Below are 56444 nucleotides of genomic sequence, written 5' to 3'. Positions count from 1 at the left end.
GGCGATGTCGCCACGTTGCACCACTTCAGCCGCTGACGGCTGAAGCCGTCCGCCAAGGGTGTCCGCGAAGGCACTGCGCGTCCGCCGCGGCCACAAGTCCAAAAGGGGGCACACGGACCGCGCGGCACAGCTACGGTCGTCATGTGGAACAGGACGAACGGCTACTGCACAGCTCGTCGTTCGGTGCCGCGGCGCCCGCATACGCCGAGCACCGCCCGGACTACGCGCAGGCCGCGGTGCGTTGGGCGCTCGAGCCCGCGCCAGGCCCGCGAGTGCTCGACCTCGGCGCCGGAACGGGCAAGCTGACCGCCGCGCTGGTCGCGCTCGGCGCCGAGGTCATCGCGGTCGAACCCGACCCGGCGATGCTGACCGAGTTGGGCCGCGCGCTGCCGACCGTCCGCGCCCTGCCGGGTAGTGCTGAGGCGGTACCGCTGCCTGACGCGTCCGTCGATGCCGTCGTGGCCGGCAACGCCATGCACTGGTTCGACATGGACGTCGCGGGACCCGAGATTGCCAGGGTCCTCGCTCCCGGTGGGGTGCTGGCCGGCTTGTGGAACGTCTTCGACAACCAGGTCGGCTGGGTCGGCGAACTCGAGCGCGTCAGTGGGAGCGCAGCCATCGGCCCGCGGGACACACGCAGCAGTTGGCGCGCCGAGACAGCCGGCGCACACCTTCCACGTGTCGGCCTGGCCGCCCGGTTCGGCTCCCCGGAGCAGACCGAGTTCCCGCACGGGCAGCGCCGGACCGCCGACTCCCTCGTCGCGACGTTCGCGACCAAGGCGGGGATCCTGGTCATGCCGGAACAGGAACGGGAGGCCACGCTCGCCCCGATCCGCGCGTTCCTCACGAGCAGACCGGAGACCGCCCGCGGCGAGTTCACCCTCCCGATGCTGACCGGCGTGCTGCGCGTCCGGCGTCTGTGAGTGCCATCAACTCTCGTGGCTGATCGTGCGAACTGGTGTGCGTACCAGGACTGTTGGGACGTAGGTTGTGCCGTGGAAACAGTTCACGCCTCGGTTGGAAGCAGGACGGTACCCATGACGGACGACGCGACGACGCCCGGAGCTGCGGCTCACCAGAAGATCGACACGTCGGTTCCGCATTCCGCCCGGATCTGGAACTACTGGCTGGGCGGGAAGGACAACTACCCGGTCGACGAGGAGGCGGGCGACGCGTACAGCGCGGTGTTCCCCGGGATCTCCACCATCGCCCGAAGCAGTCGCGCCTTCCTCCGCCGCAATATCTCGTACCTGGTCACCGAGGCGGGCATCCGCCAGTTCCTGGACATCGGGACGGGCCTGCCGACCGTGGACAACACCCACGAAGTCGCCCAGCGGCTCGCCCCCGAGACCAAGATCGTGTACGTCGACCACGACCCGATGGTCCTCGCGCACGCCCGCGCGCTCCTCACCTCGACCCCCGAGGGTGCGACCGCCTACGTCGACGCGAACCTGTCCGACCCCGACCGCATCCTCGCGGCGGCCGCCGAGACGCTGGACTTCACCCGCCCCACGGCCCTGATCCTCAGCAACATCCTGGGCCACATGGGCGACTACGAGCAGGCGCGGACCATCGTGAAGCGGCTGATGGACGCACTGCCGTCAGGCAGCTACCTCTCCATCAACGACGGGTCGCGCGGCTTCGACGCCGGCTTCGAGCAGGCCCAGGACGGTTACAACAGCTCCGGGGCCGTCCCTTACTTCCTGCGCCCGGTCGACGAGATCACGGCGTTCTTCGACGGCCTCGAACTCCTGGAACCCGGCGTGGTCTCGGTGCCGTTCTGGCGCCCCGAATCGACCTCTCCGGCCCCGGAGCTCGTCGCCGAACACGGCGGCCTCGCCCGCAAGCCGTAAGCACGTCCGGGGGCCGAGGCGGCGGATCGGTCTACGCGTCCGGGTGGTCCTGCGGCGACCAAGGGCCGGCGCCGAGCCGGCGGCGGCCGGAGTCCGTGAGGTCCGCGTCGTCGGCGAGGTCCGGGTCGGGGAAGGGGTCGAGTGGTTGCGGGGCAGCGCCTGCGCGCTCCGCAGCCGTGCGGCCTCGTGCGGCGCGCACCGGCGCAGAGGCCTGGTCGCGGCTCGGTCCGGTGCCCAAGGGGCGGCGGGAATGACTCACGCGGGAAAGTCTCGCAGGTCGCCGAGGCATGTTGCACAACACCCTCGGGACAGCGCCCTCATGACACACCGACGGGCTCCGTGCCGGGGGCCTTGAGGCGGGAACCGCTCACCGCCACATGGAGTCTTCCGGCCCCCGCCGGATGGCGTAAGTGCGATGGCAGGACAAGGGCAACGATCCTAGGTTGCCGCCATGGCACGATTTGTGGGCTTTTACCCCTGTATTACCAAGTCAGTTGTCGCCTCTGTCGCCGGTGCGGCGCTCGTGGTCGGTCCGGTCGGCGGCGTCGCGGCCGCGGTGCCGCGCTCCGACGGCGTGAGCGGTCAGGTCCAGACCGCGCCGGGGACGCCGGACGCGCCGGAGCTGTCCGCCCTGTCCTGGACGGTGACCGACGTCGGTACCGGCAAACTGCTGGCTGCCAAGGCGCCGCACCTTCGCCTGGCGCCGGCCAGCACCCTCAAGACGCTGTTCGCGTTGGCTCTGTTGCCGAAGTTGCCCGCCGCCGCCGAGCACACGGCCGTCACTGCCGACATCGCCGACGTGGCTCCCGGCAGCAGCCTCGTCGGCGTGCACGAAGGAACCAGGTACACCGTCGGCGACCTGTGGCGCGGTGTGTTCCTCAGCTCCGGCAACGACGCGGTGCACACCCTCGCCAGACTGAACGGCGGAATGGATCTCACACTCGCTCAGATGCAGGCCACCGCGGACCGGCTCGGCGCGCACGACACCTCGGTGCGCACGGCCGACGGCTTCGACACCCCGGGGCAGTACTCATCCGCGTACGACCTGTCGCTCTTCGCGGAGGCGGGGTTGCGGAACCCGGACTTCCGTCGTTACTGCTCCACGAAGTGGGCCCAGTTCCCGGCCGTGGGCGGCTCCGACTCCTTCGGCATCCAGAACACCAACCGTCTGCTGGTCGGATCCCACGGCGTGGAGCCCTATCCGGGGCTGATCGGCGTGAAGAACGGATACACGTCCGAGGCCGGCAACACACTTGTCACCGCCGCGACCCATGACAACCGCACGATCCTGGTCACCCTCATGAACCCGCAGGACAAGTCGTCCAACGCCGTCTATGAAGAGAGCCGCGAACTCCTGGACTGGGGCTTCGCGGCCGCTCCCGGCGCCGTGAGGGCGGGCCCGGAGCGAGAGTCGGCCTCGCCCGCCCCGTCACATCGCCCGGAGTCGGCCCATCACGGTGCCGTCGCCGCGCAGGCTTCCACCACGGCCAAGGACACGTCGTCCGGCCTCACCCGTCACCTGGGAGCGGCCGTCGCCCTCCTCGGTCTCACCTGCGTGCCCTTCGTCATCAGGGCTGTCCGGCGCAGGCGCAGGCGCCCCACCAGGTGACGGCCCGCGCGCACCGGGGCCCGGCGCCGGACAGGCGCCCCTCCGCGATGACGCGCAGAATGAGGAGGTGGCCACGCCCGGCGCAGCCGCGAACCGGCGCGCCCACGGTTATCGGGGGTGTACGGGCCAGGAGGTTTCATGGATCGCTCCATCGAACCGAGCGGCGTGCCCGATACGCAGAGTGATCCCGAGGCCGCCGCCCACGTCGCTCTGGCGGTCAACGGCATGGGCGCGTTCTCGTGGGACGTGGCCGCCGGGCTGTTTCAGTATGACGACGGAGGGCTGGCCGTCATGGGGTTCCGGCCCGGCGAGTTCGACGGCCGGCTGGCCACCCTGGGTGAGCGGATCGTGCCCAGCGAGCTGCCTGCCATCGAGGAGCTGCTGGACAGGGCGCTGCGGGAGCGCTCCGGATTCAGCCTCTATTTCCGGGTGCGGCACCCCGACGGGCGGCTGCAGTGGACACACACGCAGGGCCACATCGTCCGGGACGAGCACAACCGTCCGGTGCGGGTCATCGGGGTCATCCGCGACGCGAGCCAGGAGCTGCGCGCGGTGGACCAGACCGAGCAGCTGCGGCAGGCCAGGGAGGATCAGCGACGGCCGTCCGACGTCGTCGTCCACGTCAGCGACGCGCTCGTGCCGACGGTCACCGTGGAGGACGTCGCGGAGGCCCTCACCGACTCGCGCCTGATGGAGCGGATAGGTGCCTCCAGCATCATCCTCGGCCTGATCGACAACGGCCGCATGGTGCTGGTGGGCTCCAACGGCGTCCACGAGGGTCTCATCCAGGACTTTCACCTGGCACGTCTGAGCGAGCCGCTGCCGCTGACCGAGGCGGCGCGCAACCGCGAGGCGGTGTTCGTGACGAACAGGCTGGACTTCGTCGCCCGCTTTCCGGCGCTGACGCCGTACCTGTCGCACTTCCCGGACGCCGCGGCAGCGGTGTACCTGCCGCTGATCGCGCAGGACACCCCGATCGGTGCCGTCGGGCTCACGTACGACGGGCGGGCGAGTTTCCCGCCGGACGAGCGGACCGTGCTGACGGCGCTCGGCAAGGTCATCGCGCAGTCGCTCCAGCGGGCACTGCTCTACGACCAGGAGCACGAGCTCGCCGCGGGGCTGCAGACGGCGATGCTCCCCGGGATCCTGCCGCACGTGCCCGGCGTGGACCTCGCGACCCGTTACCGGCCCACGCGGGCCCGCGGCGGCATCGGTGGTGACTGGTACGACGCGCTGACACTGCCCGACGGCCGGATCGCCGTCGTCGTCGGCGATGTGCAGGGCCACGATGTGACGGCCGCCGCCGTGATGGGGCAGCTGCGCATCGCTCTGCGTGCGTACGCCGCCGAGGGGCATCCGCCGTCCACGGCCATGGCGCGCGCCTCGGCCTTCCTCGCCGAACTCGACACCGACCGGTTCGCCACCTGTCTCATGGCCCTCGTCGATCCGCTCACGGGGATGACCTCGGTGGTGCGCGCGGGCCATCCGGAGCCCGCACTGCGTGCCCCCGACGGAAGCTGTGCCTGGCTCGACATCCGTGGTGGCCTGCCCCTCGGTCTCAACACGCCCGGTGGCCAGCCCGCGTACCCGGTCTTCGAGACCGTCGTCGAACCCGGTTCGACTCTGGTGCTGTGCACGGACGGGCTCATCGAGTCGCGCGCCGAGGACATCGACGAGGGGCGTGAGCGGCTCCTCGACGCGCTGGCGGCAGGACCGGGGCCGCCCGACGAACTCGCCGACCATCTGCTGGACAGCATGGCCCCCTTCACTGGCGAGGAGGACGACGTGGCTCTCCTGGTGCTGCACCGGTCCCGGGGAAAGGCGACCCCGGCACCGCGTATGGAGGCGGTCATCTCCCCCACCGATCCCGACGCTCTGCGCAACGCGCGGATCGCGTTGCGCGAGGCGCTGCACAGCTGGTCTCTGGAGGCTCTCAGTGACACGGCGGAACTCCTCGCCTGCGAACTCGCCACCAACGCCCTGGTGCACACCGACGGCAGTGCCACGCTGACGGCCAGACCGGTACTGCACAGCGGCCGGGGCCTGCGTCTGGCCGTCAGCGACACGTCGACCGCGTCGCCCCGCCGCCGGGCCGCGCCCGAACGTGCCACCTCCGGCCGCGGCATCATGCTCATCGAGGAACTCGCCACCGCCTGGGGCGTCGAACCCCGCGGCAACGGCAAGACGGTGTGGTGCGAGCTGTCCCTCGATCTCATCTAGACAGGGAACACACGAGACTTCTCCCCTGCCGGGTCGTCAGGTGGACGGTGACGCAACACCCAGGGCTCTGCGTCGAGCACCGCTAGCGCAGGGTGATGTACGGCTCGAAGGCATCCAGCAACAGCTCGCGCATCCGTGCCGCGTCCATGTCGCCCGTCCCCGCGAGGACCTGGATGGCCATGCCGTCGACCATGCTGGTGAAGCGGCCGGCCATGGCCTCCGCGTCCGCGCCCTGCGCCATTCCCTCGCGCTGGCAGGTCCGCAGCAGGTCGAGGACGATCTCGCGCCAGCGGACGTGGACGCCCTTCTGCCCTTCCCTGAGCGTCGGGTCGAGGATGGCCTCGTTCCACGACTGCACCCACACCGACCATTCGTCGGCGTCCTCCTCGGTGGTCGTCAGCTGCACCTCGATGAGCCGGCGCAGCTTCTCCACGGTGGTGTCGGCCGTCCTGAACTCCTCTTCGAGGCGCGCGTGGAAGCGGTCGGCGTAGAAGACGAGGGCGGCCCGCAGGGCGTGATCCTTCGTCGGGAAGTGGTAGTGGACCGTGCCGGTGCTGGTGCCGCACGCGCGGGCGATGTCGGCGACCCGTACCTTGTGGAACCCGCGGCGGGCGATGAGGCGGGCGGTGGCTTCCAGGATCTGGGCGCGGCGCAGGTCGGCGTCCACGGCGTCGGCGCGGCGGCGCACGGTCTGCCCGCCCGCCGTGGCGGGCGGCCGTCCCGCGCCGGTGCGCAGATACCGCTGCGACACCTTGCCGACCTGCGCGATCGCGGCGACCTCGTGGTCCTGGAGGCGGCGGTTGCCGCGCAGGGCCTTGGACAGGGCGGTGGGATCCATGCCCACGCGGTCGGCGAACTCCCGCTGGCTGATGGGTGCCGAGAGCACCACGAGCCGCGCCCGGTCCGCCAGGGTCGCGGTGTCGTCCGCGATGTCCTCTGCCCCGTCTTGGCTCGACGTCATTGCGCTGGGCCCGTTCAGCCTTCCGCTTGCGATGAGAGTGCGGACACGACCTCGTCGGCCGCTCGCAGGCCCGACGAAATGGCACCGTCGATGTAGCCGTTCCACAGACTAGCCGTCTCCGTTCCGGCCCAGTGCAGGGTCCCGGTGGGTTCCCGCCAGCCGCGTCGCCCGTATCCCGTCCAGCCGCCGGGAGTCACGTACGCCTCGTAGCCGCCCTTCGCGAAGGTGTCCCGCGACCAGATCTTCTCCGTGTAGTCGAGCGGACGTTCCGCCTCCTCCCCCACGACGGTGGTGAAGCTCGCCAGTACGGCCTCACGGCGGCCGGCGTCGTCGAGGTCGCTCCAGTCGGTGACCCGGTCGCCGTACACGAATCCGACGAGGACGCCCCGGGAAGCGTCGTGGGGGGAGTTGTCGAACACGACGCCCACCGGTCCGTCGTCGTAGAGCGTGGCGACGCCCGAGAGTCCGGCGGCCCGCCAGAACGGGGAGTCGTACACCGCGTGGACCTTGGCGACGCGTCCCATCGGGCTGTGGGACAGCCAGCCGTCCCTGCTGACGGGGAGCCCCGGGGTGAAGCGGATGGTGCGGACCGCCTGTGGCGGCAGCGCGACGATGACCCTGCGGGCCTCGAACACGGTGGACGTGGTCCGGACGCGGACGCCGTCCTCGTCGTACTCGATCGACCGGACCTCCTCACCGAGCCGGACGCGCCGGCCGAGGAGGTCGGCGACGGCGCGGGCCGGGCCGGCGGCTCCGGTGACGAAGCGGCTGTCCTGGGCGCAGTCCCGCGTCTCCATGAGCTGCTCGTACCCGCCGGCGGCGGCGATGTAGAACAGCACATGGAACAGGGAGATCTCGTACGGCTCCGCGCACCACAGGCCCTGCACGGCGAGTGCCAGGCGGCGCCGGGCGTCCGCGTCGCCGGTCTGGGCGCGGAAGAACGACTCGGCCGTCTGGGCGTCCCACTCCGCGAACCGGGGTGTGCGCCAGGGCTGTTGGGTGTCCACGGTCCCGGCGAGCGCGTCGAGGACTTCGCTGACGCGGGTGTACTCCGCGATGCCGGGGCCGTCGGCCGGTGCCGCGCCGAGGTAGGGGACCGTGGCGCCGTCGTGCCACACCTCGACGTGCTTGCCGGTCTCCCAGGTCGGGAAGGTGGCGCAGCCGAAGCGGTCCGCGAGGGCTAGCAGGTGTGTCTGGGTCGGGCCGACCCACTGGCCACCGTGATCGAGCGTCACCCCGGCGGGCCGGGTCTCGGTGAGCACGCGGCCGCCCACGCGATCGGCCGCCTCGACGAGGGTGAAGTCGACGCCCGCGTCGTGGAGTCGAAGAGCTGCGGCCAGTCCCGCGTAGCCGCCGCCCACGACGACCACCTCGGATTCGACCAGGTCCATTTCGGTCTGTTCCCACATGGCCGCAGAGCATGTCGCAAGACTGAACCCTCCGTCAATCGTTGCGATAAATCTGCCCGGGAGCCTTGACACGCCCGGTGCCGCCAGCATCATTGACCCACGCATCAATCTTGCGATTCGCCACCCACCCCGGACAGGGGGTCCGCCCATGGCAACCTCACCTGACACCACTTCGGAAGCCGCACCAGACAGCTCACAGGAAAAGGGCCTGCGCACCGGTGCGCTCGGCATGACCACGAGCTTGATCCTCTCGGTGGCGTCCGCCGCCCCTGCCTACAGCCTCGCCGCGACCCTCGCGTTCATCGTCGCCTTCGTCGGCTTCCAGGCGCCGTCGATCGTCGTGCTCGCGTTCGTTCCGATCCTCTTCGTCTCCTTCGGCTACGCCGCTCTCAACCGCCAGGAGCCGGACTGCGGAACCATCTTCACCTGGGCCACCCGCGTCCTCGGCCCACGCGTCGGCTTCATGGGCGGCTGGGCCATCATCACCTCGTTCACCCTGGTGATGGCGAGCCTGGCCCAGGTCGCCGGCCAGTACGTCTTCATCCTCTTCGGCGCGAAAGGCATCGGCACCGACCCGTCCAGCCCCTGGGTCCTCCTGGTGGGGCTCGGCTGGATCGCCCTCATGACGGCCGTCTGCTACCGCGGCATCGAGGTGGCCGCAGCCGTCCAACGTGCCCTGCTCTTCCTTGAGTTCGGCATGCTCGCGGTCTTCTCGGTGGTCGCCCTCGTGCGCGTCTACACCGGGAACGCCGGTGCCGGCGCACGGCATCCGCACTGGTCCTGGCTCAACCCGTTCGAGATCTCCTCACCCAGCGCGTTCGTCAGCGGCCTCGTCCTGATGCTGTTCATCTACTGGGGCTGGGAGACCGCGCTCACGGTCAACGAAGAGACCACCGACCGGCACCGGACACCCGGCGTCGCCGCCGTCTCCTCCACGGTCATGCTGCTCGTCCTCTACCTCGTCGCGACCGTGGCGACCCTGGCCTTCGCCGGCATCGGCACGACCGGCACGGGGCTCGGCAACCCCGACAACTTCGGTGACGTCTTCTCCGCCATCGGCAAGGCCGTCTTCGGCGACAGCGGCTTCGGGTCCTGCCTGTGGCATCTGCTCGTCCTGATGGTGCTGTCCTCCGCGGCCGCGTCCACCGAGACGACCGTGCTCTCCCTGGGGCGCACGCTCCTGGCGATGGGCGGTCGCGGAGCCGCGCCGCGCGTGTTCGCGAAGGTCCACCCGCGTTACTCGATCCCGCAGTTCAGCACCATCGCGACCGGTGTCGCGGGAGCTGTCTGCTATGTCGTCATGAACTTCCTCAGCCACGGTCAGGTCATCGGCGACGCCGTGTCCTCCTGCGGGCTCATGATCGCTTTCTACTACGGCCTCACGGGCCTCACCTCGGCCTGGGCCCACCGCACCGAATGGCGGCGCGGCGCCGCCGACTTCTGGCTGCGCCTCACCCTGCCCGCGATCGGCGGCCTGACCCTCGTCGCGGCCGGTCTGTGGAGCCTGAAGAACGACTGGGACCCGGTGAACAGCTACACGTCCTGGACCCTCCCCTTCGCACCTCACTGGCGCGTCGGCGGAGTCTTCATCATCGGCGTCGGGACGCTCCTCCTCGGCTGTCTGCTGATGCTGGCCTACGGGCGCGTCACACCACGGTTCTTCACCGGGGCGCCGAACGAGACCGCGGCCGCCGCCGAGCACCGGCCCCCGCGCGAGCGCATCTCCCGCTGAACGTCACAGCCCCTCAGCAACCCTCCCACCACGGAGTTCGCCATGCCCTACCCCGTACGCGACGCGCTCGGCCTCTCCGCCGAGCAGCACGACTTCATCCGGCTCGCCCGCGACTTCGCCGCCGCCGAGATCCGCCCCCGCGCCCGCGCCGTCGACGACGCCCAGACCGAGTCGCCGCTGGACCTGTGGGACAAGGCCGCCAGGACCGGCCTGGCCGCTTTCATGATCCCCGCGGAGTTCGGCGGCGGCGGAGTGACCGACATGGTCACGCAGGTGCTCGTCCAGCAGGAGCTGTGCCACGGCGACATCGGCATCGGGAATCTGCTGACCTCCAGCGGCTTCTTCGCCGATCCCGTTCTCGAACTCGGCACGCAGGCACAGAAGGAGCGGTGGCTGCGGCCTCTCACCACCGACACGCCCCCGTTGACCGCGCTCGCCGTCACCGAACCCGACCACGGCTCGGACGCCGCCGGCATCCGCACGCGCGCGGTCCGCGACGGCGATCACTATGTGCTCAGCGGCCAGAAGGCCTGGATCTCCAACGCCCCTTACGCACAGCGGTTCGTCGTGTTCGCCACGGTCGACCCGTCGCTCCGGGCGCGCGGCGTGACCGCGTTCGTCATCGACCGGGACACGCCCGGACTGACCGTGGGCAAGCCGATGCGCAAGATGGGGCAGCGCGCCATCGTCAACGCCGAGGTGTTCCTCGACAACGTACGGGTCCCCGCGGCCGACCGGCTCGGCGCCGAGGGGCAGGGCTTCCTGGGCCTGATGCGCACCTTCGACGCCTCACGGATCCTGATCGGCGCGTCCTGCGCGGGCCTGTGCCGGGCCGCGCTGGACCTGGCCGTGGAGTACGCCCAGGAGCGCGTGCAGTTCGGCGTGCCCATCATCGAGCACCAGGCGGTCGCGTTCCGGCTCGCCGACATGGCGACCCGCGCCGACACCGCCCACCTGGTGACGATGCGCGCGGCACGCCTCTTCGACCAGGGCGAGAAGGTCACCGCGGAGTCGGCGATGGCGAAGCTGACCGGTTCGGAGACCGCCATGTTCAACACCTGGGCCGCCGTGCAGACGCTGGGCGGCTGGGGCTACTCGCAGGAGTTCCTGGCCGAGAAGTGGATGCGTGACGCGAAACTGGAGGAGATCGAGGAAGGCACCTCCGACATCCAGCGGCTGGTCATCTCCCGGGCGCTCGCAAAGTCATGACCACTCTCGACGTCTTCCGCGCCCCGGAATCGGTCGCCGTCGTCGGCGCGACCGACAACCCGGCCAAGTGGGGCCACTGGCTCGCCCGCGGCGCCGTCGCGGGCGCGCACCGGCGCCGCGTGCACCTGGTCAACGCGCGCGGCGGCCAGGTCCTCGGCCGACGCAGCCACCCGAGCCTCGACGCACTGCCCGAGGTCCCCGATCTGGTCGCCTTCGCCGTCCCCGCCTCCGCCCTCGCCTCCGGAGTCCGGCATGCCGTCGCCCTCGGCGTGCCCGGTCTGCTCGCGATCACCGCGGGCGTCGAGGACGAGGCCGCGATCGGTGACGTGATCGCGGCGAGCGGGACCCGGCTGCTCGGCCCGAACTGCCTCGGCCTCTACGACGCGTCGGGCGAACTGGAGCTGGCCTGGGGCCGGTTCACGCCCGGCAGCCTGGCGATCGTGTCGCAGAGCGGACAGCTGGGCCTGGAGATCGCGGGGATGGCCACGAGCGCCGGCATCGGCGTCTCCAGGTTCGTCTCCGTCGGCAGCCAGCTCGACGTGGGCGCCGCCGAACTGCTCGCCGACCTGGCCCACCACGAAGCCACCCGCGTCGTCGCCGTCTACCTGGAGAGTTTCGGCGACGGCGAGCGGCTCCTGGACGCTCTGGACCGCCTGCGCACGGCAGGCAAGCCGGTGCTCCTGCTGACGGTCGGCGCCAGCAAGGCCGCGCGGCAGGCGGCCCGTTCACACACCGGCTCCATGACATCGGGCGTCGATGTCGTGGACGCCGCCTGCCGGACGGTCGGTGCGGTACGCGTCGAGTCACCGGTCCAACTCGTCGACACAGCGCAGCTGTTGCTCCGGTCTGCGCCCGTGCGGGGGCGCCGGGTCGCGATCGTGGCCGACAGTGGCGGACAGGGGGCCGTCGCCGCGGACACCGCGTCCCGGCTCGGCCTGACCGTCGCCGAGTTCCCCCCGGAGATCCAGGAGCGCCTGGCGGCCCGGCTGCCGCCGCACGCCGCGGTCGCGAACCCTGTCGACCTCGCCGGTGCGGGTGAGGCGGACATCTCCACGTACGCGTCGACTCCGGCGCTGCTCGCCGGCACCTCCGCCACCGACGTCGTGGTCCTCAGCGGCTACTTCGGCAGCTACGGCCGCGACATCCCCGAACATCAGGCGGCCGAGTCCGAGGTCGCGCGGGCCATCGGCTCGCTGGCCGCCGAGCGGGCGATACCGGTGGTGGTCCACTCGATGGCCGAACACACCGCGACCGTACGGGAGTTGCAGGCGGCCGGGGTGCCGACCTTCGCCGATATCGAGGCGGCGTTGAGGGCGGTGGCGACAGCGCACCGCTGCGCTCGGGCACCTCGTCCGCGCGCGCTCCGTGCGCCCGGGCGAGAGCATCAAGTGCGGCTGGGCACAGGGTACTTGGCAGCTCGGCGGCTTCTGGCCGATGCCGGGGTCCCGTTCCCGCCCGCGGTCGCGATCGTGCCGGGCACGCCGGATCCCCGCGCCGCGCTGCGTACCCTCTCGGCACCGGTCGTGCTCAAGGCCGACTGGCTGGAGCACAAGACGGAGCACGGCGGTGTCGCGACCGGGCTGCACGATGCCGCCACGCTCGGGAGCGCGTACGACGACATGGTGGCGCGGCTCGGGCCTCACGGCTACGTGGTCGAGGAGATGGACCGGCGCACCGATGTGGTCGAAGTGATCGTCGCCGCGCGGCGTGACCCGTCGTTCGGGCCGGTCGTCGTGGTCGGCGCCGGCGGAGTGCAGGCCGAGCTCACCCAGGATCTCGCCCTTGAGCTGGCCCCCTGCTCCCACGGCACCGCGCGCGAGATGATCCACCGGCTGAGGTCATGGCCGCTCCTGTCCGGCTGGCGCGGCAGACGGCCGGTCGATGTCGACGCACTGACTGCGGTGGTCGTCGCCGTCTCCGAGCTGATCGCCGACCGTGGCGACATCGGCGAGATCGAGCTCAACCCGGTCCGCGTCTCACCGGAAGGAGCCCTCGCGGTCGACGCCCTCGTCATAGCGGCACCGGCGCCCGACAGCCCTTCCGCCGCCTGACCGCGTCCGGCCGGCGACCACCGGCCGGAACCCGGTGTTCACAAACTCGACCACGTAGAGGTCTAGCCCCAGACCATTAAGTGTCGGCACCCTTGCGCCCGTTGTGTCAGGACGTAAACGGGAGACAAGGGTGAACCGATGACACCGATCAGCCGCAGGGGCTTTGTCGCGCTGGGCGCCGGGATCGCGGCCGGCGCCGCGCTGCCCGCCACCAGGGCGGGCGCAGCCGCCACGGGCACCGTCAAGGACGTCAAGCACGTGGTGATCCTCATGCAGGAGAACCGCAGCTTCGACCACTACTTCGGCCGCCTCAAAGGCGTCCGCGGGTTCGGCGACCGCAGCGGCATCACCCTCTCCGGCGGGCAGCCCGTGTTCAACCAGCCGAGCGGGCTCGGCCGCCAGTACCCGTGGAAACTCAGCTCCACCCCGGCCGCGGGCGGCGTGGACGGCGAGACGCTCGCCCAGTGCAACGGCGACCTGCCGCACAGCTGGTCCTCCCAGCACTCCGCGTGGAACAAGGGCCGGCTCGACCACTGGGTCGCCGGAGTCGGCAACGTCCGCAGCCTCGGCTACCTGGACCGCGACGACATACCGTTCCACTACGCGCTGGCCGACAACTACACCATCTGTGACGCCTACTTCAGCTCCACTCTCAGCGCCACCGGACCCAACCGCACCTACCTGTGGAGCGGCAAGGTCGACGCCTCCAGCCATGACGGCGGCGACGAGTCGGGGCTGACCTGGGAGACGTACGCCGAGGCCCTCCAGCGGGCCGGCGTGAGCTGGAAGGTCTACCAGAATGCCAATGACAACTACGGCGACAACGGTCTCGCGTACTTCTCGAAGTTCGCCGCCGCCAAGCCCGGCGACCCGCTGTACGACCGCGGTATGGGCTCCGTCCCCGCGGTGACCGGTTCCACGCCCGACGACATCGCCGCCGCGATCAAGGCGGACGCGCTGGCCGGCAAGCTTCCCCAGGTCTCCTGGGTCGTCGCCAACCAGGCGTTCTCCGAGCACCCTTATGCCCCGCCCGGCGACGGAGCCCACTTCGTGGACCTGGTCCACCGCGCCCTGGCCGCCTCCCCCGAGGTCTTCGACTCGACCGTCCTCTTCCTCAACTACGACGAGAACGACGGCTTCTTCGACCACGTACCGCCGCCGTCGCCGCCCGCCGGTACGGCCGGCGAGTTCCTCGACGGAACCCCCTTCGGTCTCGGCTTCCGCGTGCCGATGGTCGTCATGTCCCCCTGGACCAGGGGTGGTTGGGTCTCGTCGGAGGTCTTCGACCACACGTCCGTGCTGCGGTTCCTGGAGACCTGGACGACCGCTCTCGGCACCCCGGCGACCTGTCCCAACATCAGCGCGTGGCGCCGCAAGGTCACCGGCGACCTGACCGGCGTGTTCGACTTCGCCCGGCCCGTGTACGGCATGCCGTCCGGACTGCCCGCGACCAAGGTCATCGGGTACGACACGTGCGGCCCGCTGCCCAACCCCGCGCCTCAGACGAACGCCCTGCCCACGCAGGAGGCCGGCACCCGCCCCGCGCGCGCCCTGCCCTACCAGCCGAACGGAAACCTCGACCACTTCGAGTTCGGCACCGGCGGCAAGATCCTCGCGTGGTTCTCCATGGCGAACCAGGGCTCCCCGGCACGCAGCGCCGCCCACCTCTCCATCCACCCGAACGCCTACCGCGACACGACGCCGTGGCAGTACACGGTCGACGCGGGCGGCACGGCCACGGACTTCTTCAACATCGGCGCGGGGTCCGGGTCGGGCGCGTACGACATCACGATGGCCGGGCCGAACCGCTTCCTGCGCCGCTTCAAGGGCGACGCCACGAAGGCGGGCAAGGCGCTCGAGGCCGCAGCCCGGTACGCCGTCGAGTCCGGCACCGGCAAGATGGCCATCTGGTTCAAGCTGACCAACTCGGGCTCCGCGTCGGCCCAGTTCACCATCACGTCGAACAACTACCGCTCGGACGGGCCGTGGAACTACACGGTCCCCGCCGGTGGCTCGACGGAGGACTTCTTCAACGCCGTGGCGAACCAGCAGGGCTGGTACGACTTCACGATCACGTCCAGCACCGACACGACGTGGTCCCGCCGCTACACGGGCCACATCGAGACCGGCTCGGCGTCCGTCAGCGGCTGATCCCCGGCCGCGCCCGCGGCGACCGGTCGGCCTGGAGCGCCGGGCCCGGCCCCGTCACAGGCCCGGGGCCCGGCCGGCTCCGGCCGACCGGTGCGACGGTGATTGAAGGAACGCCGCCCGGTGCCCCTCACCGGCAGCGGCGGTGGTCGAAGCCGCCCGCGCCTCCGGCACCGGCCACGCCCGCCGGCGCACGCCCGGCCACCCGCATCGCGGCACCCCAGGGCTGTCCGGGATCCGCCACCAGGGGGAGCAGCAGGCGCGCACGGCGGCCGGGGACAACGCGTACCACCGCGCCCTGACCGACGACGCCGAGCACGGCCTCGCGCACCGCGCTCCAGGGGCACGCCGTACCTTGCCCCCGCCTTTACGAGACAGAGCTCGTCTCCCTCGCCTCGGACCGTAGGACCATTTGTGTACCCCGGCCCGCCGACACGTCCGCAGGCTCGAACGGCGGCACGGTCCGCCATACGCTCACGCAGTGTTCAACATGCCCGCTCTGGTCAAACGCCTGGTGATCGGCCGCGCCATGCGCAGCGAGGAGCTGGGCGAGACACTGCTGCCCAAGCGCCTCGCCCTGCCGATCTTCGCCTCCGACCCGCTGTCGTCGGTGGCGTACGCGACCCAGGAGATCCTGCTCGTCCTCACCCTGGGCGGACTCGCCTATCTGCACTTCACGCCGTGGATCGCCGCGGCCGTGGTGGCGCTGATGGCGGTGGTCGTGCTCTCGTACCGGCAGGTCGTGTACGCGTATCCGAGCGGTGGTGGCTCCTACGAGGTCGCGTCCACCAACCTGGGTTCCTCGGCCGGTCTCGTGGTCGCCGCCTCGCTTCTGGTCGACTACGTGATGACGGTGGCGGTGTCCGTCGCCTCCGGCGTGGACAACATCATCTCGGCGCTCCCGGCACTGAACGACTACCGCGTCCTGCTGGCCGTCGGTTTCGTCGCCTTCCTCACCGCGATCAATCTGCGGGGCGTACGCGAGTCGGGCAAAACCTTCGCCGCACCCACGTACCTCTTCGTCGGCGGCGTACTGATCATGGTGATCACCGGACTGATCCGGTACGCCCTGGGGGACGCGCCGGTCTCCGAGACCGCCGCGTACGGCATCACACCCCAGAAGTCCGACACACATCTCGCGGGCCTGGCGCTGGTGATGCTCGTGCTGCGCGCCTTCTCCTCGGGGTGTACGGCACTGACCGGTGTGGAGGCGATCTCCAACGGCGTACCGGCCTTCCGCAAGCCCAAGTCCAGGAACGCCGCGGCGACTTTGGTGGCCATGGGCGTCATCGCCGTCGTCATGTTCGTCGGTGTGACGACGCTCGCGCTGATCAGCAAGGTGCACATCACGGACGACGCGTGCCGGCTGACCGGGCTCGACGGGGACTGCGCGAGCTACACGCAGCGCACGGTCATCGCGCAGGTGGCGGCCGCCGTGTTCGGCGGTGAGCACAGCGTCGGGTTCTACTTCATCCAGGCCGCCACGGCTCTGGTCCTGATCCTGGCCGCGAACACCGCGTTCAACGGCTTCCCGATGCTGGCCTCGATCCTCGCCAAGGACCGTTTCCTGCCGCACCAGTTGCACAACCGGGGCGACCGGCTGGCGTTCTCCAACGGCATCCTCGCGCTGGCCGTCGTCGCCGCCGCGCTGCTCTGGGGATTCAAGGCCAACGTCACCAGCCTCATCCACCTCTACATCCTGGGTGTGTTCACCTCCTTCACCCTGTCCCAGCTGGGCATGGTGCGGCACTGGAACCAGGAGCTGGCCACCGAGCACGACCCGGCGCTCCGCCGCCACCACTCCACCCGCGCCATCAACGCCCTCGGCGCGTGCGTCACCGGCCTCGTCCTGCTGATCGTGCTCGTCACCAAGTTCACCGAGGGTGCCTGGCTGGCCGTTCTCGCCGCGACGGTGCTGTGGCTGATGATGCGCGGCATCCGCCGCCACTACGACACGACGTCCGCCGAGCTGGCCGTGGAGGACCCGCACGCCGAACTCACGCCCCCCTCAAGGGTGTTGGCGATCGTCCTGGTCTCCAGGCTGCACAAGCCCACGATGCGCGCCCTGGCCTACGCGCGAGCCTCCCACCCCGACCGGCTGGAGGCGTTGACCGTGTCGGTCGACCGCGACGAAGTCGCCGCCCTGCGCGAGAGCTGGGACGAGTACGGCATCGACGTACCGCTGAAGGTCATCGACTCCCCGTACCGCGAGGTGACGCGGCCCGTAGTCGAGTACGTGCGCGCCATCCGCCGGGACAGCCCCCGCGACATCGTCGCCGTGTTCATCCCGGAGTACGTGGTCGGCCGCTGGTGGGAGAACCTGCTCCACAACCAGTCGGCGCTCTGGCTCAAAAGCCGTCTTCTGTTCACGCCCGGCGTGATGGTAACGAGCGTGCCCTGGCAGCTCACCTCGTCCGCGCACGCCAACCGCCCGGTCCGTCGGGCGCCGGGTTCCGTGCGCCGGGGGGAACCTCAGCGCCCGTGGGCCGGTGCGGGCCGGTCGCGCGGCACCGGGAGGCGCTGACGAACCCGGTACGGCACCGATCTCGGCGTCGCACCGCAGAGGGGCGGCATCCCGCCAAATCTGGCGTGAATGCGCATTGGGGTCGTACGAATGAGCCGGTAGGCAGGAGCCATGTATCTACTGCCGACGAAATTCGGACCGCTCAACGCCAGAATCGACGTCCTCATAGTCGCCCTCGTCCTCTTCGCCGTCGTGTTCCTCTGGTTCAAGCGCCTCCTGCCCCGCATCAACGAGGTGCTGGCCGAGCGCGCCGACCGCACCGAAGGCGCCCTGGAGCGCGCCGAGGCGATCCGGGCGGAGGCCTCCGCCGAGCACGCCGCCGTCCAGGCCCTGATCGCCGAGGCCCGTCGCGACGCCGCCAGGGTCACGCAGGCGGCGCGCGAGGAAGGTGCGGCGCTGATAGCGGCGGCCCGCGAGGAGGGACTGCGCGAACGCGAGGTGCTCGTCGCCGACGGCCAGGCCCTGATCGAGGCCGAACGGGCCGCGGCGGAAGCCGAACTGCGCCTCACCGTCCCCGAACTGGCCGCCGAACTGGCGAGCCGCATCATCGGGGAGCGCATCCCGGCGGCAGCGCCCACGAAGCCCTGAAACGCGCTCTCCGCACGGGGCCACAACGCACCAGGGCCCGGATCCATAGGATCCGGGCCCTGGTCGGCAGTAGCGGGAACAGGATTTGAACCTGCGACCTCTGGGTTATGAGCCCAGCGAGCTACCGAGCTGCTCCACCCCGCGTCGGTAGACACCACCGTACGCCATCGGAGCAGCTACTTCTGACCACCACCTGCCAGGACGGCAGGCACCGCTACCGCCAGGGACTACGCGCCGCTCGCCCTGAGCATGTCCTCACGCTCGACGATCTTCACGCGCTCACGACCCTCCGGCTCGCCCAGCGCCTTCTCCGCGGCGTCCAGGCGGTACCACCCGTCCCACGTCGTGTAGCGCACGTTCCGCTCGTCGAGGAAGGCGTCCACAGCCTCCGGGTCAGGCGCGGAGGGCGTGCTCAGACGCCCGTTCTCGCGGTCGTCCAGGAGGCTGGCGACCGTCTCGTTGGCGTCGCCCTTGGTGTGGCCGATCAGACCCACGGGGCCGCGCCGGATCCAGCCGGTGACGTAGATCGACTGCAGGTGCTCACCGGACTCCTCGATCACCCGGCCACCCTTGTCGGGAACGGTGCCCGACGCCAAGTCCCAAGGCAGCTTGGGGAGTTCGTCGGACAGGTAGCCCACGGCGCGGTAGACGCCCTTGACGTCCCAGTCCTTGAACTCGCCGGTTCCCTTGACATTGCCGGTGCCGTCGAGGGCGGTCCGCTCGGTGCGCAGGCCGGTCACTTCGCCGTTCTCGCCGAGGATCTCGGTCGGGGACTCGAAGAAGTGCAGGAACAGCTTGTGCGGCCGGGTGCCGACGTCGCGGATGGCCCAGTTCTCGAGCGTCTTGGCGACCATGTCGGCCTGCTTGTTGCCGCGCCGGGTCGCGATCGAGCCGTCGTCGTAGTCGATGTCCTCGGGGTCGACGATGACCTCGATGTTCGGGGAGTGGTCGAGCTCACGCAGCTCCATCGGGCTGAACTTCGCCTGCGCCGGACCACGGCGGCCGAAGACGTGGACCTCCAGGGCCTTGTTCGCCTTGAGGCCGTCGTAGACGTTCGGCGGGATCTCGGTCGGCAGCAGCTCGTCCGCCGTTTTGGCCAGAATGCGGGCAACGTCGAGCGCGACGTTGCCGACACCCAGGACCGCGACCTTCTCCGCCTCGAGCGGCCAGGTCCGCGGCACGTCCGGGTGACCGTCGTACCAGGAGACGAAGTCGGCCGCGCCGTACGAGCCGTCGAGGTCGATGCCCGGTATGTCGAGCGAGCGGTCGGCCGTGGCGCCCGTGGAGAAGATCACCGCGTCGTAGAACGAGCGCAGGTCGTCCAGGCTGATGTCGCCCGGGTAGTCCACGTTGCCGAACAGGCGGATCTGCGGCTTGTCGAGGACCTGGTGCAGGGCCGTGATGATGCCCTTGATCCGCGGGTGGTCCGGTGCGACGCCGTACCGGATCAGACCGAACGGCGCGGGCATCCGCTCGAAGAGGTCGATGGACACACCGGGGTCTTCGGCCACCGCGGATTTCAGCAGCGCGTCAGCGGCGTAGATACCGGCAGGACCGGCTCCCACAACGGCTACCCGCAGAGGGCGAGGCATGATCAGGTTCCCTTCGTGGCATGGGCACTCGACGGGAAGCCTAAACTAAGGCAAACCTTAGTTAGTAGTCGGGTTGGACCTATGGACCCATAAGACTGCCTTATGGGTCTCCACGGGAGATCCTTATGGGTCTCCATGGGTGGCCCTCATGGGTCGCCGCAGGCAGCTGCCCGCCGACAGCGTCCCACGCACGTTTTCGACCGAGGAGGTGAGCCCCGTCAGCGCTGCGAGAGGCAGGGTGCTCCCCTCCCGCACAGTGGCGCGGTTCACCTGACGCAGGTGGCTCCGGGATGCCCGCGGGCATCCCAAAAGGCCGTGAACCCATGCGACGGCGGAAGAGTGCGTGGGGCCACCCTCGGCGCCGTGAACAGGTGAACGTCAGCTGTCGGAGTAGCTGAAGTCGCCCACCGTCCATGCGCTCACGTCCTGGATCGCGACGCGGTACATGCCGCCCGTCTCGGGGATGCCGACGGCGCCCTGGAGGATCCGGGCCACATGGAAGTGCAGATGGGTGGGTGCGGGGCCATCGCCGGTCTCGCCCCGCTTGCGTTCGTCGGGCTTCCCGTCGGTGGTGAAGATCTCCGAGAAGGAGCCGAGGCGGTCCGAGTCCGTCAGGACCTCCGAGACGCGTTGCCTCCACACGGCCTCGGGGGCGAGGCGTCCGGTGATCACAGCGCCGCTGGTCACCACAGTCAGGGACATCTGATTGCTCTGCCCGGACTCCACCATGACGGCGATGTCGACGAGCAGTTCGTCAGGGTTCGACATGAGAGCGGATTCTAACGGCAGACGTCTCGCAGGACGCCCCCGACGCCCGACTTCCCCAGGGAGCCCGAACTCAGTGGCTCGAGCTCACCTGCTCGGCCTCACGCACGCCGGCTCAGCCCCTCCGGCTCGCCGGCGCACAACTCACGGCCGAGGCCACGGCCGGCCGCCCAGCCGTTCGATGTCCATGTTGAAACGCCTCAGGTAGGTGGTGAAGGCCGCGATGTCCTCGTCGGCCCAGTCGTTCATGACGCGGTCCAGGCTCCCCACGATGTGATCGCGCTCCTCGTCGAGGACGGTCGCACCCTTGTCCGTGATGCGGAACTTGCGGGCCATGCCGCCGTCGGGATCAGGGATGCGCTCCACCAGCCCGGCGCGCATCGCGGCGGCGGTCTGCCGGTTCAGGGTGGAGGCGTCGAGCCCGAAGGCGTCGCTGAGCTCGCCGATGGACATGGGCCCCTGCACGCGAATGCGGCTCAGCAGGATGTAGGCGCTGCGCTCGAGGGTGCCGTTCTCGGGGCGCCCGCCTTTATGGTGCACGAGTCCGTGCCGGCTGAGCAGCATCTGCTCGTACTCGAGCTCGTACGTGGGCCTGGCCATCCGTCTGCCGCCTCCTGCTGTCGTTCCCCGCGGCGTCGCACCGCGCGTCCGTGCACACCCCCGCGCCAATCGTCGCACAGTCAAATGTAGTCACCACACACTATGCGTCATACATTAGATGTGTACGATGCACATCGACCTCCCTCCCGGTCGAAGCCCCGCAGGTTTCCGAACCCCGCAGACACACAAGGAGTCCCCTGATGGACACCCCCCGGCCGACGGCCCGCGCCGGCGGCGTGGTCGCCACTCTGGCTTTCGCCGGCACCACCGCCGCGATCATGCAGACGCTGGTCACGCCGCTCATCGCGGAACTGCCCAGGATCCTTCACACCACCTCGTCGAACGCCGCCTGGGTCATCACCGTGACGCTGCTGGTGGGAGCCGTGTGCGTGCCGGTCACCGGCCGTCTCGGCGACCTGATCGGCAAGCGCCGCATGCTGCTCGCGTGCTCGGTCCCGCTCATGGCGGGTTCCGTGGTGTGTGCGCTGTCGTCGTCCGTGGTGCCGATGATCGTCGGCCGCGGCCTGCAGGGCATGGGGATGGGGATGGTGCCGCTGGGCATCGCCCTCCTGCGGGACGTGGTGGCGAAGGAGAAGCTCAGCTCCTCGATCCCCCTGGTCAGCGCGTCCATGGGCATCGGCGGCGGCCTCGGCCTGCCCATCGCCGCCGCGGTGGCCCAGTACGCCGACTGGCGTGTCCTGTTCTGGGGTTCGGCCGTGCTCGCCGTGCTGATCGCCGCGCTGATCTGGTTCCTCATCCCCGACGTCCCGCCCAGCGCCCAGGGTCAGCGCTTCGACGCACCCGGCGCGCTCGGCCTCGGCGTCGGCCTGGTCTGCCTCCTCCTCGCGGTGTCCAAGGGCGCCGAGTGGGGCTGGGGCTCGGCGACGACGCTCGTGCTCTTCGCCGCGGCCGTCCTCGTACTGCTGGGCTGGGGCTGGTGGGAGACGCGTACTCGGGACCCGCTGATCGACCTGCGCACCACCGCCCGGCCCCGCGTGCTGTTCACGAACGTCGCCTCGGTCTTCGTCGGCTTCGGAATGTACGCGAGCATGCTCGTGATCCCGCAGCTGCTGCAGTTCCCGGAGGCCACCGGCTACGGCCTGGGGCAGTCGATGCTCGCGGCGGGCCTGTGGATGGCGCCCGGCGGCATCATGATGATGATCGTCTCCCCGCTCGGCGGGAAGCTCACCGATGCCCGCGGCCCGAAGTTCACGCTCATCTGCGGCGTCCTGGTGATCGCCGCCGGATACGGTCTGTCGCTCGCGCTGATGGGATCCGGCCTGGGGCTCATGGTGGTGTGCATGGTCATCAACAGCGGTGTCGGACTCGCCTACGGTTCCATGCCCGCGCTCATCATGAGCTCGGTGCCGCTCTCGGAGACCGCCGCCGCCAACGGTTTCAACACGCTCATGCGCTCCCTCGGCACCTCGGTCGGCGCCGCGGTGATCGGCGTGATCCTTTCCCAGATGACGACCACCATGGGCGGCTACAGCTTCAGCTCCGAAGCCGGTTTCCGTACGGCGCTGATGGTCGGTGGAGGCGTCGCCCTCGTGGCCGCGCTGATCGCGGCGGTCATCCCGGCCGTACGCGCCACGCCCGTCGAAGGGGGCACCGAACCGGCTGCCGCCCCTGCGGAGGTCAAGGCGTAGGGCGGGACCTCCCGCGAAAACTGGACTTGCAGGTCCAATTTCATCGGCGCACAGTCGGTCTCGCGGTCCGGATCGACGGACCGCCGGGCCGGGTCGGGGCGGTGTTCCCGACCGGCTCGGTGAGCGGGAGTACCGAGACTGAGGAGAGCCGGCCATGAGTGGACGACTGCAGGACAAGACCGCACTGGTCACTGGGTCAACCAGCAACATCGGAAAGGCGATCGCCGAGACGTTCGCCGCCGAGGGGGCCCACGTCGTCGTATCGGGGCGCAGTCTGGAGCGCGGCCGGCATGTGGTCGAGGACATCCGTGCGGCCGGCGGGCGGGCCGACTTCGTCGAGGCCGACCTCGACGGCAGCGCGGACGCTTCCCGCCGCCTCGCCGAGCAGGCCCGCGCGGCGCTGGGCGGGCACCTCGACATCCTGGTCAACAACGCGGGCATCTACCCGCCCGGGACCACCACCACGACGGACGAGAAGACCTTCGACCAGGTCTACGCGGTGAACGTGAAGGCGCCGTTCTTCCTGACCGCGACGGTCGCCCCCGACATGGCGCGCGACGGTGGCGGAGTCATCATCAATCTCGGCTCGTGGATCACGCGCCTGGGTATTCCCGTGGGGTCGCTGTACAGCTCCACCAAGGGAGCCGTGGAGACGCTCACACGCGCGTGGGCGGCGGAGTTCGGTCCGCAAGGGGTGCGGGTGAACGCGATCTCGCCCGGCGTGATCGTCCCCCGCGCGACCGAGGGCGGCGAACCCCATCCGGGCGAAATCATGATGAAGGGCACGCCGTTCGGCGCGATCGGAACGCCCGATGCCGTCGCGCACGCCGCGGTCTGGCTGGCCTCGGACGAGTCGGCGTTCGTCCACGGCACGGTCGTGGACGTCGACGGAGGGCGGGCCGGCGCTGCCGTGATCGCCGTATAGCACCGGCCGACGCCTGTTCCTGGCGGAACCGTCGCGTCCGGGAAACGTCAATGGCCTAGCGTGGCCCCACAGTTCGAGTGGGCGCCACGCTCGCTCGTTGCCCACCCCCGGCGATTGAGACGTGATCACTGCATGCACCTCCGCCCCAGCACCCCCCACCCCGCGCCTTCCCAGGGTGAACGCGCCCTGCAGGCCCGCATGGGTACGAGCGAGCGCGCCGATGACTTCTACGACCGTCAGGTCCGGCCGCGTCTGACACCGGCCATGAACGAGTTCATCGCCCGGCAGACCATGGTGTTCCTGTCCACGGCGGACTCACGTGGTCACTGCGATGCCAGCTTCCGGGCGGGCCCACCAGGGTTCGTCGCCGTTCTGGACGACCTCCACCTGGCCTACCCGGAATACCGGGGCAACGGAGTCATGGCCAGTGCGGGCAACATCACCGAGAACCCCCATCTGGGCCTGCTCTTCATCGACTTCACCCATGACCACATAGGGCTGCATGTGAACGGATCGGCCCAACTGGTGGGCGATCGTGAGCTACGGGCCATCTGCCCCACACTGCCGCGGGATTCGGCCCCGGGGCGGCAGGCCGAGATGTGGATATACATCACCGTCCAGGAGGCCTACGTCCACTGCTCCAAGCACATTCCCCACCTGGAACCCGAGCACCAGCCGAATCGAAGGGCACCCGGGCGGCCCAAGGACGGCGACTACTTCACCGAGCAGATCACCCACGCCTACCTGGGACAGGGATAGGCCAAGTCCTGGCAGGTCCCTGCCGCTTCCCGCGGCGAGAGGCATGACCGGAGCGGACGGGGGCACACGCTCTGGACGAGGCCGACACGAAAGGCAGGGACATGACGGCAACTTCGGTGCACGCTCATGAAGAGACGCGGGCGCAGGCCACGACGGCGCACCTCGCCGACGCGACCATCGGCGCGGGTGAGCTTCCGTGGGTCGAAGACGCCGGCAAGGTCGCACCCAAGGACGCACGTGATCTTTCCATGGTGTTCTTCGAGCAGCTCCAGGTACTCGAAGAGGGGACTGCGGACTACCAGTACGCCCGTAACACGCTCATCGAGATGAACCTGTCGCTGGTCCACTTCGCGGCGTCCCGGTTCCGCCACCGTGGCAGTGGTGAGATGGAGGACATCGTGCAGGTCGGGACCATCGGCCTGATCAAGGCGATCGACCGGTTCGACCTGTCGCGCGAGGTCCAGTTCACCTCCTTCGCCGTCCCCTACATCGTCGGCGAGATCAAGCGCTTCTTCCGTGACACCAGCTGGGCCGTCCATGTGCCGCGCCGCCTCCAGGAGTTGCGCGTCGACCTGGCCAAGGGCAAGGACGAGCTGGCCACGGTCCTGGACCACGAGCCGACGCCCAAGGAACTCGCCGAGCACCTGGAGCTCAGCGAGGACGAGGTCATCGAGGGCATGGTCGCCTCGAACGGTTACACCGCGGGGTCCATCGACATGCCGAGCGATCCCGGCGAGCGCCCGACCGACGCCTCGAGGACGTTCGCCGACGTACTCGGTGAGCCCGATCCCGCCATCGAGACGGTGGAGGACCTCCACACGCTGGCGCCGCTCCTGGAACAGCTCGACGGCCGCGAGCGCCGCATCCTCGAGATGCGGTTCGGCCAGGAAATGACCCAGTCGGAGATCGGCGCCGAGATCGGCGTGTCCCAGATGCACGTCTCCCGGCTCCTGACCCGCACCCTCACCAAGCTCAGAACAGGCATGTTCGCCTGACGCAGAGGGGCTCCCCATGATGGCTGCGGACGTCCATGAGTGGCAGTCCTACGACACGTCGACCAGGACGGCCACACGATCGGCACGCTCGGGTCCGTCGACGTGAAGGCGCGGACGGACGAGCCGGCCGTGGCCACGGTCCTGACCGGCCTCCCCATGCGGCACAGGCTCGTCCTCGCTCCGCTGGACGGCGCGGTCGTCGAGCGGGCCTGCCTCAAGGTCGACCACGCGAAGGCACTGGTGAGGGAGTCCCCGTCCATCGGCACGGACGACGAGCTGTCCTCCGAGGACGGGGAACCCCTGGTCCGGCACTACGGCCTGCCGTGCAGGCCCGGGGCGGAGGGGAAGCGCCGGCTCGCGCGCCGATGACAAGTGCTCCCTCGGACCCATCCGTTCGAGCCCGCGGCTACGGATTCGTCATGATGGCCTTGCAGCGCCGAGCCACGTGGCCGGAGCACGAGAAAGGGGAGACAACGTGCTCGTATGGGACGACGATCCGCGATCGGCACTCGTGGCGCCTCTTGCCGTCGAAGCGCCGCGGGCCGCGGTGCTCCTCTTGCACGGTGGCCGCTCGGAGGGGACGCAAGCGGTGTCGAGGGTGAGTCTCGCGGGTGCCCGCATGCGCCCGTTCGCCCGTGCTGTCGAGCGGGCGTGCGAGGGCCAGGGACTCTTGGTGGGGAGCGTCCGCTATCGCTGCCGGGGCTGGAACGGTGACCGCGAGGACCCTCTCCGGGACGCGCTGCGGGCGCTCGACGAACTGGCCGTGCGCGTCGGGGACGTGCCGACCGTGCTGGTCGGTCATTCCATGGGCGGACGTGCCGCGTTGCGCGCGGCCGGGCATCGTCTCGTCCAAGACGTGGTGGGACTCGCTCCGTGGTGTCCCGAGGGTGAGCCGGTGACGCAGCTCCGCGGCCGCCGCGTGGTGCTCCTCCACGGCGACCGGGACCGCACGACGGACCCCGCGGCCTCCGTCGACTACGCCGACCGGGCCTCGGCCGCGGGCGCGGAGGCCTGCACGCTGCTGATGCCGGGCGGCGATCACGCGATGCTGCGGCGGGCCGGTTCCTGGCACCGGCAGACCGGCCGGATCGTGAGCGGTCTGCTGGGGTTCGCGCCGCTCCCCACCGATGTCGCCGACCGTCTCGCCCTCAACGGCAGTACGCCGTAAGCGTGCTGAGCCCCACGCCCGCAAGAGCACGTTCCGCCGAACGGGCGACAGGGAATCCTTTCGGCTTCTGTCGACGGCGTGACGGGCGGGCCCATGGGCGAAGCTGCCATGGACCGTCCCCAAGCACCGATTGACGAGGCTGTCCATGCGCCGTCGCTCCACCGTCACCGCTTCCCTCGCCGCGTTCGCTCTCGCGCTGACCCTGCCGGCCTCCGCCCAGGCCGCCACCGGCGACTTCTCCTACAAGATCGTCGGGCTCAACGGCCGGACACAGTCGGTCACCCTCCACGAGCTGCCGAGCCGCCAGTGCGTCACCCTCCCCGAGGTCGCGGACGCGAGCTCCTCCGAGCCCGCGTTCGCCCCGCACAACGACACGGACGAGTGGGCCCTGGTCTTCACCGGGCCCGACTGCGAAGGGGACTCCTGGGCGCTGCGTCCGCACGGCCGGCCGGCCACCGACTACCTCAAGCTGCGCTCGGTGTTCTTCACCCCGGCAGGCGAGTGACCGCTGGTGCGGGGGGAGAGGGCGCGACCCTCTCCCCCGGTACGTCTACGCGGACTGCCTGAGCACCAGTTCGGGCTCGAAGATCAGTGACGTGGGCTCGGTCCATATGCCCTCGTTGCGCTCCTGGAGGAGACGGGCCATCAGGTCGCTCACCGCGAACACCCCATCGACATCCGGGTGTTGAATGAGCAGCCGCTCCATCCCGTCGCGGAACCCCGCCAGCCGCTCCTGCCCAGCCGGTACGTCCGGCGGCCCCGACACCCCCCACCCGGCGGCACTCCCGCGCCAACAGGTGTTCGGCAGCGAGGATCTCCGGCAACGGGTCCTCGGCATGGGTGGAGACCACGACGATCGCACGGTCGCACGCGGGAACTTCAAGACACAGTCAACTCCTGATCGTGCAGGAGGTGTTGGGGCACCGCAGGTGGATGGGCGACTCCACGCGAGCCTCAACAGCCTCACGCCCGCCACCAATTTCGATGATTCTGGATTTAAGTCTTGACGCATCGTTCACACAGATGAAGCATTCGACCGCAAGAGAGCGCTCCCACCCCCCTCATTCGTTCATTAACTGAACCAGGAGAGTCGCCCTATGCTCACACCCCCCACGAACCCCTCGGCCACGTCCAGTTCGCCCGCAGCCGGTTCCGTCGCTCCCTCGCGTCGGACCGTCCTCGGCGTCATGGCGGCGACGGCAGCCACCGTCCCCGGCTTCCTCGCACTCGGATCCCCCGCCTCCGCGGCGCCCGCCGCCGATCCGCTGCCCGGCGGCGGCGACCTGGGCCCGAACGTGATCGTGTTCGACCCCTCCACGTCCGGAATCCAGGCCAAGCTGGACGAGATCTTCAAGCAGCAGGAGTCCGCCCAGTTCGGCACCGGCCGCTACGCGTTCCTGTTCAAGCCCGGCACGTACAACGGCCTCAACGCCCAGCTCGGCTTCTACACCTCGATAGCCGGTCTCGGCCTGTCCCCCGACGACACCTCGATCAACGGCGATGTCACGGTCGACGCCGGATGGTTCAACGGCAACGCCACCCAGAACTTCTGGCGCTCCGCGGAGAACCTCGCCCTCGCTCCCGTCAACGGCACCAACCGTTGGGCCGTCGCCCAGGCCGCGCCGTTCCGCCGCATGCACGTGAGGGGCGGCCTCAATCTCGCCCCCGACGGCTACGGCTGGGCCAGCGGCGGCTACATCGCCGACAGCCGCATCGACGGCACCGTCGGGCCGTACTCGCAGCAGCAGTGGTACACCCGTGACAGTTCCGTCGGCGGCTGGACCAACGCCGTCTGGAACATGGTGTTCTCCGGCGTCGAGGGCGCCCCCGCCCAGAGCTTCCCGGACCCGCCGTACACCACGCTCGACACGACGCCCGTGTCCCGCGAGAAGCCCTTCCTGTACCTCGACGGCGCCGACTACAAGGTCTTCCTGCCCGAGAAGCGCACCGACGCGCGCGGCACCACCTGGGGCAGCGGCACACCCCGGGGCACCTCGCTCGCGCTCACCCAGTTCTACGTGGCGAAGCCCGGTGTCACCTCCGCCACGCTCAACGCGGCGCTCGACCAGGGCCTCAACCTCCTTCTCACGCCCGGGATCTACCACCTCGACGCGGCGATAGAGGTGCAGCGCGCCAACGCCGTGGTCCTCGGCCTCGGGTACGCCACGCTCATCCCCGACAACGGCGTCACCGCGGTGAAGGTCGCCGATGTCGACGGTGTGCGCCTGGCCGGATTCCTGATCGATGCGGGTGCGGTCAACTCGCAGACACTGCTCGAAGTCGGTCCTTCCGGAGCGTCCACCGACCACTCCGCCAACCCCATCACCGTCCAGGACGTCTTCGTACGGATCGGCGGCGCGGGCCCCGGCAAGGCCACCACCAGCATCGTCGTCAACAGCCGGCACACGATCATCGACCACACGTGGGTCTGGCGCGCCGACCACGGTGACGGCGTCGGCTGGGAGACCAACCGCGCCGACTACGGCGTGCGCGTCAACGGCGACGACGTGCTGGCCACCGGCCTGTTCGTCGAGCACTTCAACAAGTACGACGTGTACTGGGCGGGCCAGCGCGGCCGCACGATCTTCTTCCAGAACGAGAAGGCGTACGACGCCCCGAACCAGGCCGCCGTCCAGGACGGCGACGTCAAGGGCTTCGCCGCGTACAAGGTCGCCGACTCCGTGACCGCGCACGAGGGCTGGGGCCTGGGGAGCTACTGCAACTTCACGGCGGACAACACCATCCGCCAGGACCACGGTTTCGCGGCGCCCAACACATCGGGGGTGAAGTTCCACGACCTGCTCGTCGTGTCCCTGGGCGGCCAGGGCCAGTACGAGCACGTCATCAACGACATCGGTGCCGCCACGTCCGGCACGTCCACCGTGCCCTCGACCGTGGTCTCGTACCCCTGACCGGCTGGTGAAGGGCGACGGAGCGCGGCCCGTCGCTCTTCACCGGCGTCAGTCGATCTCCACCTGAATCGAGTGGTATCCGCTTGCCCCGTCCGGCACGGGGTCGGCGTGCCGCGCCGTCTGTGTCCGGCCCGTGCCGTCGGTGGCGCGGACCGTGAGGCGGTGTCCTCCGGAAGTCGCCTGCCACGGGTAGGACCACTGGCGCCAGGTGTCGCGGGTGTCCTCCGCCGCGAGGGTCGCCGGTTCCCACGGTCCGTCGTCGACGCGGACCTCGACCTTCTGGATCCCGCGATGCTGCGCCCAGGCCACGCCCGCGACCATGACCGTGCCGGCCTTGCGGCTCACGGAGGGCTTGGGGGTGTCGATGCGGGACTCCGTCTTGATGGGCGCCTGCTGGGCCCAGTCCCGCTTCACCCAGTACGCGTCGTAGTCGGCGAAGGTGGTGAGCTCGATGTCCTCGATCCACTTGCAGGCCGACACGTAGCCGTACAGACCCGGGACGAGCATGCGCACGGGGAAGCCGTGGGCGAACGGGAGGGGCTGACCGTTCATCCCCAGAGCCAGCATCGCGTCGCGCCCGTCCATGATGTCCTCGACCGGGCTGCCGATCGTCATGCCGTCGACGGAGCGGGCGACCAGCTGGTCCGCGGGGCCGCCCTTCGACGGGGGTCTGACACCGCTCTCGGCGAGCACGTCCGCGAGGCGTACGCCGATCCAGCGGGCGTTGCCGATCAGAGGACCGCCGACCTCGTTCGACACGCAGGTGAGGGTGATGGCGCGTTCGATGAGCGGCCTTCGCAGCAGGTCGTCGAAGGTCAGGGTGACGGGGCGGGTGACACCCTTGCCGTGGATCCGCAGCCGCCATTTCATGGCGTCCACCATGGGGACCACCAGCGCGGTGTCGACCCGGTAGAACTCCTGGTTCGGCGTGATGAACGCGCCGATGCCGGGGATCGCCAACCGGGCGCCGGCCGGAGTGGGTTTTCCCGGAGACGCCGGAGCGGGCAGTCTGACGCCGTTGCGTGAGGACACGGCGTTCACGTCCTGCGTGCCGCGCGCCGACCGGGCCAGCAGCCCGGCGCCGGTGGAGATGGCGGCGGCGGCCGTCGCGAGCGTGATGAACCCGCGCCGGTCCCATCCGGGTTCGGTGCTGCCCTCGGGCGGCTCCTCGGTCAGTGTGGTCCGCGCCCGGCCGGTGAGCGCGTACAGGAGCCAGGCACCCACCAGCGCGCCGACGACGGACGGCACGGCGTCGGCCATGCTCGTCGAGTCGGGGCGGGTGGTGGCCGCGAGTGCGCCGATCACGCCGAAGATCAGGACGCCTGCCGATCCGACGCGGCGGTGACGGGTGGCGACGAGGCCCAGGACCACCGCGAGGAGGGCCAGCACGGCGACGATTCCGAGCTGCAGAACGAGCTTGTCACTCGTGCCGAAATTCCGGATCGCCCAGTCCTTGACGGCGGTCGGCGTACGGTCGATCGCCGCGCCTCCCACCGCCACCACAGGGCTCGCCTGGGGACGGGTGACGGCCGCCGCCAGTTCGGCGACGGCCAGGGCCGCGTAACAGGCCAGCAGTCCGCTCAGCGCGCCGAGGAGTGCGCGCCGCCGTGCGGCGCGCCGCCCCCAGAAGTCCCGGTTCTCGCCCGCTCCAGAAATGGGGAAACCTTCCTCGCGGCCTGTGCGCCGCACCTTCGAGCTTCGTCAGCCCGACCATGCTGGAGGCGATTCCGCACGCATTCAAGCGGACATGCGTGGGCGTACGGGCGCAATGGCCGCGGGAAGGCGTCAGGCCGCGTTGCCCCTGAGTCCCCTCCCCTGCCGGTGCCTGCGGACGATGTCCGCGTAGCGGTGGCCGCTGCCCTTGATGGTGCGGCGCTGCGTTTTGTAGTCGACGTGGACGAGGCCGAAGCGCTTGTCGTAGCCGTAGGCCCACTCGAAGTTGTCCAGGAGGGACCAGGCGTAGTAACCGGCCAGCGGTGCCCCCTTGCGGGCGGCGGAGGCGCAGGCCGCGAGGTGGTCTTCCAGGTACTCGATGCGTCCGGGGTCGTCGACGGATCCGTCAGGCCGTACGACGTCGGGGAAGGAGGAGCCGTTCTCGGTCACATACAGCTTGCGGGCGCCGTACTCGTGGGTGAGGCGCAGGAGCAGGGTCTCGATGCCGCTCGCGTCGATCTCCCAGTCCATGCCGGTGCGCGGGACGCCGAGGCGGCGCACCTCGCGGGCGTACGGGGCGGGTCCTGCGGGGTCGTCGGCGACGACGGCCGGCATGTAGTAGTTCAGGCCGAGCCAGTCGAGCGGGGCGGCGATCGTCTCCAAGTCCCCTGCCTGTTCCGGGAGTTCGACACCGTAGACGTCACGCATGTCGGCGGGGAAGCCGCGGCCGTGGACGGGGTCGAGCCACCAGCGGTTGGTGTGGCCGTCCATGCGGTGGGCCGCGGCGACGTCCTCGGGCCGGTCGGTGGCCGCCTGGACGGTGGACAGGTTGTTGACGATGCCGATGCGCGCGTCGGGCGCCGCGGCGCGGATCGCCCGGGTGGCGAGGCCGTGGCCGAGCAGCAGGTGGTACGAGGCGCGGACAGCGGCGGTCAGGTCGGTGAAACCCGGGGCCATGCGGCCTTCCAGGTGGCCGATCCAGGCCGAGCACAGGGGTTCGTTGAGGGTGGCCCACTGGGTGACGCGGTCGCCGAAGCGCTCGGCGACGACGGTGGCGTAGTCGGCGAAGTGCATCGCCGTGTCCCGCTCGGGCCAACCGCCCCGGTCCTGGAGGGTCTGCGGGAGGTCCCAGTGGTAGAGGGTGACGGACGGCTCGATGCCGGCTTCGAGGAGGCCGTCGATCAACTGGTCGTAGAAGTCCAGGCCCTTGGCGTTGACCGGGCCGTCGCCGCCGGGCACGATCCGCGGCCAGGCGAGCGAGAGCCGGTAGGCGTTGGTGCCGAGCTGCTTCATCAGCGCGATGTCCTCACGCCAGCGGTGGTAGTGGTCGCAGGCCACATCCCCGTGGTCGTTGTTGTCGACCTTGCCGGGAGTGTGCGAGAAGGTGTCCCAGATCGAGGGGGCGCGGCCGTCCTCGGCGACGGCTCCCTCGATCTGGTAGGCGGAGGTGGCCGTGCCCCAGGCGAAGTCCTTCGGGAGAGCGGCGAAGTCGATGGGCTTGGACACTGACGTCCTTTCGGGCGAGGGGTCGGCGGCACGGTCCGGAGTACCGGTCACTTCACGGCCCCCGCGGTCAGACCGGCGACGAGGTAGCGCTGGAGCAGCAGGAATCCGGCGACCACGGGGATGCTCACGACGAGTGAGGCGGCCATGATCTGGTTCCAGTACACGTCGTTCTGGGTGGAGTAGTTCTGGAGGCCGACGGCGAGGGTGCGGGTGGCGTCGGTCGTCAGGACGGACGCGAAGAGCACTTCTCCCCAGGCGGTCATGAAGGCGTACACGGCGACCGCGACGATGCCGGGGATCGCCGCCGGGACGACGACGCGGAACAGCGCCTTGAGCGGTCCGCAGCCGTCCACCAGCGCGGCCTCGTCGAGGTCTCTGGGGACCGACTCGAAGTACCCGATGAGCATCCAGATCGAGAAGGGCAGGGAGAACGTGAGGTACGTGAGGATCAGTCCGCCGCGTGAACCGAACAGGGCGATCCCGGTGGACTGGCCGATGTTGACGTAGATGAGGAACAGCGGCAGGAGGAAGAGGATGCCGGGGAACATCTGCGTCGACAGGACCGTCACCGTGAAGACGCGCTTGCCGCGGAACTGGTAGCGGCTGACCGCGTAGGCGGCGAAGACGGCGATCACTACGGAGCAGACCGTCGCGGCGCCGGCCACGATCAGCGAGTTCCAGAAGTACTTCGCCAGCGGGACGGTCTTCCAGATGTCGAAGTAGGGCTTGATGGTGAGCCCGCTGGGCATCCAGCGGAACTTGCCCGACACGTCCTCCAGCGGTTTGAGCGAGCTGGAGATCATGACGTAGACGGGCAGCAGGACGAAGCCCGTGAGCAGGGTCAGGAAGATCCGGCGGGACCAGATGAAGGAGCGCGGGGACGCCATCGGCGAGCGCGGAGCGCCTCGGGACACGGTGGGGCTAGCCACGGGAGGCCTTCCTCTCTCGTGAGGTGAGCACCAGGTAGATCCCCGTCACCAGGAGCAGGAACAGCAGCAGGAGTACGGACATGGCCGCGCCGGTGCCGAAGTTCCAGGTGGCGAAGGACGACTGGTAGATGTGCACGGAGATGAGGTCGGCCGCCTCGGGCGCCGCCCGGCCGAACAGCACGAACGGCGTGTTGAAGTCGTTGAACGTCCACAGGAACAGGACGAGTACGAGGACCTGGTTGACCGGGCGCAACGAGGGAAGGGTGATGCGCCGGATCTGCTGCCAGATGCCCGCGCCGTCCATGGCGGCGGCCTCGTAGAGCTCCTTGGGGATGTTCTGGAGCCCGGCCATCACGATCAGGAACGCGAACGGCCAGCCCTTCCACACCGAGACGGTCAGCAGTGCGAAGAAGCTGTTGTCGCCGATGAGCCAGAAGGGATGCCCGTCGGCGAGCCCGAGTTGGTCGTGGAGTACGTGATTGACCAGGCCGTTGTCCCTTTGGAACATGAACGCCCAGGTGATCACGGCCGCGTAGACGGGCAGCGCGTACGGCACCAGGAACAGGGTCCGCAGGAAGCCGCGGCCGGTGAACGTCTCCTGCATGAAGACGGCCGCCGCCGTGCCCAGGAGCCAGCACAGGCCGACCGACATGAGCGTGAAGACGCAGGTGACCCAGAACGAATGGAGCAGGGCCTTTCCGACGGGTTCGTTGAAGTCGACGGCCACGTCGAAGTTGCCGAGGCCGGCCCAGGGCGCCGTGCCCCAGTTCCGCAGGAAGTTCTGGGTCAGCTCCTTGAACGCCATGACGAAGCCGATGGCGATCGGCAGCAGGTGGACGAGGAGCTCGAGCAGCAGCGCGGGGAGCAGCAGCAGGTACGGAAGTCCCAAGCGGCGGATGCGCCCGGGGCGGCGCGGCTTGCGCGTCGCCCCGGGGGTGTCCTCACGCACCGCCGGATCCCCTTTCGGGGAGTTCACGATGGTGGTCACGGGCACATCACTCACTGACTGGCCATCTGCTGCTGAGCCTTGGTCAGCTCGGCCTTGACGTCAGCCGTCGAGAGCTTCTTGCCGTTCGCGGCCTGGGCGAAGAGGTTCTTGACGGCGGTGCCGACCGAGGTCTCGAACTGGGACTCGTTCGACACCTGGGGCAGCGCGGTGGCGCTGGTCGCGAGGGTGTCGCGCAGCACCTTGAGCTCGGGCCGGTCGAAGGCCGGGTCACTCTGGGCGGCCTTGACCGGCGGGATGGAGCCGTAGGTCTTGCACAGGAGCTTCTGCTCGGCGTCGCTGGTCATGAACTTCACGAACTTCATGGATCCGTCGATGTTCTTCGTGTTCTTGAAGACGGCGAGGTTGATGCCCGCCACCATCGAGTTGGTGGCCTTGCCCGTGCCGGGCACACCCGACTGCACCGGCACCGGGGCGACGCCCCACTCGTCGTCCTTCATGCCCTGCGACTTGAACGTGGTGGCCGCGGCCTGCCACAGCACCATGGCCGTCTTGCCCTTGGAGAAGTCGCTCAGGGACTGGTTCTTCGCGTACTCCGCGTTGCCGGGCGCGATGATCTTGTTCGTGGCCATCATGTCGACGTACTGCTTGACGGCCGCGACCGCTGCGTCGTTGGTGAAGTCGGCCTTGCCGTCCGCGGTGAAGAAGTCGCCGCCGTGCTGCTTGGCGAGGACGAACACCTGGTGGATGTTGTTGGAGAGGTTGGAGCCCTCGGCACCGAGTCCCCACTTGCCGCCCTTGGATATCTTCGCGCCGTCCGCGGTGAGTTCGTCCCAGGTCTTTGGCGGCTCGGTGATGCCGGCTTCCTTGAACATCGCCTTGTTGTAGTACAGGGCGTACGCCATCGAGTAGAGCGGGACCGCGGCCGGGTCCTTGCCCTGCGCGCCGGTCGAGCCGAGCGCCGACTCCACGAAGCGGTCCTTGCCGCCGACCTTGTCGAAGTTCTTCTGGTCCCACGAGACGAGGGCGCCGGTCGCCTGGAGCGAGGACGACCAGGTGTTGCCGATGTTGAGGACGTCGGGGCCCTCACCCGAGGTGGTCGCCGTGAGGATGCGGGTGAGCAGGTCGGACCAGGGGACGACCTCCAGCTTGACCTTGATGCCGGTCTGCTTCTCGAACTTGTCGAGTTCGGGCTGGAGGATCTTCTTGTCCGCCTCGATGTTCGGCCCCTGGTTGGACGCCCAGTAGGTCAGGGTCTTGGGCGACTCGTTCGATCCCTCGGCGGAGGAACCCCCGCCGCAGGCGGTCGCAGCGGCCAGCAGGGAGACGACGACCGCGCTACTGGCGAGTGCTCGAATTCTTTGCATGGCTCCAGGTGTCCCTTCCTCAGGAGCGTCCAAGCCGGGGCGCGGGTCTGCAGGCCGAAGCGCTCGGCGTTCAGTTCCTGAAGTCACCCACGACTTAATTTAGGCTGTGAGTTAAACCGCGCGGAAAGGTCGCGTCAAGGGTTTGGGCAGGGGTACCTTGCGTCTGTCGCAGGTCAGAAAGGAGCCCAGATGGATCGGCGGAGCAGACGCACGGTGAGTGACCTGCGCAGGGCCAACCGAGCAGTGATACTGCAACAGTTGTATTTCGACGGCCCGACGAGCCGCCAGGCACTCGGCCCGCTCACGGGACTGAGTTCAGGATCCGTCAGCAACGTGGTGGCCGAACTTGCCGCCGACGGGCTTGTGGAGGAGGCCGGCAGCCTGGACTCCGACGGCGGCCGGCCGCGCATCCTCCTCCGTGTCAGCCCGCACAGCGGCAGCCTGATAGGCATCGACGTCGGCGAGACCCGCGTCCGCGTCGAGGTCTTCGACGTGACCCTCACCGAACTCGCCCGCGCCGACATCCCGTTGACGGGCGACGGCTACGACGTCGCCGTCGTCGTGGAACACATCCGAAGCGGCATCGAGCACGTACTCTCCGAGGCCGGCGTGCGGGCGGACGACCTTCTCGGGATCGGGATCGGCGTTCCCGGTGTCGTCGAGCGGGTCCCCGAGTCCGGGGCCGTCGTCCACTGCCAGACGATCGGCTGGGACGCGGTCCCGCTGGAGGCGCTGCTACGGGCTTCCTCTCAACTCCCCTCCACGGTTCCGTACTTCATCGACAACGGCGCCAAGACGCTCGGGCAGGCGGAGATGTGGTTCGGCGCCGGACGCGGTGCGCGCAGCGCCGCGATCGTCCTCTTCGGCACGGGGGTCGGCGCCTGCCTGTTCGCGGACGGCAGAGGGCGGGCGCTGGAGTGGGGCCATCTGACGGTGCAGGCCGGCGGGCGGACGTGCCGCTGCGGCGCGCCGGGCTGCCTGGAGGCGTACGCGGGGGCCGAGTCGGTACTGGAGCGGTGGCGCGAGGCCGGCGGTCAGCCGCCCCGGGGAGTCGACGAGGAGACCCAGTTGACGGCGCTGCTCGCCGCCGCGTGCCCGACGGACGGGACCGAGCCCGACCCGGTGGCCTACGAGGTGATGGCCAGGACGGCCGAGTACCTGGGCGCCGGACTGTCCGACCTGATCAACCTCTTCCAGCCCGAGCGCATCCTGATCGGCGGCTGGGCCGGGCTCCAGTTCGGCTCCCGCTTCCTCGACGACGTGCGGAAGCACACCACGAAGTACGCTCTGTCCTACCCGGCCGGAAAGGCCACCATCGAACTGGGCAAGCTGGGCCCCGACGCGGTCACCGTCGGTGCCGCGACCCTCCCCCTGGAGGACTTCTTCGCCCGCGGCGGCCGACGGGACACCCCGGCCCAGGAACCGACACCGCCCGCGTGGCGTACGGCACTTGAGGGGCGCGTTCTCGGGTGACCCGAGCCGGTTTCGTGACGCGGTGGCCGACCGGCGCGCGAGTCCGCCGCCGACGTGATCCGGTTCAGCGGCCTCAACGAACCCGTCGACGCGACGCCGAGTGTGCCGGGCAGCACGGACATCTCCACGTTCAGGGCGCTCGAGGCGCCCGCCGGCGACACCTACGACCCGAACGGCGACCACACGAAGGAACTCGCCCTGACCGGAACGCCGACCCGCTGCCTACGGCTCCAGCTCTCCGAACCGGAGGCGTACACGAGCCACTGGTGCGGGACGCCCAGGAGCGACCCTCACCGACGCCAAGTCAGCCCGCCGGCGGGGCCGGCAGGGGACGGTTGGGGGCCATGGCCCAGCGCACCAGCGAAGTGACGCCGCGGCCGAGCGGCCGTACGGCCACGGTGTCGACCAACGGCAGCCGCGGCAGCCGCAGTTCCGCCGCCGCCCAACCGGGCAGCAGGGAAACGGCGTTCGCGGCAAGAACGCCGTACGGAAGCCGGGCGACCAGCGGCACCGGTGGGTTCAGGAGAAGGAAGCGGGCGGCGCCGCGCGCCTCGGGGGTCGCACGCAGCTCACCCCGGTACGCCGCGAACCGCTCGGCGAGCTCCGCCCGGTTCGTGGGCGGGTCCAGTACGCCGAGCGCGGTCGCGACCCGCGCCGCGTCGGCGACGTAGCGGTCGTACGCGTCGCCCGTCAGTGGCTGGGCGCCGTAGCGCTGATGAGCCCGCAGGAAGCTGTCGACCTCCGCGATGTGGACCCAGCCCAGCAGGTCCGGATCCCCCGCGTGGTACGCCTCGCCCTCCGCGGTCACCCCGCGCACCCGCGCGTGGACGGTCCGCACCCGGTCGCAGGCCTCCTGGGCGCCGTCGGCGGGGCCGTAGGTCGTCATCGCCAGGAAAGTGCTCGTGCGCTGGAGCCTGCCCCATGGGTCGCCGCGGAAGCCCGAGTGGGCGGACACGGCGGCCATGGCGAGCGGGTGGAGCGACTGCAGCAGCAGGGCGGAGAGCCCGCCGATGAACATGGACGCGTCCCCGTGCACCGTGCGGATGGGGCGGTCCGGGCCGAACCAGCGCGGTCCGGGGGTTTCGTGGATACGGACGCGGTTCCTGGGCCCCTCCGGGCCCGCGACCCGGGCGAAGAGGTTCTTTCCCAGCCGCTCCTGCACCCCGCGGCCGTCCGGTCCGGTCAGTCTCATGGTGACGTGACGTCCCTTCGGATGCGCGTATCCAGCGTACTTCGTCCGGTCCGGGAGGTCGCGTGCATCCACCCCTGCCACACGGGGAGACTTCGCGGCCGTGGTAGGGCAAGGATGGGCTCATGATGCAGCATTCCGGCAGCCAGGAGGAACGGCCTTGAACGCGACGATCCGCACCGTGTCCTATCCCACCGGCAGGGAGCACAAGCGTCTCGACATCCACGACTCGCCCCGGGCCGACGGTCCTTGCGTCCTTCTGTGGCACGGCATCGGGACCGACGAGCGCGACGTGATGATTCCGCTGGCCCAGGGCATGGCCGAGCGGGGCCTCACCGTCCTCGTCCCCGACTGGCGTTCGGACACCCCCGACGAGGGCCGCGCGCACCTCACCGATTCCTTGCGGTTCGCCCACGAGTTCGCCGGCTCGTCCCGGCAGCTGGTCGTCGCCGGCTGGTCGGCGGGTGCGGGGGCCGCACTGGGGGTGGCCCTGGACCCGGACCGATTCGGCGGCCCGGGCAGCAGGCCACCCGCCGCGGTCGTCGGCATCGCGGGCGGCTACCGGCGCGCGGCCCGTACAACGGGAGCGGTGCCCCTCCAGGCGCTCGGGCGCGCGACGGCACGTGTGCCCGTACGCCTCGTGCACGGCACGCAGGACGCCTCTGTCTCCGTCGAGTCCTCGCGGGAACTGCACGAAGCGCTGCGCGCGCACGGCTGGGACTGCGCACTCAGCGAACAGGCCACCGATCACGCCGGGGTGCTCGGCTGCGCGTACAACCCGGTGGTGGACCGTTGCGTGGCCGACGCCTCCGTCCGTGCCTTCGGCGAGGCGACCGCCGAGGTGGTGGCGACGGTCGCGCGGTCGGTCTAGGGCGTTTCGCCCGGATCCGGCAGTGGGGGCCGTCAGCCGCCACTCCCCCTGCGGGACGCCGTCACTGGTCGCGGCGCAGGAGGTCCTCGTACGTCTCACGGCGGACCACCGCGCGGGCCTCGCCGTCGCGGCAGAAGACGACCGGTGGGCGGCGGGCGCCGTTGTAGTTGTTGGAGATCGAGTAGCAGTACGCGCCGGTGACCGGTACCGCGATCAGGTCGCCTACGGCCGGGGCGCGCAGCGGTACGTCGCGGATGAGGGTGTCGCCCGACTCGCAGTGCCGGCCGACCAGGTCGCAGGGCTCCCCGCCGCCTACCCGCGAGGTGACCGTCGCCTCGAAACGCTGGCCGTACAGCATGGGTTCGAGGTTGTCGCCCATGCCGCCGTCGACGGCGACGAGGGCGCGTGGGCGGCCCCGCTTGACGGTGACCGCACGGTAGAGGGTGAGCGCCGACTCTGCGACCAGGGACCGCCCTGGCTCGATGATCAGCCGGGCGTTCGCGGGGAGGTGGGCGCGGGCCGCTTGGGTCAGGGTCCGTACGTACTCGTCGACCGTCGGTGCCTGGTCCGCGTACGTGTAGCGGACGCCCAGGCCGCCGCCCAGGTCGTACACCGCGTGCTCGCCCAGCTCACCGAGGGAGGCGATGGCCTCGACGGCGCGGGCGAACGGGGCGGTGTCGAGGAGCTGCGAGCCGACGTGAACGTGCACGCCGTCGAGGCGGAGCCGGTCACTGGCGCGCAGCCGGGCCGCGGCGCGCACCGCGTCGGGCACGGAGAGGCCGAACTTGGAACCGGCGTGGCCGGTGGCCATCGCCTCGTGGGTGTCGGCCTCGACATCGGGGATGACGCGGATCAGGACGCGCTGCTCGTCCGTGACGATCTTCTCCAGGCGGTCGATGTCGTCGAAGTTGTCGATGACGATCGTGCCGGCTCCGGCGCCGACCGCCATGGCGAGTTCCTCGTCGGTCTTGGCGTTGCCGTGGACGACGAGCCGGGCCGGGTCGGCGCCCGCCGCGAGTGCGGCCACGAGTTCTCCGCCTCCGGCGACGTCCACGCCGAGCCCTTCCTCGACCATCACACGGACGACGGCGGTGCACGGGAAGGACTTCGACGCGAAGACCACTTGTCCGTTCGGCCAATGACGCTTCAGGGCGTCCACGTACTCGCGCGCGCGGGCCCTGAGAGCACCCTCGTCGACGATGACGGAGGGGGTGCCGAAGCGCTCGGCGAGGTCGTCGAGGCGGCATCCGCCGACGATCATCTCGCCGTCAGGGGCGAGATTTGTCCCCTTCGGGAAGAGTCCGACTATATCCGAGGTGGCGGTCGTGACGCTCATGGGCGATGGCTCCTGTCCCTGGTCGATGGGCCTATCCTGACGGCTCCCCCCATCGCCTTCACCGGCGTCCCGCCCCAGGAATCGAGGCCCCCGTTGTCTGATCGGACAATCCCCGACGGCCGGGCCGCGGGCTCCTTGCGCCTGCTCGTCGGCTCCACCGGCCCGCTCCGCGCGCTCGCCGCACCCGGTGGCCTCGACGTCCCCGTGCGCGGCACGGTCATCCACGACCCGGGCGACCCGCTGCCCGCGGCCCCCTCGGCGCTGCTGCTGCTCGTCGGAGCGGACGTGGCCGATCCGCGTACGGGTACCGTGCTGCGGCGCGCGGCGGCGGAGGGGTACGCGGGGGTGGTCGTCAAGTGCCGGGGGCAGGAGGCGGATCTGCTGACGGCCGAGGCCGAGCGGTGTTCCTTGGCGGTCCTTGCCGCCGGCGACGCGGTGCCGTGGCGGTACGTGGACGCGGAGATCGGCTGCGCCCTCGCGGCGTACGGAGTGGGCGACCTGTCTCCCTCGGCCCCAGCCGGAACCGAGGAACTCTTCGCGCTGGCCGACGCGGTGGCCGCGGTCGTGGGCGGCTCGGTCGCGGTGGAGGACCTGGACCAGCATGTCGTCGCCTACTCGAACGTCCCCGGCCAGCGCATCGACAGCCTGCGCGAACGCGGCATCCTGGAGCGGCGTGTCCCTGACGACCCGGGCCAGCGGCAGCAGTACCGCGATGTGCTGGCGGCGCAGGGCGTGGTGCGGTTCCCCCGGGCGCGCGACGAGCTGGCGCGTGCGGCGGTCGCGGTGCGGGCGGGGACCCTGCCGCTGGGGACCCTGTGGGCGATCGAGCCGGAGGGTGGCCTGTCGGAGCAGGCCGGGTCGGCGTTGCGGGACGCGGCGCGGCTGGCGGCCCCGCATCTGCTGCGCGCGCTCAACGCGACCGAGGCCGAGCAGCGCATGCGCCGTGACACCCTGCGGGCGCTCCTCGAGGGGTACGGGCCGCCGGCCGACGAGGCAGCGGGCCGGCTCGGGCTCGGCCAGGGGGAGAAGGTGTGCCTGGCCGCGTTCGCCCCGGACGAGGGCAGCGCCCTCGTCGCGCACTTGGAGTCGTCCCTGGTCCGGTACTGCGCTGCGCACCTGCCGTCGGCGACGGTGACGGCGTCGGCGCGTGCGGTGTACGTGTTGCTGACCTCACTCTCGCCCGCCGCCGCGCGGAGGTTCGCGGACGGTGCCCTGGGGACCGTACGGGCCGCGCTGGGTACCCCGGTGCGGGCCGTGGTGACGCGGGCGTATCCGGATCTGCTGCGGGCCGGTGCGCTGCGGCGCGAGGCGGACGACATTCTCCGGGCCACCGGCGACGGCCGGGCCGACGCGCCCACGGCCGCCGCCGAGGACGTACGGCATGTGGTCCTGCTGAACCGGCTCGGCGACGAGCTGCGCCGGGAGCCGTGGCTGCGGCTGCCGGGGGTCGCCGCACTGCTGGCGCACGACGGGGAGCAGGGCACCGACTACGCGGCGACGGTCACGGCCTGGCTGGACGCGACCGGGGATGTCGCGAGCGCCGCCGCCGGTCTGCGGGTGCATCCCAACACCCTGCGCTACCGGCTGCGGCGGGTACGCGAACTCTTCGGCCTCGACCTCGACGACCGCGAGGTTCGACTGGCCGCGTGGCTCGAACTCAGGCTTGCGCAGAGGTAGTTGTCACGACGGCCTCCTCCGCTGAAGCGCCCCGACCGCGCAGGGCGGAGTGGCGGCGGCCGAACGTCAGGTAGAGCACCGCCGCGAGCACCAGCCACACACCGAAGAGCATCCACGTGACACCCGGCAGCAGCCACGCGAGGTAGAGGCAGGATGCCGCGGACACGATCGGCACGATCGGATACAGGGGCACCTTGTACGGCCGCGGCGCGTCGGGGGCGATGCGGCGCAGGACGATGACGGCCGCCGCCACGGCCACGAACGCGACAAGGGTTCCCATGCTGGTCAGGTCGGCCAGGTACTGCAGTGGTACGAACGCGGCCAGCGCTCCGACGCCGGCCCCCACGATCCATGTGTTGCCGACCGGGGTGTGCCGCTTGCGGTCGACGCGGCGGAAGATCTCGGGGACGAGCCCGTCGCGGGCCATCGAGAAGAGGATGCGCGTCTGCCCGTACAGGGTCACCAGCACCACGCTGAAGATGGACACCACGGCACCGCCCGACAGCAGCACGACAGGCCACCCGGCGCCCGTGACCTCGCGCAGGATCTCGGCGAGGACCGCTTCGCCCGCGTCGGCCTGCGCGCCGAACCGGCCGGCGGGCTGTGCGCCGACCGCCGCGAGGGACACCAGGATGTACAGCGCCGTGACCGCGCCGAGCGTCAGGAGCAGGGCGAGCGGGATGGTGCGCCGCGGGTTGCGGACCTCCTCGCTCGCCGTGGCGACGGTGTCGAAGCCGACGTAGGAGAAGAAGACGGCGGAGGCGGCGACCCCGATGCCGGACGCGCCGTGCGGTGCGAAGTCGGCGAAGTGACCGGCGCGGAACGCGGTGAACGCCACGGCGACGAACAGGACGAGGACGCTGAGCTTGATGCACACCATGACGGCGTTGAGGCGTGCGGACTCGCGCGTGCCGCGCGCCAGCAGCAGGGAACAGAGCAGCACCACGACGAGCGCCGGTACGTTCACCACTCCCCCGGCGCCGGGAGGCTGGCTGATCGCGTCGGGCAGCGTGAACCCGAAGAGCGCGTCGGTGAGTTCGTTGAGGTACTGCCCCCAGCTCACCGCCACGGTGGAGACCGCGACCCCGTACTCAAGAATCAGACACCACGCGACCAGATACGCCGCGCCCTCGCCGAGGGAGGCGTAGGTGTACGAGTACGTACTGCCCGCCACCGGGATCGCGCCGGCCAGTTCGACGTAACACAGCGCGGCGAGTCCCGCGACCACCGCCGCGACGACGAAGGACAGCACCACGCCCGGTCCCGCCTTGGGCACCGCCGTGCCGAGCACGAAGAAGATGCCGGTGCCGACGACGGAGCTGATCCCCAGCAGGGTCAGCTGCGTCAGCCCCATACTGCGCCGCAGACCGCCCGGCCCCGAGGCCTCGCCCTCCGCCTCACCGATCATGCTCTCCAGCGGCTTGCGGCGGCACAGTTGACGGGCCGTCACGCGCATGAGTCCTCCTGGATGTCCCACGCCCCGCGGTGGATCGCGAGGGGCTGCGGGGGATGCTGCGGCACCCGGACCGCGCACTCAACGTCTGATCCGTACAAGAGCGGCAGGACGCTTTGGCCGATACGACAGGCGTGCGAACTGCGCTTCGTGCCGCCGGGGGCGCAGGTGGAAGAGCAGATGAAGACGCAGGCGAAGACGGAGGCGAAAGCGTCTTCTCCGATGGGCAGTTGATGTCCGTCTATGTACGGTGATTACGGCGTTCGGGTGTTGTGGCGGACAGGGCGGAACCAACCGGCGGCCCGGCGGCCTCCTGTCCGGCACAGACCCACACCGTCCGACCGTCGTGAGGAAGTGCCGTGAACTCTCCTGCCACCGTCCTGCCGACCCCCGACCGCGATGCCGACGCCGACTTCCTGCTTCCGCTGCCCGACCCGGAGCAGCGCCTGGACGTCGTTCCGCCGGCCCACTCGACCCTGACCTCCCGCGACCGGCACCGCCTCAGCCTGAACGCCGCGCTCACCACCGTCGGGATCCCGCCCCACCCCGACGACAGGGAGGTCATCGACGCGCTCAGCGCCCTTGACGACACCGTCGCGCTCGCCGTCCAGAGGTGGCTCATCTCTCGCCCCGCCGCCCTGTTCGGGTGAAGTGAGGCACCGGCGCCGGCCGCACAGCGGCGCCTTACAGCGGCTGGTCCATCCGCATCTGCATCGGACGCAACCCGATGGCCTGGTAGAACGGCCGTGCCGCGGCGTTGAACTCCCACACGCTCGCGACCAGCCGTCGGCAACCTGCCCGGCGTCCCACTTCGCGGACGGCTTCCACCAGCGCCGCGCCGACCCCGCTCCGAGCGCTGCCGGGGTCCACGGCCAGCTGCTCCATGGAGACCGCTGCGTCGGGAAGGGTGATCAGAGATCCCTCCCGCCTCTCGACGCGGCAGAACGTGTAGCCCACCACTTCGCCCTCGTCGGACTCGGCGACCAGGGGGGGTCGAGGCCTCGTCCCTCAGCCGGCCCCGGAAGCGCTCCGCCAGCTCTGCCTCCGACGGCTCGTCGACGAACAGGCCCGGCCGGTGCCGCACGTGCAGCCGCTGAACCATGCCGCTCAGCCGGACGATGGCGTCGACGTCACCGGGGGAGGCCTCGCGGATCCTCGTCATCGCTCCATGGTGGTGGCCACCTCCCACGGCCACCAGCCCGATTCCGGCCGGGTGTGTGCCCACGTGCCTCTGCCGGGTACGTCGCAACGCCCCCGCGCCGGGAGAGCGGGGGCGTTGTGACGTCGATGTGTCAGCGCTTCAGGCTCGACTCGGCGACGCGTGCGGCGATGGCGTTCACCTCGTTCTGGGGCAGTCCCGCCTCGCACACGATGGTCACCACGCGACCGTCGTCCAGCGTGGCCCGCCGCACCCCGACGCCCAACGGCACGGACGGTTCCCGCCGCTGCTCCACTTCAAGTTCCTGCTCGGGCATGCGCGCTCCAACCCTCGACGAGAGGCCACGGTAAGCACAGCCGGGAACGCGGATCACGCCAGCCACACAGGCACATCACACAAACGAGCCCACACGTTCCACGCAGACGGAGCACCCGCCCACCGGTCGTCACGACACTCGGCGCACACCTGCGAAGACGGTGGTGGCCGAGAGCACGAACGCGTCGGGACGTCGCAGGATGCTCTCCGGCGCCGGGTCGTCGAGCAGGACGTCGAGCGTCTTGCGGTCGTCGGCGTCCAGGGAATCGCTCATCACGTCGCGCAGCCGGGTCAGTTGGTTGTGCAAGAACGTGCGGGCGGTCTCCCCCAGGGGCGCAGGCAGGTCGAGCAGGTACGTGAAGCTGCCGACGTCCGTGAGCCCTGCCCTGCCGAGCATCGCGGGCCAGTCCTCGACCGTGCTGATGCTGCCCGGCAGCTCGGAGCGCATCCGCTCGAACCAGTACTCCTGCAGGGCGTCGAGCCGCGCCTGGAAACCCGGCGTGCCGATACCGATGTCGCGGGGGAGACAGCGCATCGGCAGTCCGCCCTCGGCGACCGCGAGCATGCCGCCGGGCCGCAGCGCGCCGGTGAGCGCGTCCAGTACCCCCTGCTGATCACCGATGTGGTGCACGGCCTTGCTGCTCCAGATCAGATCGGCCTCACCGAGTCCGCCGCCCGTCTGCCCGTCGGCGCCTTCCAGGTCGCCGGGCAGCTCCGCGTGCCGGATCGTCACCCTGTCGCCGAGTCCGAGCCGCTCGGCTCGGGCCAGCGCGCGTCCGAGGAGTGCGGGCGCGCCGTCCACCGCGACGACTTCGGCGTCCGGGAAAGCCTCGGCGAGCGCACAGGTCATCACGCCCGGGCCGCTGCCGATGTCGAGGACGCGGCGGACCCGCTTGTCCGGGCCGAGCAGTTCCGCGAGCCGGGTCGCCGTCCGCCTCAGGACCGGGAGGTGCAGATCGCCGTTGTTCTCCAGCGTGTCGGCCATGGCCTCCCAGTCGATGTCGGTGCTGTCGGAACCGTGCCCGTGGCGCTGCGCGTGTCCGTGCGCGTGGTCGTGTCCGTGGCTCTGCGCGGGATTGTTATGAGTGCTCATGGCCAGGAGAGTGCACCTGTCACCCGTGATCAGCAATCTGTGTTGCCATTTCCGGGACAGCCGGGTGAAATGCCCGCATGGACGATGTGGATGACGTTGATGACGTTGATGACGTTGATGACGTTGACGATGTGGCCGAACCAGCGCCCTATCAAGCGGTACTCGACGAGGTCGCCCCGCGGTTGAGACGACTGCGCGACCGGCGTGGTCTCACCCTCGCGGCTCTCTCGGAGGTCACCGGTATCTCCAAGAGCACCCTTTCGCGCCTTGAGTCCGGACACCGCCGCCCCAGCCTCGAGCTGCTGCTGCCGCTGGCCGGTGCGTACGGCGTGCCACTGGACGAGCTGGTCGGTGCTCCCGAGGTGGGCGATCCCCGGGTCCGGCTGACGCCCCGCCCGATGCCGAGCGGCGGCACGTTCGTCCCCCTGACCCGGTCGCCGGGCCCGCTTCAGGCGTACAAGATGGTCATCGCCGACCGGGGCTGCGAGCCGGATCTCCGTACGCACGAGGGCTACGAGTGGCTGTATGTGCTGGATGGCCGGCTGCGGCTCGTGCTCGCCGAGCACGATCTGGTCCTCGGCCCGGGCGAGGCCGCCGAGTTCGACACCCGCGTCCCGCACTGGTTCAGCAGCGCGGACGGCCGGCCCGTCGAACTCCTCAGCCTCTTCGGCAGGCAGGGCGAACGCATGCACGTCCGCGCCCGGCCTCACAGGTGAGCCGCCTCCCCGGAAGAGCCCCGGTGCCCGGCACGGCTAAGGTTCCGATGTGTCGTCGTACAGCATTGGCCAGGCCGCGCGCCTGCTCGGGGTGAGTGGGGAGACCGTGCGTCGGTGGGCCGACAGCGGGCGGCTGACGATGGGGCGGGACGGTACGGGGAACCGGGTCATCGACGGTGTCGGTCTCGCGCGGTTCGCCAAGAGCCGGGCCGCGGAAGCCGATCGGGGCGCGGCCGGAGCTCCGCGCACGTCGGTGCGCAACTCGTTCACGGGCATCGTGACGGCGCTCAAGGCCGACGACGTCGTGGCTCAGGTGGAGATCCAGGCCGGCCCGCACCGGATGGTGTCCATGGTGACGCGGGAGGCCGTCGAGGAGTTGGGACTCGCCGTCGGGGTCACCGTCACCGCGCGCGTGAAGTCGACGAGCGTGCACGTCGACCGTTCTTAGCCGGCTCCTGGCGGCTCAGCAGCGCGGCCCAGAGGTCCGCCCGGTCGTAGAGCCGTGAGAGGTCACGGCCGGTGAAGTGCTCGATGCGCTGGATGCGGTAGTGGACGGTGTTGACGTGCAGGTGAAGCGCCTCCGCGGTGCGTGCCCATGAGCCGTCGCAGGCGAGGAAGGTCTCCAGGGTCTGGAGCAGAGCGGTCGCGGACGCGTTGGTCTCGTCGAGCAGGGGGCCGAGGACGGTGCGGCTGAACGCGGCGCGCACCTCGGCGGGTACGCCGGTGAGCAGTGTGTCGAGGCCGGTGAGCGAGGACGCCTCGGTCAGGCGTGAGGCGCCGGGCGCGGTCGTACGGGCCGAGGTCAGGGCGTAACGCGCCTCGGACAGCGCCCCGTTCAGGTTCCGGGGCGCGGCGGCCGGGGAGGCGACGCCCGCGTGCAGCGGGTCGGACGGCTCGCCGGCGGCGAGCAACGGCCATACGTCGCCGAGTGCTTCGCTCACGGCGTCCGCCCCGGCGATGACGGCGAACGCGGTGCCGTCGGCGAGTTGGCCTACTGCGGCGCCGGTGTGCGGAACGTGTGCGGCCGCCTCGGCCAGCGCGCCCTGCGCCGCGTCCTCACGTCCTGAGCCGACTTCGGCGACGACCACGTGGTACGGGCCCTCGTCGGGCAGACCGCAGCCGCGCAGCGCGGCTGCGAGGACGGCCTTGTCGGGGTCGGGCGCGGTGAGCAGCGTGCCGAGTTCGCGCGCCGCGCGGTCCTCGTCGGCCCGGCGGCGGGCCCGGATCTCCTGGCACCGTCCCAGGATCTCGGCAATTTCGTGCAGCATGCGCGGCGGGGCGTCGTCGGGGTCGGGGACGTGCAGATGCCAGCGTTCGTAGGGCGAGACCGCGTCGGTGTCGGCCTGCACGGGCAGGGTGACCGATGCCCGGCCGAACGCGGGACGGGCCCCCTTGCCGGAGCTGTGGTGACCGCTCCTCTGCGCGGGGAGCGCGCCCGTCGCGATCAGGGCGGCGGCGTCGCGCGTCGTGAGATCGGCGGAGGCGGTGGTGGCGGCCACGGTGCGACCGGTCGGCGTGAGGACGTAGGCGACCGGCCGGTCGAGGTGGGCGAACGCGGCGTCGACGAGCGCGGCCGGGTCCGCCTCCTGCGCCAGGAGCCGGCTCAGCGTGGCACGTACGTTCTCGGGCAGGGCGTGGTGGCGGCTGAGCTCGCCCCACTGCTGGAGATACACCGTGTCCGTGATGGCGCGGAACATGATGTGCGCCGGGACGGCCGCGACCGGGAGCCCGTGGCGGCGGCACGCTTCGACGAGGTCGTCCGGGACGGCACCGTGCGTCTCCTCCCCCGCGAGGAGCACGGCGGCGCCCGCCGTGCGCAGCGCGGAGACGAACCGGTCCGCCTTGGCCCGCCCGCTCCGCTGGGTCCACCACACCAGGCCGCTGAGCACGACCTCGGCCGGCCGCACGAAGCGGGCCGGGTCCTCGAGGTCGGTGACGGTCACGCCGCTGATCTCCTGCCGCAGCTGCGGTTCGTCGGCCCAGAGCAGGCGCAGGCCGAGTGACTCGTCCCTCAGGAGATGTTCGATGTGCATGTGCGCTGACTCCCTGTGTACCCGGGGGTGCAGGAAAGCGGCACCCCCTTTCTCACATTCGCCAGGCGAGTGCGAGTCATCACATCGTAAATGCAAGAGCATGTGAGCGATACGGTTCTTGGTTGAACATCCAAGGACCCGACCCTCGGAGGTGGAGATTCCGTGCCGCGAACCAGTCGTCCGGACAGCGGTACGTGGACGCACGTCCGCTCCCGTCAGCGCCATCGGGAAGCGGGGCCCTCGCGTCCGCTCCTGACGAAACGACCCTCAAGCGACCCCGGGCATGTAGTGAAAACCGGCCGCTGGATCGTCACCGTAGAGGCAGGGCTTCGCCGCTCAGCGGGATCACCCGGCGTTCGAGCGCCACGGCGACGATGAGGGGCGCCGTCGCCCTGTCCCTCGGTGCGGGCGGCGGTACGCGCGCGGAGTGCCTGACGGACCAGAGGCTCGGCACGGCGCGCAGAGGGTGACATCACGCGGCCCCTGGCAGGGCGAGCCTCAGGGACGCTCGGTCACCGCGATCGCGAACGGACCGTCCGCGCCGAAGGCCAGGGTGTTGAAGCGGTCGCCCATGCGCCGGTGGGTGGCGGCGTCCGGGTGGAGCTGGTCGGGCAGCGGCAGCTCGGCGAAGTCCGCCTCGCCGTACAGGTCGCGGCCGTCGAGGTAGTACAGGTTCGGGTCGTCCGCGATCCGCTGCTTCACGACGTGCGTCAGCTCGTCCCGGATGACATTGAGCGTGAGCTTCCCCGCCGCTCGCTCCGCCGGGTCGCCGGCGGCCATGAACTGCAGTCTGCCCGCACTGAGGTTGCTGAAGTCCGGGGCGCTGGGGCCGGGAGTGTCCTCGTGGATGGCGCAGTAGATCGGCGACACGACCAGCAGCGGCACGGTCGGGTGTCCCTCACGGATCGTGTCGAGGAAACCGTGCACCGCCGGGGTGAACGCGCGCAGGCGCATCAGGTCGGCATTGACGATGTTGATGCCGACCTTGACGCTGATCAGGTCCGCCGGGGTGTCCCGCAGGGCACGTGCGGTGAACGGGTCGAGCAGGGCGCTGCCTCCCAGACCGAGGTTCATCAACTCCACGCCCCCGAGGGAGGCGGCCAGCGCCGGCCACGTCGTGCTGGGGCTTGCGGCGTCCGAGCCGTGACTGATCGAACTGCCGTGATGCAGCCACACCTTGCGACCGCTGTCCGGCATGCGCTCGACCGGGGCATCGGCACGCAGGGCGACCAGCTCGGTGATCTCGTTGTACGGCAGCCAGATCTCGACGTCCTTCATGCGGTCGGGCAGCCCGGTGAACCGCACGGTGCCGATGGGTCCGGGCCGGGTCTCCCTGGTGCCTGTGGTCATGTCCACCATCTGTACGTTGCCGCCTGTGACACCGGCCTGCGCGGCCAGGCGGCCGTCGACCATCAGGTCGTACACGCCGTCCGGACGGGGCGGAGCGCCCTCGTAGGCCATCTTGGTCCGGAGCGCATCCAACTCGATGACGGTGGCCCGGGTGCGGAACACCAGCCGTACGCCGGAAGGTTGGGCCTCGGCCATGGCCAGTTGTCCGTCGGAACACTGCGCGCGGGCCCGCGCGGGCAGCCGGTGCGGGAGCACGCCGTGCTCGGAGCGCTCCAACTCGTACGCGCCACGCACGAGGTCCGCGGTGACGGGAGTCGTGGTCCAGTTGTCATTCATGTGCATTGCCTCAACCTGTTGATCAATATGCCTGTGGGCTGTTCGGGCGCACTGATACGGGTCAGCGCGGGGCCGCGGTCACGGTGCGGGCCAGTTCCTCAGCGTGGCGTCGAGGGAGTCGAGGATCCGCAACCAGCTCTCCTGCGAGTCGGGTGCGCTGTGACTGAAGCCTCCCTGCATCTCCAGGCTGACGTAGCCGTGGAAGACGCTGCCCAGGAGTCGGACCGCGTGGGTCTGGTCCGGCTCCGTGAGGTCGTAGCCGCGCAGGATCGCCCGCATCATCTGTGCGTGCCGGACGCCGGCGCTGGCGGCCGCCGTCTCCGGGTCGAGCCGCAGCTGGGCTGCCGCGTAGCGACCGGGGTGTTCCCGGGCGTAGCCGCGGTAGACGTTCGCGAAGGCGGCGAGGGCGTCCTTGCCCGCGCGCCCGGCGAGCGCCGCGGCGCCCCGGTCGGCGAGTTCCTCCAGGGCGAGCAGCGCGATCCCGGTCTTGAGCTCCTGGGAGTTCTTCAGGTGCGAGTACAGGCTCGCCACCTTGACGTCGAACTGTCTCGCGAGCTCAGAGACCGTCACGTTGTCGAACCCGACCTCGTCGGCCAGCTCGGCGCCGGCTCGGATCAGACGTTCCCTGGTCAGCCCCACACGCACCATAACCTTCACCCCAATCAACGAAATCGATTATGCAGTTACCTAAGACCTTTAGGCAAATTTACATACAGCTTAGGTAACACACGCAAGGAAGGGGTAAGCCCGCAGGGCGGATCGCCACAGCGGCGCGTCGCCCGGCCGATCGGGGGGCGGGAGTGGTGGCATGGGCCACGTCATTACCGGTCGCGCCCTCGGGTAGGCGGCCGGATGATCGTCTGGGTGGGCCCGCTCATCCAGGCAGGACCGAAGAACAGCGACACCTGGGAGGTAGCAATGTCCTCGAAGCGACGACGCAAGAAGAAGGCTCGCCGCAAGCACGCCGCGAACCACGGCAAGCGCCCCCAGTCCTGAGGGAACTCGCCGGACGGGTCAGGGGCGGCGCCGTCCTGCGCCGCCCTGACCCGTTTCGCTCACACCCCTTCGGCATTCGTGTCACCCGCGCGAGCGCTCACCGGGATCGCCTCGACACCGACCTAGGATCCGCTGCGTGGCACACACCTTCGATGAACTCGTCGAGAGACAGCAGGCCGCGAACGCGGCACATCACGAGGTCCTGAGACTCCGGGACGGCTACGGACCACCGGGGCTCGAGCCGTTGAGCGAGTCACAGGCCCAGACGTACGAGACGGCCTTGCGCGCATGGCGGGACCTGGCCCGCGACGTCCAGCAGGCCCTCACCGAGTACGCCAAGGACGAGGGCCTCGCCAGACACGACGTGGAGGCGGACGTGAAGGCGAAGGCGGGCGGCGGCGCCGGATAACGCGCTCAGGTGGCGAAGACCTGGGAGTCGTCGGCGAACGCCTTGAACTCCAGGGCGTTGCCCGCCGGATCCAGCAGGAACATCGTCCACTGCTCGCCGGGCTCGCCCGCGAAGCGTACGTACGGCTCGATGACGAACTTCGTGTCCGCGGCGCGGAGCCGGTCGGCGAGCTCCTGGAACACGGGGACCGTGAGGATCAGGCCGAAGTGCGGTACGGGCACGTCGTGGCCGTCGACGGGGTTGCGGATGTGCTCGGCGCCGGCGGGGGCGAGGTGGGTGACGAACTGATGGCCGTGGAGATTCCAGTCAACCCATGTGTCGGCGCTGCGGCCCTGTTCGAGGCCGAGCACCTCACCGTAGAAGTGCCGGGCGGCGGACAGGTCGTCCACGGGCATGGCCAGGTGGAACCGCGGGATCGGCGAGTCGAGTTCGGTCATGGGGCCGGTCTCCTTTCGGGAGACTGCTCGGTAGAGAGTTCGGGAGACTGCGCGGTGACGGAGCGTCAGCAACCCTTGCCGCTGGGGACGCTGTGGGCCTACCCGTCCACGGCGTCGAGATCACACCGTCGAAGCCGCAACCCGTACGGACACCGGCTCCCGGCGCGTTTTCGCCGCCCACCGCGCCACCGGCCCCAGCACGTACGACGCCGCCAGGACCAGGCCGCCGAGCAGCAGCCAGCCCGGCGTGCCCATCCCCAGCAGCAGCGCGGCGAGCAGCAGCGGTCCGAGCGTGCGGGCGACCGTGACGCCCGTACCGAAGAAGCCCTGGTACTCGCCGATGCGCCCGGCCGGGGCCAGGTCGAAGCCGAGCTGCCAGGATCCGGCCGACTGGAGCATCTCGGCGGCGACCAGGAGCACCGATCCTGCGACCAGGGCAGCGACCGCGGCCCGGACCGAGCCGATGGCCGAGGCGGCGAAGACACCGCAGGCCAGGAGCATGAGCACTCCTGACCGGCGGATGGCGCGGATCGCCGTGGGGAGCCCGGAGACCGAGCGGGCAGTGCTGACCTGGAAGAGCATCACGGCGCCGGTGTTGAGGATGAAGAGGGCGGAGACGAGCCACGTGGGGGCGTCGGTGCGCTCGTTGATCCACAGCGGGAGCCCGAGGCTGAGCAGCGGCATCCGCAGGAGAAGGACGGTGTTGAGGAGGGTCACGACGGCGTAGGGCCGGTCACGCAGGACTTCGAGTTTCGCTCCACGGACGGCCGGCGCCGGCGCGACGGCCGGGAGCCGCAGCAGGACGAGCGCGCAGAGGACGAAACTGACGGCGTCGATCGCGAACACCGTCAGATACGCCGACTTCGTCCCGGCGGACAGTGCGAGGCCGCCGAGCGCCGCGCCCACCGCGAGACCCGCGTTGAGCGTCGACTGCAGGTGGGCGAGCGCACCCGTGCGGTCCTCCTTGGCCACCAGACCGGCGAGCAGCGCCTGGCGCGCGGCCGCGAGTCCCGACTGCGCGCTCGCGTAGAGGCAGGCGGCCGCGAGGAAGGGAAGGAAATCGCGTACGACCAGGAAGGAGGCGACCGCGGCGCCGGTCGCGAGGGCGAGCAGGACCGCCGTTCCACGCGGGCCGCGCCGGTCCGCGATCCGGCCGAGCGGCACCCCGACGACCGACCCGATCGCCCAGGCGACAGTGAGGCCGAGGCCGATCCTGGCGGGCGCGAGGCCGACGACGTGCGTGAAGTAGAGCGCCGAGGTGACGTAGTACGCGCCGTCACCCAGCGAATTGCTCAACTGGGCCAGGGCGAGGGTGCGTTGAGGGCCGGCGGGCGGCAGCAGGTTCGGCATGGCAATGACGGTACGCGCGCATCGGCCCATTGATTTGGGGCAATTCCGGGTTCTGTGCTTGGGCCATTCAAGGGGCGTTCTGCCTGGCCGGGAATCGTCGTAGAATCGAACACATGTCCGACCTGCCGCCAGACCTGCCACGGCTCCGCACGCTGGAGACGTGGCTCGTGCTGTCTCTGGACAAGGTGCGCCGCAAGATCGCGGAGGCCGAGCGACAGGAAGCCGAGCAACAGCGCGGCGAACGGGACCGGCCACCGGCCCCCGACTGGCTGATCGAGATGGGGCTCGGCGGGCGCGCACCTGTGTACGTGCACGTCGGCGGCTGCCACATGGCGGGCAAACGGTCGCGAGGCGTCACGGACGACCAAGCGCGCCGCGCGCTGTGGGAGCAGGTGCCGGCCTGTCCGCATTGCCACCCCGACGGGGTGCTCGGAGTGCTGGACTGAACCCCGTGGCGCAAGCCGTCAGAGCGCTGGTTCCGAGTCGGCCTCCGGTGATCCGCCACCTGCGACGCGAGGATGCGCATCCCGCAGCGGGTGGGAACCGGCCGATCGGACGGACGCTCTCGGAACGACTCGGCCGACCGGGACTGCTCGGTCGCATTCAGAGCTGAGAAACGGGCCGCTAGCTTCCAGGGGCAGGCCCCCGGCGGGCACAGGCCGTTGAGCCCAGCGGACGGCGAACGGGGCCGCCAGGCCTGTGACGGCGAACAGGGCGCCCACCACGTACCAGCCAGGCCGGCCCCAGGTGACGCAGAGCGCGATCAGCAGGCTGGGGCCGAGCGCGTCGGCCAGCCCCGCGCCCAGGCCGAACACACCCAGGTACTGGCCGGTGGCGCGTACGGGGGCGAGGGCGAAGGAGACCTCGAACCCCGCGGCGGAGTACCACAGTTCGCCGACCGTGTGGACCACGACCGCGACCAGGAGCAGCGCCGCGGCGGCCCATGCCGAAACCCCCGCCGACAGCGAGATCAACGAGCAGGAGATGAGGAACACCACGCCCGCCCGCCGGTACGCCCCGCCGCCCGCCACCGGGGAGTTGATGGTGCGGCCGGCCCGCACCTGAAGGGCGACCACGATGAGGGTGTTGACGAGCATCGTGCCCGAGATGAGCCAGTGGGGTGCGCTGGTGGCGACGACCAGCCACAGCGGAATGGCCACGGTGAGCACCTTGAACTGGATGGCCATGATGCCGTCCAGCGCCGTGAGGAGGAGGTAGGGCCGGTCCCTCAGCGCGATCCACCGGGGGCCGGCAGCCGCGGGCTCCGGCGCGACAGGCGGCAGGAGGAGCAGGATGGCGGCGGAGGCACCGAAGGCGATCGCGTTGCCGATGACCAGGAGCTGGTACGCGGTGTGGGTGCCCACCTGGAGGACCCAGCCCGCCAGCAGTGCGCCGAGTGAGATGCCGATGTTGGTGACGGCCCGGAGATAGGCGCGGCACTCCTGCGGCCGGTCCCCGCCGAAGTGCCTGATGAGCGGGGAGCGCGCGGCCCGTCCCGCCGCTTGCGCCCCGGTCGCGGCACAGACGGCCAGGACGAACGGCCAGAAGCTGTCCACCAGGGCGAACCCCGCTGTTGCCAGCGCCTGTACGGCGATGGTAGCCGCGTAGACGCCGCGCGCGCCGCGCCTGTCCGCGAGGTGGCCGGCGACTATGCCCGTGACGAGCGAGGCGAAGCCGGCGACACCGAGTCCGAGTCCCACCTGCGTCGCGGGGAGGCAGACGTCCTGGGTGAAGTACAGGACTCCGGCGGTCAGGTAGAGGCCACTGCCGACGGTGTTGACGAAGTTCGATGCGGCGATGACGCGTTGGGGTCCCGCTTCAGGCATCAGCTGGGGCATGACGGGCATGTCGTGGCTCCGCGTCCTGGGGCAGGCGGTAAGGACCGGGCCAGCTTGTTGCATGTTACTTGCAAGAGCAAGAGAATTGCGTGATGCCTCCGGCGGACAACCACGGCGAGAGCCCGCGCGCACAGAGCGAGCCCCGCCCGGCCGGGGGGGGTGGGCCGAGCGGGGCTCTGTCTCCATCTTCCAGCAAGAACGCCTGGCCGGCGGATGCACGCGCCCGGCATTCGAATGACCCTGCACTTGTGACTCCTCCCCCCGGATAAATCCGGGGGGCTTCTCCTGTCGGTGGCTATGCCACGTCGGGAAGGACCAGCCCGGCCCTGAGTGCGACGTTCCA

The 56444-nt window shown here is 70.3% G+C and carries 51 protein-coding genes, 1 tRNA gene and 1 pseudogene; 27 read left to right on the top strand and 26 right to left on the bottom strand.

All coding sequences use genetic code 11. The features are described 5' to 3' along the window. Positions 1 to 143 precede the first annotated feature (143 nt). Together ACZ67T_RS33985 and ACZ67T_RS33980 are read left to right on the top strand one after the other, a co-directional pair. Positions 144 to 923, top strand: a complete 780-nt coding sequence (locus ACZ67T_RS33985; protein ID WP_469989197.1) for a class I SAM-dependent methyltransferase — start codon at positions 144 to 146, stop codon at positions 921 to 923. Between the two features lie 114 nt (positions 924 to 1037). Further along, positions 1038 to 1853: an SAM-dependent methyltransferase gene (locus ACZ67T_RS33980; RefSeq protein WP_469989195.1), complete on the top strand. Its 816-nt coding sequence runs from the start codon at positions 1038 to 1040 to the stop codon at positions 1851 to 1853. Positions 1854 to 1884: 31 nt separating this feature from the next. Here ACZ67T_RS33980 and ACZ67T_RS33975 read toward each other — a convergent pair whose 3' ends face one another. Then, positions 1885 to 2112, bottom strand: coding sequence for a hypothetical protein (locus ACZ67T_RS33975; protein ID WP_469989193.1), 228 nt, complete (start codon positions 2110 to 2112; stop codon positions 1885 to 1887). 192 nt (positions 2113 to 2304) lie between these two features. Between ACZ67T_RS33975 and ACZ67T_RS33970 the strand changes: the two genes are divergently transcribed. Further along, positions 2305 to 3462 carry a D-alanyl-D-alanine carboxypeptidase family protein gene (locus tag ACZ67T_RS33970; protein ID WP_469989192.1) on the top strand — a complete coding sequence of 386 codons (1158 nt, stop codon included), beginning with the start codon at positions 2305 to 2307 and terminating at the stop codon, positions 3460 to 3462. 138 nt (positions 3463 to 3600) lie between these two features. After that, on the top strand, positions 3601 to 5682 hold the full coding sequence (locus ACZ67T_RS33965) for a SpoIIE family protein phosphatase (RefSeq protein ID WP_469989190.1): 2082 nt from the start codon (positions 3601 to 3603) through the stop codon (positions 5680 to 5682). A gap of 82 nt (positions 5683 to 5764) precedes the next feature. On the opposite strand, the gene ACZ67T_RS33960 is transcribed toward ACZ67T_RS33965, so the two are convergent. After that, positions 5765 to 6643, bottom strand: a complete 879-nt coding sequence (locus tag ACZ67T_RS33960) for a TetR/AcrR family transcriptional regulator (RefSeq protein ID WP_469989188.1) — start codon at positions 6641 to 6643, stop codon at positions 5765 to 5767. 14 nt (positions 6644 to 6657) lie between these two features. Beyond that, positions 6658 to 8052 (bottom strand): flavin monoamine oxidase family protein, encoded by a 1395-nt coding sequence (locus tag ACZ67T_RS33955; RefSeq protein ID WP_469989186.1) that lies wholly within the window; start codon positions 8050 to 8052, stop codon positions 6658 to 6660. Positions 8053 to 8281: 229 nt separating this feature from the next. Here ACZ67T_RS33955 and ACZ67T_RS33950 point away from each other — a divergent pair, with 229 nt between their 5' ends. From ACZ67T_RS33950 to ACZ67T_RS33935, 4 genes are all read left to right on the top strand, one after another. Then, entirely contained in the window at positions 8282 to 9784 is a 1503-nt protein-coding gene (locus ACZ67T_RS33950; RefSeq protein WP_469989184.1) for an APC family permease, read from the top strand. A 42-nt stretch (positions 9785 to 9826) separates the two neighbouring features. Further along, complete coding sequence (locus tag ACZ67T_RS33945) at positions 9827 to 10993, top strand: acyl-CoA dehydrogenase family protein (RefSeq protein WP_469989182.1); 1167 nt, start codon at positions 9827 to 9829, stop codon at positions 10991 to 10993. Then, complete coding sequence (locus ACZ67T_RS33940; RefSeq protein WP_469989181.1) at positions 10990 to 13044, top strand: acetate--CoA ligase family protein; 2055 nt, start codon at positions 10990 to 10992, stop codon at positions 13042 to 13044. The genes ACZ67T_RS33945 and ACZ67T_RS33940 overlap by 4 nt, the downstream gene beginning before the upstream one ends. 138 nt (positions 13045 to 13182) lie before the next feature. Continuing rightward, positions 13183 to 15195, top strand: a complete 2013-nt coding sequence (locus ACZ67T_RS33935) for a phosphocholine-specific phospholipase C (protein ID WP_469989180.1) — start codon at positions 13183 to 13185, stop codon at positions 15193 to 15195. A gap of 127 nt (positions 15196 to 15322) precedes the next feature. On the opposite strand, the gene ACZ67T_RS33930 is transcribed toward ACZ67T_RS33935, so the two are convergent. Continuing rightward, positions 15323 to 15523 carry a hypothetical protein gene (locus ACZ67T_RS33930; protein WP_469989178.1) on the bottom strand — a complete coding sequence of 67 codons (201 nt, stop codon included), beginning with the start codon at positions 15521 to 15523 and terminating at the stop codon, positions 15323 to 15325. Between the two features lie 159 nt (positions 15524 to 15682). Here ACZ67T_RS33930 and ACZ67T_RS33925 point away from each other — a divergent pair, with 159 nt between their 5' ends. Both ACZ67T_RS33925 and ACZ67T_RS33920 read left to right on the top strand, forming a co-directional pair. Then, entirely contained in the window at positions 15683 to 17716 is a 2034-nt protein-coding gene (locus tag ACZ67T_RS33925) for an APC family permease (protein WP_469989369.1), read from the top strand. 111 nt (positions 17717 to 17827) lie between these two features. Continuing rightward, positions 17828 to 18304 (top strand): F0F1 ATP synthase subunit B family protein, encoded by a 477-nt coding sequence (locus ACZ67T_RS33920; protein ID WP_469989176.1) that lies wholly within the window; start codon positions 17828 to 17830, stop codon positions 18302 to 18304. 70 nt (positions 18305 to 18374) lie between these two features. On the opposite strand, the gene ACZ67T_RS33915 is transcribed toward ACZ67T_RS33920, so the two are convergent. The 4 genes from ACZ67T_RS33915 to ACZ67T_RS33900 all read right to left on the bottom strand — a co-directional run bounded on the left by ACZ67T_RS33915 (position 18375) and on the right by ACZ67T_RS33900 (position 21261). Next, a tRNA-Met gene (locus ACZ67T_RS33915) sits at positions 18375 to 18448 on the bottom strand. Positions 18449 to 18531: 83 nt separating this feature from the next. After that, a complete protein-coding gene (locus ACZ67T_RS33910) occupies positions 18532 to 19896 on the bottom strand; it encodes an FAD-dependent oxidoreductase (RefSeq protein ID WP_469989174.1) in 1365 nt (454 codons plus the stop codon). A 378-nt stretch (positions 19897 to 20274) separates the two neighbouring features. Continuing rightward, positions 20275 to 20664: a hypothetical protein gene (locus ACZ67T_RS33905; protein WP_469989172.1), complete on the bottom strand. Its 390-nt coding sequence runs from the start codon at positions 20662 to 20664 to the stop codon at positions 20275 to 20277. Between the two features lie 141 nt (positions 20665 to 20805). Further along, the gene (locus ACZ67T_RS33900) at positions 20806 to 21261 is read right to left on the bottom strand and encodes a MarR family winged helix-turn-helix transcriptional regulator (protein WP_469989171.1); all 456 of its coding nucleotides are present in this window, start codon (positions 21259 to 21261) and stop codon (positions 20806 to 20808) included. A gap of 200 nt (positions 21262 to 21461) precedes the next feature. Between ACZ67T_RS33900 and ACZ67T_RS33895 the strand changes: the two genes are divergently transcribed. The 7 genes from ACZ67T_RS33895 (at position 21462) to ACZ67T_RS33865 (ending at position 27262) form a co-directional block, all read left to right on the top strand. Further along, a complete protein-coding gene (locus ACZ67T_RS33895; RefSeq protein WP_469989169.1) occupies positions 21462 to 22910 on the top strand; it encodes an MFS transporter in 1449 nt (482 codons plus the stop codon). Positions 22911 to 23064: 154 nt separating this feature from the next. Continuing rightward, positions 23065 to 23835, top strand: a complete 771-nt coding sequence (locus ACZ67T_RS33890) for an SDR family NAD(P)-dependent oxidoreductase (RefSeq protein WP_469989167.1) — start codon at positions 23065 to 23067, stop codon at positions 23833 to 23835. Positions 23836 to 23967: 132 nt separating this feature from the next. Continuing rightward, positions 23968 to 24594 carry a pyridoxamine 5'-phosphate oxidase family protein gene (locus ACZ67T_RS33885; RefSeq protein WP_469989165.1) on the top strand — a complete coding sequence of 209 codons (627 nt, stop codon included), beginning with the start codon at positions 23968 to 23970 and terminating at the stop codon, positions 24592 to 24594. Between the two features lie 101 nt (positions 24595 to 24695). Then, positions 24696 to 25589 carry an RNA polymerase sigma factor SigF gene (locus ACZ67T_RS33880; RefSeq protein WP_469989163.1) on the top strand — a complete coding sequence of 298 codons (894 nt, stop codon included), beginning with the start codon at positions 24696 to 24698 and terminating at the stop codon, positions 25587 to 25589. 39 nt (positions 25590 to 25628) lie between these two features. After that, entirely contained in the window at positions 25629 to 25958 is a 330-nt protein-coding gene (locus ACZ67T_RS33875; RefSeq protein ID WP_469989161.1) for a PRC-barrel domain containing protein, read from the top strand. Between the two features lie 106 nt (positions 25959 to 26064). Further along, positions 26065 to 26757 carry an alpha/beta hydrolase gene (locus tag ACZ67T_RS33870; protein WP_469989159.1) on the top strand — a complete coding sequence of 231 codons (693 nt, stop codon included), beginning with the start codon at positions 26065 to 26067 and terminating at the stop codon, positions 26755 to 26757. A 145-nt stretch (positions 26758 to 26902) separates the two neighbouring features. Continuing rightward, positions 26903 to 27262, top strand: a complete 360-nt coding sequence (locus ACZ67T_RS33865) for a hypothetical protein (RefSeq protein ID WP_469989157.1) — start codon at positions 26903 to 26905, stop codon at positions 27260 to 27262. Positions 27263 to 27307: 45 nt separating this feature from the next. Here ACZ67T_RS33865 and ACZ67T_RS33860 read toward each other — a convergent pair. Continuing rightward, a pseudogene (locus tag ACZ67T_RS33860) lies at positions 27308 to 27611 on the bottom strand (hypothetical protein); the annotation flags it as partial. A gap of 243 nt (positions 27612 to 27854) precedes the next feature. Between ACZ67T_RS33860 and ACZ67T_RS33855 the strand changes: the two are divergent. Further along, positions 27855 to 29669, top strand: a complete 1815-nt coding sequence (locus ACZ67T_RS33855; protein ID WP_469989155.1) for a coagulation factor 5/8 type domain-containing protein — start codon at positions 27855 to 27857, stop codon at positions 29667 to 29669. 48 nt (positions 29670 to 29717) lie between these two features. On the opposite strand, the gene ACZ67T_RS33850 is transcribed toward ACZ67T_RS33855, so the two are convergent. From ACZ67T_RS33850 to ACZ67T_RS33830, 5 genes are all read right to left on the bottom strand, one after another. After that, on the bottom strand, positions 29718 to 31325 hold the full coding sequence (locus tag ACZ67T_RS33850; protein ID WP_469989367.1) for a molybdopterin-dependent oxidoreductase: 1608 nt from the start codon (positions 31323 to 31325) through the stop codon (positions 29718 to 29720). A gap of 129 nt (positions 31326 to 31454) precedes the next feature. Further along, positions 31455 to 32828, bottom strand: a complete 1374-nt coding sequence (locus ACZ67T_RS33845) for a GH1 family beta-glucosidase (RefSeq protein WP_469989154.1) — start codon at positions 32826 to 32828, stop codon at positions 31455 to 31457. Positions 32829 to 32875: 47 nt separating this feature from the next. Next, on the bottom strand, positions 32876 to 33715 hold the full coding sequence (locus ACZ67T_RS33840) for a carbohydrate ABC transporter permease (protein ID WP_469989366.1): 840 nt from the start codon (positions 33713 to 33715) through the stop codon (positions 32876 to 32878). Positions 33716 to 33749: 34 nt separating this feature from the next. After that, the gene (locus ACZ67T_RS33835; RefSeq protein ID WP_469989153.1) at positions 33750 to 34745 is read right to left on the bottom strand and encodes a carbohydrate ABC transporter permease; all 996 of its coding nucleotides are present in this window, start codon (positions 34743 to 34745) and stop codon (positions 33750 to 33752) included. Positions 34746 to 34756: 11 nt separating this feature from the next. Further along, a complete protein-coding gene (locus ACZ67T_RS33830) occupies positions 34757 to 36070 on the bottom strand; it encodes an ABC transporter substrate-binding protein (RefSeq protein WP_469989151.1) in 1314 nt (437 codons plus the stop codon). Between the two features lie 189 nt (positions 36071 to 36259). On the opposite strand from ACZ67T_RS33830, the gene ACZ67T_RS33825 reads away from it, so the two are divergent. Continuing rightward, complete coding sequence (locus ACZ67T_RS33825) at positions 36260 to 37543, top strand: ROK family protein (RefSeq protein ID WP_469989149.1); 1284 nt, start codon at positions 36260 to 36262, stop codon at positions 37541 to 37543. Positions 37544 to 37847: 304 nt separating this feature from the next. Here ACZ67T_RS33825 and ACZ67T_RS33820 read toward each other — a convergent pair whose 3' ends face one another. Beyond that, on the bottom strand, positions 37848 to 38735 hold the full coding sequence (locus ACZ67T_RS33820) for an oxygenase MpaB family protein (protein ID WP_469989147.1): 888 nt from the start codon (positions 38733 to 38735) through the stop codon (positions 37848 to 37850). Between the two features lie 157 nt (positions 38736 to 38892). On the opposite strand from ACZ67T_RS33820, the gene ACZ67T_RS33815 reads away from it, so the two are divergent. Continuing rightward, positions 38893 to 39603, top strand: a complete 711-nt coding sequence (locus tag ACZ67T_RS33815; protein ID WP_469989145.1) for an alpha/beta hydrolase — start codon at positions 38893 to 38895, stop codon at positions 39601 to 39603. A 61-nt stretch (positions 39604 to 39664) separates the two neighbouring features. Here the strand turns inward: ACZ67T_RS33815 and lysA are convergent, their stop codons facing one another. Beyond that, positions 39665 to 40939, bottom strand: a complete 1275-nt coding sequence (lysA, locus tag ACZ67T_RS33810; RefSeq protein ID WP_469989143.1) for a diaminopimelate decarboxylase — start codon at positions 40937 to 40939, stop codon at positions 39665 to 39667. 93 nt (positions 40940 to 41032) lie between these two features. Here lysA and ACZ67T_RS33805 point away from each other — a divergent pair, with 93 nt between their 5' ends. After that, positions 41033 to 42616, top strand: a complete 1584-nt coding sequence (locus ACZ67T_RS33805) for a PucR family transcriptional regulator (RefSeq protein WP_469989141.1) — start codon at positions 41033 to 41035, stop codon at positions 42614 to 42616. Here the strand turns inward: ACZ67T_RS33805 and ACZ67T_RS33800 are convergent. Then, positions 42597 to 44072 (bottom strand): APC family permease, encoded by a 1476-nt coding sequence (locus ACZ67T_RS33800; protein WP_469989139.1) that lies wholly within the window; start codon positions 44070 to 44072, stop codon positions 42597 to 42599. The genes ACZ67T_RS33805 and ACZ67T_RS33800 overlap by 20 nt on opposite strands. A 356-nt stretch (positions 44073 to 44428) precedes the next feature. Here ACZ67T_RS33800 and ACZ67T_RS33795 point away from each other — a divergent pair, with 356 nt between their 5' ends. Further along, the gene (locus ACZ67T_RS33795; protein ID WP_469989137.1) at positions 44429 to 44719 is read left to right on the top strand and encodes a hypothetical protein; all 291 of its coding nucleotides are present in this window, start codon (positions 44429 to 44431) and stop codon (positions 44717 to 44719) included. A 34-nt stretch (positions 44720 to 44753) separates the two neighbouring features. Here ACZ67T_RS33795 and ACZ67T_RS33790 read toward each other — a convergent pair whose 3' ends face one another. The 3 genes from ACZ67T_RS33790 to ACZ67T_RS33780 all read right to left on the bottom strand — a co-directional run bounded on the left by ACZ67T_RS33790 (position 44754) and on the right by ACZ67T_RS33780 (position 46636). Beyond that, positions 44754 to 45056: a GNAT family N-acetyltransferase gene (locus ACZ67T_RS33790; protein ID WP_469989365.1), complete on the bottom strand. Its 303-nt coding sequence runs from the start codon at positions 45054 to 45056 to the stop codon at positions 44754 to 44756. Between the two features lie 305 nt (positions 45057 to 45361). After that, on the bottom strand, positions 45362 to 45544 hold the full coding sequence (locus ACZ67T_RS33785; RefSeq protein WP_100594486.1) for a hypothetical protein: 183 nt from the start codon (positions 45542 to 45544) through the stop codon (positions 45362 to 45364). 129 nt (positions 45545 to 45673) lie between these two features. Further along, the gene (locus ACZ67T_RS33780; RefSeq protein WP_469989135.1) at positions 45674 to 46636 is read right to left on the bottom strand and encodes a class I SAM-dependent methyltransferase; all 963 of its coding nucleotides are present in this window, start codon (positions 46634 to 46636) and stop codon (positions 45674 to 45676) included. Positions 46637 to 46767: 131 nt separating this feature from the next. On the opposite strand from ACZ67T_RS33780, the gene ACZ67T_RS33775 reads away from it, so the two are divergent. Both ACZ67T_RS33775 and ACZ67T_RS33770 read left to right on the top strand, forming a co-directional pair. Continuing rightward, the gene (locus ACZ67T_RS33775) at positions 46768 to 47352 is read left to right on the top strand and encodes a helix-turn-helix domain-containing protein (RefSeq protein ID WP_469989133.1); all 585 of its coding nucleotides are present in this window, start codon (positions 46768 to 46770) and stop codon (positions 47350 to 47352) included. Positions 47353 to 47401: 49 nt separating this feature from the next. Continuing rightward, on the top strand, positions 47402 to 47800 hold the full coding sequence (locus ACZ67T_RS33770) for a TOBE domain-containing protein (RefSeq protein ID WP_383084994.1): 399 nt from the start codon (positions 47402 to 47404) through the stop codon (positions 47798 to 47800). Here the strand turns inward: ACZ67T_RS33770 and ACZ67T_RS33765 are convergent. The 3 genes from ACZ67T_RS33765 to ACZ67T_RS33755 form a co-directional block, all read right to left on the bottom strand. Further along, on the bottom strand, positions 47754 to 49385 hold the full coding sequence (locus ACZ67T_RS33765) for a PucR family transcriptional regulator (RefSeq protein WP_469989130.1): 1632 nt from the start codon (positions 49383 to 49385) through the stop codon (positions 47754 to 47756). The genes ACZ67T_RS33770 and ACZ67T_RS33765 overlap by 47 nt on opposite strands. A gap of 498 nt (positions 49386 to 49883) precedes the next feature. After that, positions 49884 to 51077, bottom strand: a complete 1194-nt coding sequence (locus ACZ67T_RS33760) for a GDSL-type esterase/lipase family protein (RefSeq protein ID WP_469989129.1) — start codon at positions 51075 to 51077, stop codon at positions 49884 to 49886. 72 nt (positions 51078 to 51149) lie between these two features. Beyond that, positions 51150 to 51719 (bottom strand): TetR/AcrR family transcriptional regulator, encoded by a 570-nt coding sequence (locus ACZ67T_RS33755; protein WP_469989127.1) that lies wholly within the window; start codon positions 51717 to 51719, stop codon positions 51150 to 51152. Positions 51720 to 51923: 204 nt separating this feature from the next. Between ACZ67T_RS33755 and ACZ67T_RS33750 the strand changes: the two genes are divergently transcribed. After that, complete coding sequence (locus tag ACZ67T_RS33750; RefSeq protein ID WP_159032477.1) at positions 51924 to 52067, top strand: 50S ribosomal protein bL37; 144 nt, start codon at positions 51924 to 51926, stop codon at positions 52065 to 52067. A 136-nt stretch (positions 52068 to 52203) separates the two neighbouring features. Beyond that, a complete protein-coding gene (locus ACZ67T_RS33745; RefSeq protein ID WP_469989125.1) occupies positions 52204 to 52476 on the top strand; it encodes a hypothetical protein in 273 nt (90 codons plus the stop codon). A 5-nt stretch (positions 52477 to 52481) separates the two neighbouring features. Here the strand turns inward: ACZ67T_RS33745 and ACZ67T_RS33740 are convergent, their stop codons facing one another. Beyond that, positions 52482 to 52913 carry a VOC family protein gene (locus tag ACZ67T_RS33740; protein WP_469989123.1) on the bottom strand — a complete coding sequence of 144 codons (432 nt, stop codon included), beginning with the start codon at positions 52911 to 52913 and terminating at the stop codon, positions 52482 to 52484. Positions 52914 to 53033: 120 nt separating this feature from the next. Beyond that, complete coding sequence (locus ACZ67T_RS33735) at positions 53034 to 54263, bottom strand: MFS transporter (protein ID WP_469989121.1); 1230 nt, start codon at positions 54261 to 54263, stop codon at positions 53034 to 53036. 113 nt (positions 54264 to 54376) lie between these two features. Between ACZ67T_RS33735 and ACZ67T_RS33730 the strand changes: the two genes are divergently transcribed. Continuing rightward, positions 54377 to 54709, top strand: coding sequence for a DUF6233 domain-containing protein (locus tag ACZ67T_RS33730; protein ID WP_469989119.1), 333 nt, complete (start codon positions 54377 to 54379; stop codon positions 54707 to 54709). 18 nt (positions 54710 to 54727) lie between these two features. On the opposite strand, the gene ACZ67T_RS33725 is transcribed toward ACZ67T_RS33730, so the two are convergent. Then, positions 54728 to 56110, bottom strand: coding sequence for an MFS transporter (locus ACZ67T_RS33725; protein ID WP_469989117.1), 1383 nt, complete (start codon positions 56108 to 56110; stop codon positions 54728 to 54730). Positions 56111 to 56444 lie beyond the last annotated feature (334 nt).

The organism is Streptomyces sp. NPDC107517 (assembly GCF_055582645.1).
Note: the sequence above shows the minus strand (reverse complement) of the source record. Positions and strands in the feature narration are given on the sequence as shown.

Coding starts and splice junctions, on each gene's coding strand:
- ACZ67T_RS33905 (WP_469989172.1), bottom strand. CDS start 20,664: ATGTCGAACCCTGACGAACTGCTCGTCGACATCGCCGTCATGGTGGAG.
- ACZ67T_RS33780 (WP_469989135.1), bottom strand. CDS start 46,636: ATGAGCACTCATAACAATCCCGCGCAGAGCCACGGACACGACCACGCG.
- ACZ67T_RS33970 (WP_469989192.1), top strand. CDS start 2,305: ATGGCACGATTTGTGGGCTTTTACCCCTGTATTACCAAGTCAGTTGTC.
- ACZ67T_RS33980 (WP_469989195.1), top strand. CDS start 1,038: ATGACGGACGACGCGACGACGCCCGGAGCTGCGGCTCACCAGAAGATC.
- ACZ67T_RS33730 (WP_469989119.1), top strand. CDS start 54,377: ATGTCCGACCTGCCGCCAGACCTGCCACGGCTCCGCACGCTGGAGACG.
- ACZ67T_RS33940 (WP_469989181.1), top strand. CDS start 10,990: ATGACCACTCTCGACGTCTTCCGCGCCCCGGAATCGGTCGCCGTCGTC.
- ACZ67T_RS33840 (WP_469989366.1), bottom strand. CDS start 33,715: ATGGCGTCCCCGCGCTCCTTCATCTGGTCCCGCCGGATCTTCCTGACC.
- ACZ67T_RS33895 (WP_469989169.1), top strand. CDS start 21,462: ATGGACACCCCCCGGCCGACGGCCCGCGCCGGCGGCGTGGTCGCCACT.
- ACZ67T_RS33885 (WP_469989165.1), top strand. CDS start 23,968: ATGCACCTCCGCCCCAGCACCCCCCACCCCGCGCCTTCCCAGGGTGAA.
- ACZ67T_RS33800 (WP_469989139.1), bottom strand. CDS start 44,072: ATGCGCGTGACGGCCCGTCAACTGTGCCGCCGCAAGCCGCTGGAGAGC.
- ACZ67T_RS33910 (WP_469989174.1), bottom strand. CDS start 19,896: ATGCCTCGCCCTCTGCGGGTAGCCGTTGTGGGAGCCGGTCCTGCCGGT.
- ACZ67T_RS33960 (WP_469989188.1), bottom strand. CDS start 6,643: ATGACGTCGAGCCAAGACGGGGCAGAGGACATCGCGGACGACACCGCG.
- ACZ67T_RS33900 (WP_469989171.1), bottom strand. CDS start 21,261: ATGGCCAGGCCCACGTACGAGCTCGAGTACGAGCAGATGCTGCTCAGC.
- ACZ67T_RS33880 (WP_469989163.1), top strand. CDS start 24,696: ATGACGGCAACTTCGGTGCACGCTCATGAAGAGACGCGGGCGCAGGCC.
- ACZ67T_RS33820 (WP_469989147.1), bottom strand. CDS start 38,735: ATGAGACTGACCGGACCGGACGGCCGCGGGGTGCAGGAGCGGCTGGGA.
- ACZ67T_RS33725 (WP_469989117.1), bottom strand. CDS start 56,110: ATGCCCGTCATGCCCCAGCTGATGCCTGAAGCGGGACCCCAACGCGTC.
- ACZ67T_RS33825 (WP_469989149.1), top strand. CDS start 36,260: ATGGATCGGCGGAGCAGACGCACGGTGAGTGACCTGCGCAGGGCCAAC.
- ACZ67T_RS33855 (WP_469989155.1), top strand. CDS start 27,855: ATGCTCACACCCCCCACGAACCCCTCGGCCACGTCCAGTTCGCCCGCA.
- ACZ67T_RS33865 (WP_469989157.1), top strand. CDS start 26,903: ATGCGCCGTCGCTCCACCGTCACCGCTTCCCTCGCCGCGTTCGCTCTC.
- ACZ67T_RS33890 (WP_469989167.1), top strand. CDS start 23,065: ATGAGTGGACGACTGCAGGACAAGACCGCACTGGTCACTGGGTCAACC.
- ACZ67T_RS33735 (WP_469989121.1), bottom strand. CDS start 54,263: ATGCCGAACCTGCTGCCGCCCGCCGGCCCTCAACGCACCCTCGCCCTG.
- ACZ67T_RS33965 (WP_469989190.1), top strand. CDS start 3,601: ATGGATCGCTCCATCGAACCGAGCGGCGTGCCCGATACGCAGAGTGAT.
- ACZ67T_RS33760 (WP_469989129.1), bottom strand. CDS start 51,077: ATGCACATGAATGACAACTGGACCACGACTCCCGTCACCGCGGACCTC.
- ACZ67T_RS33935 (WP_469989180.1), top strand. CDS start 13,183: ATGACACCGATCAGCCGCAGGGGCTTTGTCGCGCTGGGCGCCGGGATC.
- ACZ67T_RS33750 (WP_159032477.1), top strand. CDS start 51,924: ATGATCGTCTGGGTGGGCCCGCTCATCCAGGCAGGACCGAAGAACAGC.
- ACZ67T_RS33830 (WP_469989151.1), bottom strand. CDS start 36,070: ATGCAAAGAATTCGAGCACTCGCCAGTAGCGCGGTCGTCGTCTCCCTG.
- ACZ67T_RS33955 (WP_469989186.1), bottom strand. CDS start 8,052: ATGTGGGAACAGACCGAAATGGACCTGGTCGAATCCGAGGTGGTCGTC.
- ACZ67T_RS33920 (WP_469989176.1), top strand. CDS start 17,828: ATGTATCTACTGCCGACGAAATTCGGACCGCTCAACGCCAGAATCGAC.
- ACZ67T_RS33950 (WP_469989184.1), top strand. CDS start 8,282: ATGACCACGAGCTTGATCCTCTCGGTGGCGTCCGCCGCCCCTGCCTAC.
- ACZ67T_RS33945 (WP_469989182.1), top strand. CDS start 9,827: ATGCCCTACCCCGTACGCGACGCGCTCGGCCTCTCCGCCGAGCAGCAC.
- ACZ67T_RS33740 (WP_469989123.1), bottom strand. CDS start 52,913: ATGACCGAACTCGACTCGCCGATCCCGCGGTTCCACCTGGCCATGCCC.
- lysA (WP_469989143.1), bottom strand. CDS start 40,939: ATGAGCGTCACGACCGCCACCTCGGATATAGTCGGACTCTTCCCGAAG.
- ACZ67T_RS33765 (WP_469989130.1), bottom strand. CDS start 49,385: ATGCACATCGAACATCTCCTGAGGGACGAGTCACTCGGCCTGCGCCTG.
- ACZ67T_RS33925 (WP_469989369.1), top strand. CDS start 15,683: ATGCCCGCTCTGGTCAAACGCCTGGTGATCGGCCGCGCCATGCGCAGC.
- ACZ67T_RS33755 (WP_469989127.1), bottom strand. CDS start 51,719: ATGGTGCGTGTGGGGCTGACCAGGGAACGTCTGATCCGAGCCGGCGCC.
- ACZ67T_RS33785 (WP_100594486.1), bottom strand. CDS start 45,544: ATGCCCGAGCAGGAACTTGAAGTGGAGCAGCGGCGGGAACCGTCCGTG.